Here is a 57671-nt window from a genome sequence, read left to right as displayed (position 1 = left end):
CTGGATACCGGTGTTGGAGCCGAAGGCGCCGGTGGGGGACATCTCGTGCGCCGAGTCGCCGGCCAGGAAGACGCGGCCCGCCCGGTAGGTCCGTGCCACGCGTTGGGCGGCGTGCCAGGGCGCCTTGCCGGTGATCTGTACGTCGAGGCCCGCGTCCCCGACCGCCCGGCGGATGTGGTCGACGCAGCGCTCGTCGGTGAACTCCTCCAGGGTTTCACCGTGTTCGGGATGCCAGGGGGCGTGGAAGACCCAGTTCTCGCGGTTGTCCACCGGCAGCAGCGCACCGTCGGCGTCCGGGCTGGTCAGGTAGCAGACGATGAAACGACGATCGCCCACCACGTCGGCCAGACGGCGGGAGCGGAAGGTGATGCTGACGTTGTGGAACAGGTCGCCGGGGCCGCTCTGACCGATGCCGAGCTGTTCCCGCACGGGGCTGCGAGGGCCGTCGGCGGCGACCAGATAGTCCGCGTGGACGGTGGTGTGCTCGCCGGTCTCCCGGCTCTTGACCACCGCGGTGACACCGGTGGCATCGCTGTCGAACGAGATCAGTTCGGTGTGGAACCGTAGGTCGCCGCCGAGCCCCGCGGCGTGGTCGAGCAGGACCGGCTCCAGGTCGTTCTGGCTGCACAGACACCATGAACTCGGGCTGAACCGGGCCAGTCCGCCCCCCGGGTCGATGTCCCGGAACAGCCACTCGCCCTCGTCGCCGACCAGCGTCGGGGTCTGCAGGATGCCGTGGTTGTCGGCCAGTGTGGCCGCCGCCTCTTGGATCGCCGGCTCCGCGCCGGACACCCGGAACAGCTCCATCGTGCGTACGTTGTTGCCACGGCCTCGGGGATGGATGGAGGTGCCCGCGTGGCGCTCCACCAACATGTGCGGCACGCCCAGTCGGCCCAGGAACAGCGAGGTCGACAGTCCCACCAGGGAGCCGCCGACGATCAGGACCGGGACCTTGTGGATGGTGTCGCCGGCTTGACCGGCTCTTTCTTTCATCACTCGCCTCCAGCACGTCGTGTCCGCCGACTGGGCCGGTACGGACGGGACCTTCATGCATGCCCCGCACGACCGACGGCGGCTCAGGCTTCACCCGCTTAACGGAGCCTCGGCGCGCCCGGCGTGATCGCCGGCCGGGGGCGACGCCCTGGTCCCTGGTCGGAGTTTCCGTCGGCCATCTGTTCGAGCACCTCCCGGGGCGTCAGCCGGTCGAGCGGAGGGATGAGCCGGCCCGGCTGAGCACCCGACCGGGCACGCCGGTGGCGCCGACAACGGTGGGGCCGCCGGCTGACGGTCAGCTCTGAGCGGTGGGCCGGACGACGATCTCACTCACGTCCACCGTGCTGGGCTGCTCGATCGCGAAGGCGATGGCCTGGGCGATCGCATCGGGCGGGATCGCGATCTGGTTGCTGGTCCGCGTGATCTCTGCCCTGACCTGAGGATTCGAGGAGGCAGAGGCGAAGTCGGTGTCGACCGGGCCGGGCGAGACGGTGGTCACCCGCAAGGACTCGCCCGCTTCCTGGCGCAGTCCCTCGCAGATGGCGCGGACCGCGAACTTCGTACCGGCGTAGACCGCCATGGTGGGCACGATGCGGAACGCCGCGGTGGAAGCGGTGGTGATGAAGTGGCCGGACCCTTGCGCCCGGAAGACCGGCAGTGCGGCGCCGATTCCGTGCAGCACACCCTTGACGTTGACGTCGACCATCTGGTCCCACTCCTCGACGCGCAGATCGTCGAGGGGCGATATGGTCCCGGATCCGGCATTGCCGACCAGCACGTCGAGTCGGCCGAATCGCTCCCGGGCCAGAGCGATCAGAGCGTGCAGGTCGTTCCGCCGGGTCACGTCGGTGCGAATGTGCACGGCCTCGCCGCCCGCCCTCTCGATGCGGCCCACCAGATCCGCGAGGCGCTCCGACCGGCGCGCGCCCAGCACAAGGCGCGCGCCCCGCTCGGCGAGCAGCAGTGCGGTCGCCTCGCCGATGCCGCTGCTGGCGCCCGTGATGGCCACGACCTTGCCGGCAGTTCCTGAGTTCATCTCGGCACTCTTTTCTGCATTCATCTCGTCACCGGCTCGCGAGCGATCTCCCGCGGGCCGGCCGCACAGCAGTCTGCGCCGGGTTTAACCTGGTATCCAGAGCGCGTTTATTCTGGAACCAGAGGTCCCACCCACCTATGCCGACACAGCTGGATCAACGCCGTGAACTGAGTGCTTTTCTGCGGAGCCGCAGAGAGCGGCTCACCCCGGACGACGTGGGCCTGCCCCGGACCGGCCGCCGCCGGACGCCGGGGCTGCGCCGGGAGGAACTCGCCCTGCTCGCCGGCATCAGCGCGACCTGGTACACGTACCTCGAACAGGGCCGGGACATCCGCGTCTCGGACCAGGTACTCGACGCCCTCGCCACGGCGCTGCGACTCGACCGGCACGAGCGCGGGCACCTGTTCCAGCTGGCCGGTCACGCCCCCGAAGCGAAGGCCGCGCAACCCGAGCCGCTCGCCGCCGAAGTGGCGGCCGTCCCGCTGCTGCTCCAGCCGAGTCCGGCGTACATCATCAACGGCACGTACGACGTGCTCAGTCACAACCAGGCGGCCGAAGAACTGTTCCCGCATCTCACCGCGCCTGTGGGCCGACCGCCGAACTTCGCCCGCTGGGTCTTCCTCGAACCCGCCGCCCGGAGCGTGCTCGTCGACTGGGAACAGGAGGCACGCGGCCTCCTCGCCCGACTGCGGACCCTGGCCGCCCGCCACCCCGGCGATGCCCGATATGACGGGCTGGTCGACGAGCTGAAAGCGGGCAGCCCGGAGGTGAGCGCCTGGTGGCCGCGGTACGACGTGCAGCCGCGGCACGGCGGACGCAAACGGCTCCGGTGCCCGGACCGCGGGGTGGTCGAATTCGCGTACACGGTGTTCCACCTGGCCGAAGAGCCGGAACAGACGCTGGTGATCTACTCCGACGAGCAGGAAACAGCCGAGTCGCAGAAACGGACGTAGCAGGCCGCAGGTGGCCTCCGGACGGACCGATGCGGGCGTCGGGGGAGTAGGGATACCGCTCACGCGGCGTCGTCGGCCGACCGGCGCGACCGCCCGCCACGACGGCACCCTCCACCGGGTCGCCGCCCCCGGAACCTCCCAGTGACGGAGCGTCTTGCCCCTGCGCGCGGCCGCCGTACGAAGCCGAACTCCGACTTCGGTCACCGAACGCAAGGCAGCCCGTGCGGAGTTCCGGGTGTCTCGGCACCCCATGAAGAAACAACCGCCGCCGCTACGACGCCACCCGCTCACCGCGAACACAGCAATGATGCTCACCTGACGCACCGTGATCCGCCGGTCGGCGGGAGCAGTAGCGGCCGCCCTTGCGGAGTTCACCACTCACGGGCGGACTGCGCGAGCACGTCGTATCCGACGAACGTGAACATGTGCGCCCCCACAGTCAGAGGGGCAGGTTCGCCCGTGAAACGGTGCACGCCGACCCCGAACCCGGCATCCGGCGCCGACAGCCACTCCCTCACGAAACCGCGCCTCTCCAGCCAGTCGCGGATCTCGGAAACACATCCGGCTGTTTGCGATGGCGGGTCCACACGAGTGTTCCGCCGTTGGCACACAGCTGGCTGCAGAAGCCGACAGTGCGCTCGATGTCCTCGTCGGTGAGGTTGCCGAACACCCCGCACATCAGCACGAGATCGGCAGGCGCCATGACTTCGTAGTGCTCCGTCTGCGCAGCGTCGCCTACTACTACCTCGACTTGCTCCAAGCCGAGAAGTCGGGCCTCTCGCCGGGCCGCCGCCGCGTTGCGCGGATCCAGCTCGACCAGATGCGCAGCAACGTCCCCACGACGCGGGTGATCAGCGAGTACGCCCAACAGGTCCCGTCCCTGTCCGGCGCAGACACTGATCACCCGGACAGCACCAGGAGGGTGGACATCCAGGAACCTCGCGATGCGCTCTTGGACGACGTGAAGTCGGCGTCCAAGAGCGGAGTCCGCAAGCTCGTAGTCCTCGTGCCATGCATGCCGGGTGCGCCGCTTCCGCAAGGATGTCGTGCTGATCGTGGGCGGGGAGTCTTCAACCGCCGACCTGCGCCGACGGCAAGGAGACGCAGGTCACAATCGTCCATGTCACAGGGGGTCGGGCTACCCCGTCTCAGGGGTGTAGCCACTGACGACCACACAGGAGCACCCCATGGACGCGCGACTGAACTACTTCGCCAGCCCGACCGCCGGCAAGGCCCTCAAGTACCTCATGTCGGCGGGCAAGGCGATCAAGGACTCGCCGCTGCCGGCCGCGACGCAGGAGCTGGTGGCGCTGCGCGTGAGTCAGATCAACGGCTGCGCCGTCTGCATCGACATGCACACCAAGGACGCCGCCGCTGCCGGGGAGACCTCGGTGCGGTTGAACCTGGTCGCGGCGTGGCGGGAGGCCACGGTCTTCACCGAGGCGGAGCGTGCCGCGCTGGAGCTGGCGGAGGAGGGGACCCGGGTTGCGGATGCGGCCGGTGGGGTCAGCGACGAGGTGTGGACATACGCCGCCAAGCACTACGACGAGGAGCAGCTCACCGCCCTGGTGATCCTGATCTCCTTCATGAACACGGCGAACCGGCTGAACATCATCACCCGGCAGCCGGCAGGCAACTACGAGCCCGGGCAGTTCCACTGAAACAGCATCAGCAACCGGCTCGGGGCCCCGGCTGCGGGCTCCGGGCCTCCGGGATCGGGAGCGCTACTCTGGCCCGCCGGTGGTCCGGATGACCACCAGAAGACGCCTGCGTCGGTGAGTACGGCCGGGTGGGAGGGCCTCAGGGGGAGGGGATTCGGTGTGAGCAAGGTCGAGGAGTTCGAGGAGCTGCGGCCGCTGCTGTTTTCGATCGCCTATCGGATTCTGGGCAGCGTGAGTGAGGCCGAGGACGCGGTGCAGGAGACATGGCTGCGCTTTGACGGCTCGGCGACCCGGCCCACGTCGACCAAGGCCTTTCTGTCGGCCGTGGTGACACGGATCTCGATCGATGTGCTGCGCTCCGCACGGGTGCGGCGGGAGGAGTACGTGGGCCCGTGGTTTCCCGAGCCACTGCTCGCCGACCCTTATGAGGATCCGGCGCGGTCGGTGGAGCTGGCCGACTCGGTGTCGATGGCGGCGCTGCTGCTGCTGGAGCGGCTCAGCCCGCTGGAGCGGGCGGTGTTTGTGCTGCGGCAGGTGTTCGGCTTCGGGTTCGACGACGTCGCCGCGGCGGTGGGACGGTCGGAGACGGCGTGCCGGCAGCTGCTGGTGCGGGCGCGGCGGCATATGGAGGCCGGGCGGCCGCGGTTCGAAGCGGACCGACAGGAGCGGCAGGAGCTGGCGACGCGGTTCTTCGACGCGCTGAGGGACGGCGACGTGGGCGGTTTGCAGGATCTGCTGGCCGCCGATGCGCAGCTGGTCGGAGACGGCGGCGGCAAGGCCCCGCAGCTGGCCAGGGCCGTCATCGGTGCCGAGAAGGTGGCACGGCTGCTTGCCTCCGTCTACCCCCGGGTGGCCCGGATCGACGTGACGTTCCAGCCGCACGAGGTCAACGGTCAGCCGGGCGCGATCTTCCGCGACCGGGACGGCAGGGTGCTCCACACACTGGCGCTCGACGTACTCGACGGGCAGATCCAGACGATCCGCGCGGTGATCAACCCCGACAAGCTCGGGCACGTGGGCCCAGTGGCGGACGCCTGGGCAGTCGACCGCGAATTGAAGCAGGCACGTCGGCAGCCGAACTGACCTCGAGAAGTGGTCCGGGACGGCTTGTTCAATCGAGCCCGCTCTGCTGGACCCGCCGACTCCGGAAAATGGAGACGCTGCACTTCCAGACCTCGCAGGCCGGTATTCTTGACTCGCCGAGAGGTACAAGCGCTTGAGATGCCGACGATTACAGGCAGGCTGAGGAGACGTAGGTACCGGAGAGGAATGTCGAGTTCGGCAAGTACGGGGCTCGCGGCATCAAAGGCAGCGAAGCCGTGGCCCGCCGGCTCGATGTGCTCGCCGGCTTCGTCGCCACTCCGATCACGGTACGGCGTGGCCTGCTCGCGCGGCTGCACTACCTCACTCGCACCGACCACGCCCGCCTGGCGGCCGGAGAGGCCGGCCTGACCGTCACCGAGCGCACGCTCAAGGCGTGGCTGGACGGCAAGCGCAGCCCGTCGAAGAAGAACCTCGAGCGCATCGAGACCGCCTACCGCACCGTGCGCCGGCACAACGTCGCCCGCTACCTGCTCGCGCGCCTCAACCGTGAAGGCCGCGGTACGCGCGTCGAGTTCCACCCGCTCAACCAGTCCCAGGTCGACCGGCCCCGCCAGCGCGTGGTCGAGTACCGCACGCTCAACGTGCGCCGCTGGGACCGTATCGTCGAGGCGTGGGTCGGAGACGACGCAGAGGCCCTGGACGATGCCTGGGTGAGTGAAGCGGTGGTGGACCTCGGCTCACAGTGGGGCCAGTACGAGTACGTCACCAACGTCGGGTTCGCCGCCTGACGTTCCTGGGCGCAGGCTCGGCCGGCCCGCCCCATCTGACTTCCGTGGGCGCGGACATGATGCTGCGGGCGTGCGGTGTGCAGCAGAGTCTGAGTGAGTTGGGGTTGGCCGCGTAGCGGACTGCGGTCGCGTTTTGCGGGGGATGTCGAATGCGCCGGTTCCCGATCGACGTGAGAGTAAAGGCAGCACATCCCACGGCTTGAGGAGCAACCCCATCGTGACCGTAACCGCGGATATGGCCATCTCCCTCGACGGCTACATCGCCGGTACCAACGTCGCCATCGACAATCCGGGAGGCGACGGCGCCGAGCCGCTCTTCGAGTGGATCCACAACCTGGCGAGCTGGCGGGAGCGCCAGGGCATGACCGGCGGGGAGGAGAACCGCGACTCCGAGCTGATGCGCGAGTGGTTCGATGCCACCGGAGCGGTGGTCATGGGTCGGATGATGTACGACACGGGCGAGGAGTTCTGGGGTGACAACCCGCCGTTCAGGACCCCGGTCTTCGTGCTCACCCACCGCCCTCGGCCGGCCCTGGTCAAGGAGGGCGGCACCACCTTCACCTTCGTCACCGACGGTGTCCACAGCGCCCTCGAGCAGGCGAAGGCCGCCGCCGGGGACAGGAACGTCGACATCGCGGGCGGGGCGAGCACGGTGCAGCAGTACCTCGCGGAGGGGCTCATCGACGAGCTGCAGCTGCACGTGGTGCCCGCGCTCCTCGGAGAGGGACTACGGCTCTTCGAGGGACCGGGTGCCGGGCGGCGAAACCTCAAGACGGTCAGGGTGGTCGACACGCCCCTCGCCACCCACCTGAAGTACCGCTTCGTGGCCACCAGCGGGTGAAGGACTTGCTGTGATCGTGGTTCAGCGCAAGGAGCGGACGAACACATCCCCGGTCAGATTCGTGTCTTCGGGGACCAGGCCGGGGTGGTAGGAGTCGAAGACGGCAGTCGACTCGTCCGCGCTCAGTGCCGCTCGCCCCACGGTGACGGGCTTGCCGTCCTGCCCCGGGGACAGCAGCTCCTCGTGGCCGGTGCGCAGATCGCGCAGGATCAGTCCCAGCGTCCGGCGGTCCGCGTCCGCCGTGTTCAGGAGCAGCTTCGAGCCGTTCACCGACAGATCCGACAGCACGGTGAGATCGGCGGGGGAGCGGCCGTCGTGGCGCCGGAGCGTGCCCGTGCGCAGATCACGGACGAAGGCGTTCCAGCCGTTGTTGGAATCGGCTTCCGGAACCAGATTGGTGGCCTGCGAGTTGAAGCCGACCTTGGAGCCGTCGGCACTGAGCACCGGAGCTGTCGCCGACAGGTCGGCCGGGGCACCGTCATGGGTGGCGTCGGCCTCGACGGTCTGCCCGGTCACCCGGTCGTACACCAGGATGTCGCCCTGGTCGTCGGTGCTCGGCCCGGAGTAGCCCTCCAGATAGGCGACCTTGCGGCCGTCGGCGCTCATCGAGATCTGCTGGCACTGGTGGAAGTTCTTCGATCCGTCAGAGGGCCGGCTGACCCGCCGAACCTGCTGCGTCCAGCGGTCCAGGAGCATGACCCGGCAGGCGAACGCCCCGTGCTCGTCGACGGTGGGCCGGGCGACGAAGGCGACGTACCGTCCACTCGCACTGATGGGCGCGATGCCGTACGACACGTGGTAGCCCTCGTCCATCGAGGGTTCCAGGCGTTCGGTGCGCCCGGTGCGCAGGTCCATGACGTGTACGGAGGACTGCCCTGTCGTGGCCGCGTACGAGTTGAAGGTCAGGTAGCGCCCAGACTCGGACAGCTGGGGCGTCGACGTCGTCTCGCCCGGCACCACCACACGCTGCAGCGGTGCGCCGGGAGCGGTCCGGAAGAAGACGCTGTACTTCACGTCCGTGCCGGACACCAGATTGGTCGCGCCCGAGGCGAAGGCCACGACGTGTCCGTTCGCGCTGACCACAGGTTCCACCGAGTGGCCGTTGCCGTCGGCGCCGTCGGGGGCCACGCTGATCCGTTCGGTGCGCGGGACCTGGTCGTCGCGGCTCGCCGCGCCCGCGGGCCACGCGAGACAGGTGACGGCGGCCGCCAGGACGACGGTCATGGAGGTGCGTAAGGAAGGTCTCATCAGGTGGCTCCCCCTTCGGCCGGGGGCGACCACGGCCGCCCCTGTATCCCGTGCCCCCACCCTGCGCAGAGGACTCACGAGGATCCACGTGATGAAAGCGCGCCGCCTGCCAAGGGTCAATGCGTCCGCAGCAGGTCGGTCCAATTCCCGTCCGGATACGGCTGGTTGGGCGGCCGTCGCGCACACGAACGGCGGGACCCCGTGCACCAAACCTGCCGCGGCCCGCGCCTGTCGTGGTGCGCGGGAGAGTGGGTGCGGGTGCGGGTGCGGGTGCGGGTGCGGGTGCGGGTGCCGGTGCCGGGGGATGACTGCTGTGGGTACGGGGCGTCAGAACGGGCGGTCACCGGCGATGGCGACCCGTTCCGCGACCCGGCGGTGCGGCGCGTAGTCGTTCACCGCGTAGTGCTGGGTGGCACGGTTGTCCCAGAACGCGACGTCGCCCGGCTGCCACCGGAACCGCACCTGATACTCCGGCACATGGGCCTGCTGCGTGAGGTAGCGCAACAGCCGGTCGCTCTCCTCGCGCTCCATGCCGGTGATCCGGGTGGTGAACGAGGTGTTGACGAAGAGCAGCCGCCGTCCCGTCTCCGGGTGGGTGCGCACCACCGGATGCTCCACGGGCGGGAAGGCGGGCTGGAGAGGTATGAGCCGCTCCGGCGGATAGAAGCGGGCGAAGCCGGGGATGAAGTCGTGCACGGCCCTGGCCCCGTCGATGCGGTCCTTCACCTCGCGGGGCAGATTGTCGTAGGCGGCGGCCATGTCCGCCCACAGGGTGTCCCCGCCGAACGGCGGGACCTCGTGCACCTGGAGCAAGGCGCCGAGCGCCGGCCGCTGCCGGAAGGTCACATCGGCGTGCCAGACGTTCTCGAAGGTGGGCGGCGTGCCGGAGCCCTTGTCGAAACGGACGACATCCTCGCTGGAACCCTGGGCGAGCAGCGGGTTGGTCTCCAACACCCCCCACCGCCGGGCGAAGTCACGCTGCTGCGCGGAGGTCAGCCGCTGACCGCGGAAGAAGAGCACTTTCCACTCCAGCAGCGCGCGGTTCAACTCCTCGCGCAGCGCGTCCCCCAACGGCCGCGCGAGACTGAGGCCCCGTATCTCGGCCCCGATCGTGCACCCCTGCGGCACGAGCTCGAACTGCTCGTACGGGCGCTCCTCGCACCCCTCGGGCAACCGGCGCAGGACGCGCGCGCCCTCGTACATCCCGCCCTCGGGCACGCGGGCCTCGCGCAGCGCGGGCTGCGGCCCGGCGTTCATGACAGTCATCGAATCCCTCTCCTCGTACGTGTTCTGGCGGTGGCAGACGACAGCCGGCTCGGGACGTGTGCCCTCGCATGCCGCGAACGGAAAGTTCGTGATGCAGCGCCGACGTGTACCGGCAGTCATCCGGAGCACAGAGAGGGGAAGAAGACCGGCACGGCCTGCGGCGCGCGGTGAGCACACGGCTCGGCAGCAGTCCGGCTAGCGGCCTGAGCGCTCGCACCCGGTCCGATCCGGGACGCGCAACGGCCCCGTCGTGTCGAACTCGTGCCCGGTCATGGCGTCGATTCTGTGAGTCGCGCGGCGCCCCTGTCAACGGGGCACCGAAGCGCCATGGGCCGCGGGGAAGGGGAGCCGGGACCGGGCAACGCGTCGCGGCCAACGCCACGGTGGACCGTCACGTCACGGTCCACCACCCCTCCCGTGTTCAGGACACGGTCTTGCCTGAGGGAAGCAGCAGGTCGACTGGGCCATGACGCTGCTGAAGGTGACGTCGGGTGGTGCTACCGGCCGTTGAGCGCCCAACTGGGGGCAGGAGTAGGTAACTTCAGAGGTCGAGGGTCGACGTGCCGTCGTCGGGGAGCGGATGCACGCGCGTCAGCAGTCGCTCCTCCAAGACCGTGGCGTAGATGGCGGCGCGGGTGGTGGCGGGATGGCTCGGGGGCCAGATCCCGCGGCGGAAAGCGCAGCGGTGGCCGCGGAAACGTACCACTGCCGTGGCGGCGACGATCATGTCGCCCGCGGCATCGGGTGCGGCGTCGTGCGTGAGTGATTCGAACTCGGCCCCCCGCCGCTCGCACAGATCCCGGACAGCGCGGCGGGCGGACCGCAGGAATGCGTCGGTGTATTCCTGCGGCCCGCCCCAGGTGGTGTGGGAGTCAGTCACCGCAGGTGTGCAGCGCGGTGTCAGGTGGAGGCAAGGGCGACTTCACCGCCGTCGGTAGGCAGGACGAGGTGGACACCGTTGACCGCTAGGCCGGCATTGGCATCGGCGCCGGTCGATGGGAGTCGTTCGTTCACTGTGAGCCGGCCTCCTCCGACGGGTGGAATCTCCGTATTCGCATCGAGCACACGAGTACGTCGAGTGCATGAGTACACGAGTACATCGAGTACGGCGTATGGCAAGCCTGCGCGGGCGTGCAGATGCGCCTCACCTGATGCGGACGCCCGATGGGTTCGAAGGGTTGATTCCGGCCATGCGCGCGCGTATAAATAAGCAACTTTCTTTCTTACAGAGCCTGGCGAGATGGGGGCACCGTGACCCGCCGTTACCCAGCAGGCCCGCAGCGGCTGCTGCGCTCGCTCAACGGCCGCGCCGTGCTGGAGGCGATCGACGAGGCGGGACCCATCACGACCACCGACCTCGCCGGACGGTTCCCGCTGTCGCGGCCGACCGTGGCGGCCGCGGTCGGGCTGCTGTTGGAGCGCGGGGTGATCACCGAGGTGGGCCCGGTGACCGGGCGCAAGGGGCCGGCGCCGGCGCAGTACCGGGTGAACGCCGACTGCGCCTTCGCGGTCGGCGTGGACGTGGGGCATCGGAAGATCCGCGCCGCTGTCGCCGACGTCACCGGCCGGGTCCGGGCGCGGTCCGAGGCCGAGCAACTCGGGCACCGGGGCGGCGATGCGCTCGTCGGGCAGGTCCTGGAGATGTGCGTTGAGCTGGCCCGGCAGGTGGACCGCCCGCTGGAGGACCTCACCCAGGTCGTCATGGGGCTGCCGGCCGCGGTCGGACCGGACGGACGCACCCTGTCGTACGCGGCCGGCCTGCCCGACGCGGGGCGGGGCCTCGGGGAGGCGCTCGGCCGCGTGATGCCGGTGCCACTGGTCCTGGAGAACGACGTGAACCTCGCCGCGCTGGCCGAGCGCACCCACGGGTGCGGCGCCGAGGTCGACGACTTCGTCCTGGTCAGCCTCGGAGTCGGTCTGGGCCTCGGCCTGGTGGTCGACGGCCGCGTCCGGCGGGGTGCCACCGGAGTGGCCGGAGAGGCGGGCTACCTGCCCAGTGACCGGATGATCGCGCCGGCCGGTCGGCGTCGGGACCTCGTGCAGGACCACCTGGGTGCGCGCTACATCAGTGCCCGGGCGCAGAGCCTGGGACTGCCGGGTGACGGCAGTCCCCGTACCGTCTTCGAACTCGCCCGTGCGGGAGATCCCGGCGCGCTCGGGATCGTGGACGACACCGCCCGCAGTGTGGCCTACGTGGTGGCCTGCGTGGTGCCTCTGATCGACCCGGCGCTCATCGTGCTGGGCGGCGCCATCGGCGCCAACGGTGACCTGCTGCTCGAACCGGTCGCTCGTCACCTGGCCGATTTCAGTACGTTCCGGCCCCCGGTGGTCGCCTCGGACCTCGGTCCGGGCGCCGTACTCACCGGTGCCACCACCATGTCGGCGGAGCTGGCCCGGGAGTCCGCCTTCGCCGCCGCCACCACTCCCGTCGCACCGACAGAGCCACCGCTGCCTCTGTCCTGATGCACCGCGGCGACGCCGTCTTGCAGGACAGCGTCGCCGCCAGAGGTCACCGGGCGTTGCCACGCCCGGATCGACCGACCGACCGATCCGTCACCCAGGGAATGCCATCTCCGAGGAAGGACGATCAGTGTTCAAACCTATCACCGGGGCCGCGGCCGTCACGGCTGCCGGCGTACTGCTGCTGGCCGGCTGTACGTCCACCGGGCCCACGTCCTCGCAACCCGATTCCGCCATCACGCCGGGCGCCTCGCACAAGCCCACCACCGTCACCGTCTGGACGTTCAACCACCTCCCCAACGAGGTGGCGGCCTTCAAATCGACGCTGGGCCGGCTGCACACCAAGTACCCGTGGCTCACCGTGAAGTTCGTGCCCAACAAGGACGACGCCGCCTATGCCAAGGCGGTCGCCGCGGGCGATCCGCCCGACGTGTTCATCAGCTCCACACCCGACAACGTGGCCAAGTTCTGCTACAACGGCACGGTCGCCGACCTGAAGCCGTATCTGTCCTCGGCAGGTGTGGACACGGCCAAGACCTTCCCGGCCGCGACCCTCGTCTACACCGGCTACCAGGGCAAACAGTGCGCGCTGCCGCTGCTGACCGACGCCTTCGCCCTCTACTACAACAAGAAGATGTTCGACGCGGCCGGTCTCAAGCCGCCCAAGACGCTCGCCGAACTGACGGCCGCCGCCAAGAAGTTGACTGTGAAGAACGTGGACGGCTCCATCAAGACCTTCGGCTTCGTCCCCCGCTCCGACTTCGACGTCAACCGGTACGCCTTCACCGGGGCGCACAGCGGCAGCGACTTCTACGGCAAGGACGGCAAGACGACCTTCGCCTCCGACCCCAAGTGGCAGCAGCTCCTGAAGTGGGACCAGGAACTCATCGACTACTACGGCAAGGCGAACGTGCAGAAGTTCGTCGGCCGTTACCAGCCGCACGCCGACGACGCGGGCAACCCGCTGCTGACCGGCGCCGCGGCCATGGAGCTCGACGGTGAGTGGCACATCGGCGAGATCGCCACGGAGAAGAAGGACTTCGACTACGGAGTGGTCCCGATGCCGGTGCTGGACGGGTCGTCGGGGACTTACGGCGCGGGTACCACCCTCGGCACCGTCGCCTATCTGTCGGCCGGCTCCCAGCACAAGCAGGAGGCGTTCTTCGCGCTCCAGCAGCTCACCACCGACACCACGTTCCTCAACACCCTCGCCGACACGGTCTACAACATCCCCACCACGTTCGCCGCGCTGAAGGCCTGGGACAAGGCGGACGACCCGCACTGGAAGCCGTTCGTCGACATCTTCGAGAACCCGAACTCCTCCTACAAGACGCTCACTCCGGCAGGCGTCGAGGACATGGACACCTGGCGCGCCTTCCTCCTCGAGTACGAGCAGGGCAAGGTGAAGAACGCCGCCGACGGACTGGCCGCCGTCGGGAAGAAGATCGACGCTCTCAACTCCGAGAGCGGGCAGTAGAGATGACGACCGTGGTCGCCCCCGTCGGCGACGCCCCGGGCGGGACGCGTCCGCGCCCCGCCCGGGGTTCCCGGCGCCGCCCGAGCAGGGCCCGCTGGTGGGTCGTCCTCGGCTTCCTGTCCCCGTTCGTCATCGGGTTCGCCGTCTTCGTGCTCTACCCGGTGACCGCCACGCTGTACTACTCGCTCACCGACTTCCAGGCCGGTTCGTACCGGCCGGTCCAGTTCGTCGGACTGCGCAACTACCGCGCCCTGTTCACCCAGTCCGACACGTTCTGGGTGGCGGTGCGCAACACGCTGTGGATGGTCGTCGTCATGGTGCCGCTGCGCACCGGCTGGGCGATGCTCACCGCCTGGGTGATCATCCGCGTCAAGCGTGGCAGGGCCCTGTACCGCACACTGTTCTTCCTGCCGTCCATGGTGCCGGTGGTGGCCGCCGCACTGTCCTTCATCGTGCTGCTCAACCCTGTCGGACCGCTCAACCGGCTGCTGGATCTCGTGGACGTGAGCGGCCCGGGGTGGTTCGCCGACCCCGCCTGGTCCAAGCCCAGCCTCGTCCTGATGGCACTGTGGGCCAGCGGCAACGTCATGGTCATCTTCTCGGCCGCCATGCTCGACGTACCACGCGAGTTGTACGAGGCCGCCGAACTGGACGGCGCGAACGCCCTGCAGAAGTTCCGCAGCATCACCCTGCCGGCGATCTCCCCGGTCATCTTCTTCGCCCTGCTCACCGGGATGATCTACACCTTCCAGTACTTCACCGAGGCGTTCGTAGCCTCCAGCTCCGCCAACGCCACGTCGTCCAGCAACGACCTGATCGGCTACCCCGGCAACTCGCTGCTCTTCTACTCGACGGAGCTGTACCGGCAGGGCTTCTCCTACTTCAAGACCGGCTACGCCTCGGCCATGGCCTGGCTGCTGTTCCTGGTCATCTTCGCGGCGACCGTGGTGTTCATCCGCGCCTCGCGCCGCTTCGTGCACCACGCGGGTGGTGGCCGATGAGCACTCTCGATCTGACAAAGCGTCAATCTCGTACCGGGCGCCGCCTGTTGTATTTGCTGGCCGAACACGCTCCTGCCGTCGCGGTCGCACTCTGCTTCCTGCTGCCACTGACGATCTGCGTGCTCACCGCGTTCATGACCCAGCACCAGGCCGGCACCGGCTCGCTGTGGCCCTCGCCCTGGGAGTTCGGCAACTTCCAAAAGGTCTTCTCGGCCATGCCGTTCGGCCGCGACCTGGCCAACACGATGCTGTACGCCGGACTGTCCACGATCGGCGTCGTCGTCTCCTCGGTGCCCGTGGCCTACGCGCTGGCCCGGCTGCGGTGGCGGGGCCGGGAGGCCGTCTTCATGGTCGTACTCGCCGCGATGATGATCCCCGCCCAGGTCACCAGCCTGCCTCTGTACGTGATGTACTCGCACATCGGCTGGGTGGGCACCCTCAAGCCGCTCATCGTCCCCACGTTCTTCGGCGACGCGTTCAGCATCTTCCTGCTGCGCCAGTTCTTCCTCACCATCCCGGACGAGTTCACCGAGGCGGCCCGGATGGACGGCGCGGGGGAGCTGCGGATCCTGTTGCGGGTCCTGGTCCCGATGACCAAGCCGGCGATCGCCGCCGTGGGGCTCTTCGCGTTCCTGTACGCGTGGAACGACTTCTACAACCCGCTGCTCTACACCGGGAACAGCGACACCGGCCAGACCCTCGCGGTGGCCCTCAGCCAGCTCGCCAAGAACGGGCACCAGAACGCCTACCAGCTGCAGATGGCGGCCTCGTTGATGTTCCTGCTGCCCGTCCTGGTGCTGTTCTTCCTGGCGCAGAAGGTCTTCGTCGAGGGCATCGCGCTGACCGGAGTCAAGGGCTGACGCCCGCCCCACCACAGCGCCACCCACAGAGCCATGGGAGCACGAGTGAAGATCACCGTTGTCGGCGGTGGCAGTACGTACACACCCGAACTGATCGAGGGCTTCGCCCGGCGTGCCCAGCTGCTGCCGGTCGACGAACTCGTCCTGCACGACATCGACGCCGAACGACTGGCCGTGGTCGGCGGCCTGTCCCGCCGTATCCTCGACCGGCACGGATTCCCCGGCCGACTGACCACCACGACCGACCTCGGGCCCGCTCTGGACGGAGCGGCCGCGGTGCTGATCCAGCTGCGCGTGGGCGGACAGACGGCCCGACTGGTGGACGAGACCCTCCCGAACGAGTTCGGCCTGCTCGGCCAGGAGACCACCGGCCCCGGAGGCTTCGCGAAGGCGCTGCGCACGGTGCCGGTGGTCCTCGACATCGCCGCGGAAGTACGCCGTCGGTCCCTGCCCGGCGCCTGGATCGTCGACTTCACCAACCCGGTCGGCATCGTCACCCGCGCACTGCTGGACGCCGGCCACCGCGCGGTCGGCCTGTGCAACGTGGCGATCAAGTTCCAGCGGCAGTTGGCAGCCCGGTTCGGCACCGACCCGGACCGGGTACGGCTCGGCCATGCGGGCCTCAACCACCTGTCCTGGATCCGCTCGGTCACGGTGGACGGAGTGGACCGCCTGCCGGAGCTGCTGACCGGCGACGCGCTCGACGAACTCGCCGCGCAGACGCGCATCCCGGCCGGCGCGCTGCGCGACCTCGGTGCCATCCCCTCGTACTACCTGCACTACTTCTACTGCACGGACGACGAGGTCCGCAGCCAGCAGGCGGGGACGCACCGCGCCGACCAAGTCCTCGCCATCGAAAGGGAGTTGCTCACCCTCTACGCGGACCCGGCACTGGACCGCAAACCCGAACTGCTGGAGCGCAGGGGCGGGGCGTACTACAGCGAGGCCGCGGCCGCCCTGGTCACCAGCCTGCTCACCGGTGACGGCGCGCACCACTACGTGAACGTGCGCAACGACGGCGTCCTGGCAGGCCTGCCGGACGACGCCGTGGTCGAGGTACCGGCCCACGTCGACACCGCCGGACCGCACCCGGAACCGGTGCCGCCCCTGCCGCCCGAGATGCTCGGGCTCGTCCAGTCGGTCACCGCGTACGAGACCCTCACCGTAGAGGCGGCCCTGACCGGGGACCGAGCGGTGGCCCGGCGCGCCCTCGTGGCCAACCCCCTCGTACGCGAATGGGACCGGGCGGACGCACTCCTGGACGCGCTGCTGGAGGCCAATCGCCGGCATCTGCCCCGGTTCTTCGCGAGCGAGGCCGTCGATGCCTGACCTCGTGGTGGGCGTCGACGGCGGAAACTCCAAGACCGACCTCGTCCTCGCGGACACCGACGGTCGGCTGCTGGCCTGGGCGCGCGGGGCGGGTACCCGCCCGCACACCGAAGGCATGGAGGTCACGGCCGAACGGCTCGCCCACCTGGGCCGGCGGGCACTGGCGGAGGCAGGCCTTGCGACCACGACCCCGGTCGCGGTCGGCGCGTACTTCCTCGCCAACGTGGACCGGCGGGCCGAGGAGAGAACGGCGCTGCGGCAGCTGACCGGGCTGGGCGTGGCCGAGCGGACGATCGTACGCAATGACACGCTCGCCGTTCTGCGGGCCGGCGCGTCCGACGGCTGGGGGGTGGCGGTCGTGTCCGGCGCCGGTATCAACGCGGCCGGAGTCCATCCAGGGGGCCGCTCGGCCCGCTTCCTCTCCCTGGGCGACATCACGGGGGACTGGGGCGGCGGGCTCGCCGTGGCACGGGCCGGGCTGGGCGCTGCGGTCCGCGCGGGCGACGGACGAGGACCGGCGACCCGGCTGAGGCAGGAGCTGCCGGCCCACTTCGGCCTGGCCAGCGTGGAGTCCGTCGCACTGGCCGTCAGCAGCGGCGAGATACCCGTCGTGGCACTGCACGGCCTGGCACCCCTGGTCTTCGCGACCGCTGCGGGCGGCGACGCCGTGGCCCGGGCCATCGTGGTGCGGCTCGGCGACGAGATCGTCACCATGGTGAGTGCGCTGCTGCGCCGGCTCCGCCTCCTGCGCACCCCGACGCCGGTGGTACTCGGCGGGGGGACCCTGCAGAACGACCAGACGCTGCTCCGGGACCACATCCACGCGCGGCTGGCCGCCGATGCCCCGCTGGCCCGACCCCGCGTACTCGACGTACCCCCGGTGGTGGGCGCGGTGACGGAGGCACTCCTGACGGTGGGCGCCTCCGCCGCCGCGCAACACCGCCTTCGCGAGGCGATCGCCGACCGGAAACCGCCGCCTCCAGGGGCCGTGGACGAGTCGGTCCCGACGGCCGGGAGACCCCTGGGCCGGGCGGGCACGTCGTCCCGCACCCGCTGGATCGAAGAGCCCACGACCGAGCAGGCGCAAGTGCCCGAGCCGCCCCGCTAGAGTCAGTGCGGCCGACCGCTGCCGTGCGTCGGCTCGGGGGACCGCGCCGACGTCCGCAGCGCGCCTTCCGCCGGGGGCGTACCCGTGCTGTGCGAGGAATTCGCCCGGTTCCACCCGGCCGATGTGGGGTCCACCCCCGGGTGCGCCGAGGTCGCGGGCCTGTTGTGACTTCCCCCACCTGCTCTTGCCGGGGCGAGGAACGCTTACCTACGTTCGGTCGCATGTCCCCCCATGGCCGCGCCCTTCCCGGCGAACCGGACGAACCCGCCGCAGAGCGCAGGCCTGCGACGGACCGACCTGACGCCCGCCCGACGGTCGACCTGGCCGTCGACCTGACCTCGCACGAACTGCTCCGGCGCGCTCATGTCCTGGACGCTCTCGGCCCGGACTGGGACCCCGTCGCCGTACTGCGCGGCGAGGAAGCGGCGTACGAGCTGCTGTACTCCGGCCTCAGCCCAGAGCAGCAGCGCGTGTACGACGAACTGGTCGCGGCCGGTGTGCTTCCGCGGGGAGGAGGCGGCCATGCTGCCGCTTGACCCGCAGGCCGACATCGGGCGTCGCGCCTGGGTGGCCTGCCCGAACTGCGACGACCGTCGCGGGTGCGGCACCTGCGAGCAGGGGCGGACCTGTTCCGAGCACTGGCGCTACCTGCTCTCCAACGTCGGCAGCCTGCTCCACCTGCAGTGCCGGTCGTGCACCCACATCTGGACGCACGAGACCCACTTCGGTGCCACCCGCTCCCCGTGGGAGCGCATCACCAGCGGCCTGCGACGACGGTGATCATTTAGAACGGCTGACTCGGTGAGCCGGGTCGTCGGTGCCGCCGCGGGTCATGGCCGGTGAGGCCGGTCGGCGGATCGGCGCCCGCTTTCGGATGACCCCACCGTCTGTCGTCGGGGACGGCAGGCCGCCTTGGCCGAGGATCGCGGTCGGCGGTCATCCCTGCCTGCCGTTCGTCCGCCCGGAGGCAGCTGTGCACATCCTGATCCTGGCCAGCGCGTTCAACAGCCTCACCCAGCGTGTCCACGCCGAACTGCGCGACCGCGGCCACACCGTGGCGGTGGAACTCGCCCTGCCCGGCAGCCCGTTGCCGGAAGCCGTACGGCGGCATGCACCGCAGCTCGTCGTGGCGCCGATGCTGAAGACGGCGATTCCCGAGGAGGTGTGGACAGCGCACACGTGCCTCGTCGTCCATCCGGGGCCCGTGGGCGATCGCGGACCGTCCTCCCTGGACTGGGCGATTCACGAGGGCGTCGACCGGTGGGGCGTCACCGTCCTGCAGGCCGACGGGGAGATGGACGCCGGTGACGTGTGGGCCTCCGTACCGTGCCGGGTCCCTCCGGTGTCCAAGAGCGAGCTGTACCGGGGTGAGATCGCCGACGCCGCGATCGAGGCCGTCATGCTGGCGGTGGAGCGCTTCGCCGGGGGTACGCACGTACCGCGCAAGCAGGACGCGGCAGGCACGGCGGGCGCCCGCCTGCGCCCGCGTCCGTACCTCGACCAGAGCGTCCGGCGGATCGACTGGGCCGAGGACTCCACCCAGGACGTCCTGCGCAAGCTGAGAGCGGCGGACTCGCAGCCCGGTGTGCTGGACGTGCTGCTCGGCGGTGAGTGGTATCTGCACGGCGGTCATCCCGAGAGCGTCTTGCGCGGCCGCCCGGGCGAGCTGCTGGGCACCCGGGCGGGGGCGGTCTGCCGGGCCACCAGGGACGGCGCCGTGTGGATCCCCGAACTGCGGCCCCGGCGCGGACCCGGGCAGCCGCCCACGTTCAAACTGCCCGCCGTGCGGGCCCTGGGTGACCGGCTGCCGCCGCGGCCCGAGCACGGCCTGCCCCTGTTGCCCGAGGTGCGGGACCGTACCTGGGCGGACATCCGCTACCGGGAGGACGGGAACGTCGGCTTCCTCTCGTTCTCCTTCCCCGGCGGCGCCATGAGCACGGAGCAGTGCCGACGCCTGCTGGACGCCTACCGGGAGGCATGTGCGCGGCCCACGTCGGTGCTGGTGCTGGGCGGCGAACGGGACTTCTTCTCCAACGGGATCCACCTGAACGTCATCGAGGCCGCGGACGACCCCGCCGCCGAGTCCTGGGCGAACATCAACGCCATCGACGATCTGGTCGAGGCGGTCCTGACGACGACGGACCGGCTGGTGGTCTCGGCGGTCGCGGGCAACGCCGCGGCGGGCGGGGTGATGCTCGCCCTGGCGGCCGACGAGGTGTGGTGCCGCTCGGGCGCCGTGCTGAACCCGCACTACCGTCTGATGGGCCTGTACGGCTCGGAGTACTGGACGCACACCCTGCCGCGCAGGGTGGGTCCCGCGACGGCCGAACGGCTCATGTGTGAGGCTCTGCCGGTGAGCTCGGCGAGCGCACTGCGCCTCGGGCTCGTCGACCGGGTGGTCGACTGCGGTCCCGCTGAGTTCGCGGGGGAGGTCGGCGGCCTGGCGGCGCGGCTGGCGTCACTTCCGGCGACGGCGTCACGGATCACCGCGAAGAAGACGGAGCTGGACCGGCTGGAGAGCACGACCCCGCTGGCCGGCTTCCGTGCCCGGGAACTGACCCGGATGCGCAGGACCTTCGACGACCCGGACGCCCCGTATCACGCTCTGCGTCGTTCCTTCGTCCACAAAGAGCGGCCGCCGTGCACCCCGCCGCACCTCGGCTCGGCCGCGGTTGCGCAAACCGGTCCGATCCTCTCCGTCGCCGATGTCACCGGAACGGCCGTCGATGGCGTCTCGTCACGGCCGAACGGCTGATACGAAGAAGAGCGACGGCAGAAATACAGTCTTTCATCCCTTACCTCCCCAGGAGGCGGTCCCATGACTGAGGCGACGCCGGGCACGGTCGACGCTGCGGACGCAGACGGCGCGCCCGCCGACGAGACGCCCACGATCCACATTCTCTGGATCAATGCGGGGCTGAGCTGCGACGGCGACTCGGTCGCGTTGACGGCGGCCATGCAGCCCAGCATCGAGGAGATCGTGCTCGGTGTGCTGCCGGGTCTTCCGAAGATCGCCGTGCACTGGCCGCTCATCGACTTCGAGTGCGGTCCGGTCGGCGGCTCGGACACGTTCATCGAGTGGTTCTTCAAGGGGGAGCGGGGCGAGATCGACCCGTTCGTCCTGGTCGTCGAGGGCTCCATCCCCAATGAGTCGATCAAGCCCGAGGGCTATTGGTGCGGCTTCGGCGACAACCCGGAGACCGGCCAGCCGATCACCACCAGCGAGTGGATCGACCGGCTCGCCCCGAAGGCACTGGCGGTCGTCGCCATCGGCACCTGCGCCACCTACGGCGGCATCCACGCCATGGCGGGCAACCCGACCGGCGCGATGGGTGTGCCGGACTACCTCGGCTGGGACTGGAAGTCCCACGCCGGGATCCCCATCGTGTGCGTCCCCGGCTGTCCGATCCAGCCCGACAACTTCTCCGAGACGCTCACCTACCTGCTCTACCAGGCGGCCGGCGCCGCGCCGATGATCCCGCTGGACGACAAGCTGCGCCCGACCTGGCTGTTCGGGGCCACCGTGCACGAGGGCTGTGACCGCGCGGGCTACTACGAACAGGGCCAGTTCGCCCTGTCGTACGACTCGCCGACGTGCCTGGTCAAACTGGGCTGCTGGGGTCCGGTCGTCAAGTGCAACGTGCCCAAGCGTGGCTGGATGAACGGGATCGGCGGCTGCCCCAACGTCGGCGGCATCTGCATCGCCTGCACCATGCCCGGCTTCCCCGACAAGTTCATGCCGTTCATGGACGAGCCTCCCGGCGCCAAGGTGTCGAGCGGCACCAGCGGGGCGTACGGCGCCGTGATCCGCAAGCTGCGCTCGATCACGGCCAAGACGGTCGACAAGGAGCCCAAGTGGCGCCGTATCGGAGACAAGATCACCACCGGATACCAACCCCCGTGGTGAGTATCCGCCGCAAGTAATCCGCTCCCCGCTTCGTGCAACCCCCCACACGAACCTCCCGCGCAACGAAGGGCACGGCACACAGATGGCACCGAAGACGAAGGCGGCCGGCGACGGCAGCGGCCTGGTGGAGATGGCCTGGGACCCGATCACCCGGATCGTGGGAAGCCTGGGCATCCACACCAAGATCGACTTCAAGCAGAAGCGGGTCGCGGAGTGCTACAGCACCTCGTCGGTCTTCCGCGGCTACAGCGTCTTCATGCGCGGCAAGGACCCCCGCGACGCCCACTTCATCACCAGTCGCATCTGCGGGATCTGCGGCGACAACCACGCCACCTGCTCGGTGTACGCGCAGAACATGGCGTACGGCGTGAAGCCTCCGCACCTCGCCGAGTGGATCATCAACCTCGGCGAGTCCGCGGAGTACATGTTCGACCACAACATCTTCCAGGAGAACCTGGTGGGGGTCGACTACTGCGAGAAAATGGTCAAGGAGACCAACCCCGGCGTCCTCGAACTCGCCGAGCGCACCGAGGCCCCGCACGCGGCGGAGCACGGTTACCGCACGATCGCCGACATCATGCGTTCGCTCAACCCCCTCGAGGGTGAGTTCTACCGCGAGGCCCTCCAGGTCAGCCGCTACACCCGGGAGATGTTCTGCCTGATGGAGGGCCGCCATGTGCACCCCTCCACGCTCTACCCGGGCGGCGTCGGAACCATCGCCTCCGTACAGCTCTTCACGGACTACCTCAGCCGCCTGATGCGCTACGTGGAGTTCATGAAGCGCGTCGTGCCCCTGCACGACGACCTGTTCGACTTCTTCTACGAGGCGCTGCCCGGATACGAGGAGGTCGGCCGCCGACGCGTCCTGCTCGGCTGCTGGGGCGCGCTCAACGACCCCGAGTACTGCGACTTCACCTACGCGAACATGACGGACTGGGGCCGGCGCATGTTCGTCACTCCCGGCATCATCGTCGACGGCAAGCTCGTCACCAACGACCTCACCGAGATCAACCTCGGTATGCGCATCCTGCTCGGCAGTTCCTACTACGAGGACTGGCAGGGCCAGGAGCAGTTCGTCACCCACGACCCGCTCGGCAACCCGGTGGACCCGCGCCACCCGTGGAACCAGCACACCATCCCGGCCCCGCAGAAGCGCGACTTCGACGACAAGTACAGCTGGGTCATGTCGCCCCGCTGGTTCGACGGCAAGGACCACCTCGCCCTGGACACCGGCGGCGGCCCCATCGCCCGCCTGTGGTCGACCGCCCTGTCCGGACTCGTCGACACCGGGTACGTGAAGGCCACCGGTCACAGCGTGGTCATCAACCTGCCCCGCACGATGACCAGGCCCGAGACCAGCTTCGAGTGGAAGATCCCGAAGTGGAGCAACGCGCTGGAACGCAACCGCGCGCGCACCTACTTCCAGGCCTACACCGCCGCCGTCGCACTGCACTTCGCGGAGAAGGGGCTGGAGGAGGTCCGGGCCGGACGCACCCAGACCTGGGAGAAGTTCGAGGTCCCGGACGAGGCCGTCGGCGTCGGCTTCACCGAGGCGGTCCGCGGTGTCCTCTCCCACCACATGGTGATCCGCGACGGCAAGATCGCCAACTACCACCCGTACCCGCCCACCCCCTGGAACGCCAGCACCAGGGACACCTTCGGCACGCCGGGCCCGTACGAGGACGCCGTGCAGAACACGCCCATCTTCGAGGAGAACACCCCGGAGAACTTCAAGGGCATCGACATCATGCGCGCCGTCCGCAGCTTCGACCCCTGTCTGCCCTGTGGCGTCCACATGTACGTCGGGGGCGGCAAGACGGTGAAGTCGATGCACGTGCCCACCGGCCTGAGCGGACTGGGCGGATGAGCGCGGCGACGGCTGCCGTGCCGGTGAACGCGGAGCAGACCGGACGCCGTGTCGAGGAGGTGCTGGAGCGACTGACCGCGAGCGGCGATGCGGCCGCCGCCGCGGCGGCGGAGGAACTCGTCCGGTCCCTCATGGACTTCTACGGTGCCGGCCTCGCCCGCATTCTCCACCTGCTGTCCTCCGCTCCCGGCGAACCGCCCGCGGGACTGCTCGGTGACGAACTGGTCGCGAGCCTGCTCGTCCTGCACGACCTGCACCCCGAGGACCGCGACACCCGCATCGCCCGGGCCCTCGACAGCGTCCAGGAACACGCCCTGGACGTCGTGGAGTTCGACGAGGAGAGCGGCACCCTGACGCTGCGGGCCCGGGAGGCCGGCGGCTGCGGTTGCGGCTCCGGCACGGGCGCCCGGGAGGCCGCGGAGGCGGCGCTCGCCTGCTTCGCACCGGAGGTCAAGGCCGTCGACGTACGGACGGCACCCGCGGGGCCCACGCTCCTTCAGATCGGCACGGCACCGACGGGGGCCCGATGACGGCGTCCCCGGCGACGCGCACGCCCGGCCTGCGGAGGTTCCTCACCGAGAGACCTCCGCAGCCCGAACGGTGCGAGCTGTGCGCCGTGCCGGTGGAGGCGGACCACCGCCATCTCGTCGACACGGAGAAACGCGCCCTCGTCTGCGCCTGCGCTCCCTGCGCGCTGCTGATGGAGCAGCCGGGTGCCGCCGCGGGCCGCTTCCGCACGGTCCCGGGCCGCTATCTCACCGACCCCGGACACCGCCTCGACGAGAGCGCTTGGGAGGCGTTGCAGATCCCGGTCGGCGTCGCCTTCCTCTTCCGCAACGCGGCGCTCGACCGGCTGGTCGCCCTCTACCCGAGCCCGGCCGGAGCCACCGAGAGCGAACTCGAACCGGCCACGTGGACGTCAGTCCTCGGCGGCAGCCGCCTCGCCGAACTCCTCGAGCCCGACGTGGAGGCGCTGCTCCTGCGCCGCATCGACGGCCGCTGCGAGTACCACCTCGTACCGATCGACATCTGCTACGAACTCGTCGGCCGCATGCGCCTGTTGTGGCAGGGCTTCGACGGCGGGGCCGAGGCCCGCGCCGCTCTGGACGCGTTCTTCGAGGACGTCTCGCGACGCGCCCGACCCGTGGGCGAGGCGGTGCGACCGTGACGGAGTTCTCCTTCGCCTGCACCGGCGTCCGCGCCGACCGGTACGCCGCCGGACCGACCCTCGTCTTCCGGCTGCGCGTCACCGCCGCCGACAACGCACGCGTGCACGCCCTGGCGCTGCGATGTCAGATCCGCATCGAACCCGCCCGCAGGGCCTACGAGTCCGCCGAGGTCGGAGGGCTGGCGGACCTCTTCGGCGAGCGCTCACGCTGGGGCAGCACGCTCCAGCCGGTGCAGTTCGCCCAGGTCTCGGTCATGGTCCCGAGTTTCACCGGAGAGATCGAAACCGACCTCGTCGTGCCCTGCACCTACGACATGGACGTCGCCGCGACCCGGTACCTCACCGCCCTCACCGGCGGCGAGGTTCCGCTGCTGATGCTCTTCTCCGGTACGGCGTTCACCGGAGCCGGCGGTTTCCAGGTCGAGCCGGTCCCGTGGGACCGGGAGGCGGTCTTCCGGATGCCGGTCGCCACCTGGCGGGAGATGGTCGAGCAGCACTTCCCCGGGTGCGGCTGGATCCGGCTGCCCCGCGACACCATGGACGCCCTCCTCGCCTACCGCTCCCGGCACGCCCTGCCCTCGTGGGAGGCGACCCTCAAGGCCCTGCTCGACGACAGCGACGCCGCCGACCCGCCCGCCGGCGACCCGTTCCGCGCGCTCACCGGCACCACCGGAAGGACCGATCCGTGACCGTGACCGCGTTCGCCCCCGAGACCGAGGAGCGGTTCGCCCTCGCCCGGCAGGTGGCCGACGCCGTCCTGTTCGAGGGCTATGTGCTCTACCCGTACCGCGCCTCCGCCGCCAAGAACCGGCTGCGCTGGCAGTTCGGGGTGCTCGTACCGCCCGGCTGGGGCGCCGAGTGCGAAGAGCACGACTTCCAGCACACCGAATGCCTGATGGAACCGAAGGCGGGCGCGACCCTCTCGGTCGAGGTGCGCTTCCTGCACGCCCGACGGCGCACGGTGCAGCGGGCTCGCCCGGACGGCGGCTTCGACACGGTGCCCGAACTCCGCCTCGACGACCGGGTGCTGGTGCCCTGGGACGAGGGGAGCGAGGAGCGTGTCGAGGTGGTCGCGTCGGTGGACGAACTCCTCGGCGACGGCGTCACCCATCCCTTCCGGCGCCCCGCCCGCGAGGACACCGAACCGGTCCTGGACGCGGCCGGCCGAACCGTCGGCCGACTGGTCCGGCGGTGCGAGGAGATCAGCGGGACGGTCCGGCTGTCCGCCCGCGAACTCGACGGCCCCTACCGGGCCTTGCGGCTGACCGCCGTCGTCGAGAACACCGGCGACTGGACACCGCCCGAGGGCCGCGGCGCCGACCGGGACGCGGCGCTGCCGCACTCCCTGGTGGCCACCCACCTCCTCATGGCCCTGAGCGCCGGATCGTTCCTGTCGATGACCGATCCCCCCGAGTGGGCGAAGGGCGCGGTCGCCGCCTGCCGCAACCTGCACACCTGGCCCGTGCTCGCCGGCGAACCCGGTCGCGCCGACCTCGTACTGTCCTCGCCGATCATCCTGGAGGACCATCCGGCCATCGCGCCGGAGAGCCCCGGCGCGCTCTACGACGCCACCGAGATCGACGAGATCCTCGCGCTGCGCACCGCGGCCCTCACCGACGAGGAGAAACGCGAGGCCCGGGGCACCGACGAACGGGCGGCCGCCGTGATCGAGCTGGCGGACTCGATGCCGCCCGAGGTCCTGGAGCGTCTGCACGGGGCGGTGCGGAGCCTGCGCGAGGTGACCGGCCCGGGTCCCGCCGCCCCGGACGGCGGCTTCCCCGACGAGTACGGGGTACAGCGGCCGGACACCCCATGGTGGGACCCCGCGAGCGACGCGGGCTTCGACCCGGCGCAGGACCGGGTGGTCGTGGACGGCCGGTCGGTGGGCAAGGGCAGCCGCGTCGAGTTGCGCCCCGGCCTGCGGCGCACCGACGCACAGGACATCTTCCTGCGGGGCCGCACCGCGAAGGTCGAGGCGGTGCTGCACGACGTCGACGGCGGGGTACACCTGGCGGTCACGGTCGAAGGTGACCCGGGAGTCGACATCCGCCGAGAGCAGGGACGGTTCCTGTACTTCCAGCCCGACGAGGTCACACCGCTGGAGGACGACGTATGAACCCCTCCCCGCAGTCACGCCCAAGGACCCTCGTCGCCGGTATCGGCAACATCTTCCTCGCAGACGACGGCTTCGGCGTGGAGACCGCGCGCCGGCTCGCCGAGCGCGACCTGCCCGGACACGTCGAGGTCGTGGACATCGGGGTGCGCGGGATGCACCTCGCCTACCAGCTCCTGGACGGCTACGACACCCTCGTCCTGGTGGACGCCACGGCACGCGGCGAAGCCCCCGGCACGCTGTACGTGATCGAACACGACATCGGCGGCGGGAGCCTTTCGCCCGGCGCCCCCGCGCTGGACGGCCACCGGATGACCCCCGACGCCGTCCTGGCGCTGCTGGGCACCCTCTGCGCCGGTACCGGCGCAGAGCCACCACGCCGCGTCCTGGTCGTGGGATGCGAGCCGGCCTCGGTGGACGAGGGCATCGGGCTCAGCGCGCCGGTGTCAGACGCCGTACCGGAGGCCGTCCGGCTGATCGAAGAGCTGCTGAACAACGGGGAGCCGGGAGAGTCCGCGCCGCGGGCCACGGCCGACGGGATCTCGACATGAGGAGAGACGGGATGAAGAAGATCGTCATCGGCGGAGCGGCCCTCGCCGCCATGGTCGCCCTGGTTGCCGAGGTGCTTCCCGACCTCAGGCGCTACCTGCGGATCCGACGGATGTGAACCGCGGTCGCCACCGGTGTGCCGTGCGGTTGCGTCGAACGGCGTACCTGCCGACCGGTGACGGCGTGCCGGGCCGTGCGACCCGGGTGTGCGCGCCTCTAATGAAGGCCGGCGGGAGCCAGACTGCGGAAGGACGGAGACCGATGCACGAGATGTCCGTCGCGCTGGCCGTCGTCGACCAGGTGGCAGAGGCCGCCACCCGGGCCGGAGGCGTCACGGCGGTGCGATCGGTGCGGCTCCAGGTGGGCGAACTGGCCGGTGTGGTACCCGATGCGCTCGCCTTCTCCTTCGAACTGGCCTGCGCCGGAACCCTGCTGGAAGGCGCCGAACTGGTCACCGAAGCGGTGCCGGGGCGGGCCCGCTGCACACCCTGCGCACACGAATGGGCCGTCGGCATGCCACCCCGGCTGACCTGCCCCGAGTGCGGCGGGACGCGTACCGACCTGCTCGCGGGCCGGGAACTGCAGATCGTCGACGTGCACTGGGAGGACGGCGGCCCACCGCACGTTCCCACCCGCGAACCGATCTCCGAGGAGTGCTGAACCATGTGTCGTGTCGTCGACCTGCGGCAGGCCGTACTCGCGAAGAACGACGCCGGCGCCCACGAACTGCGCGCGCACCTCGCGGCTCGGGGGACCGCGGTCGTCAACCTGCTGTCCAGTCCGGGAAGCGGCAAGACCGCGCTGCTGGAGCGCGAACTCCTGCGGGCACGGGAGCGGTCCGTTCCCGTCGCGGCGCTCAGTGCCGATCTCGCCACCGAGAACGACGCGGCGCGCCTGGCGCGTTCGGGCGTGCCGGTCAAGCAGGTGCTCACCGACGGACTGTGCCATCTAGAGGCGGGCATGCTCGCCGGGCACCTGGACGGGTGGCTGCCCGACGACACCCGGCTGCTGTTCGTGGAGAACGTCGGCAACCTGGTCTGCCCCGCCTCCTACGACCTGGGGGAGACGCTGAGGGTCACCCTCGCCTCCGTGACGGAGGGCGAGGACAAGCCGCTCAAGTACCCCACCGCCTTCGGCCTCGCCCACCTGGTCGTGGTCACCAAGACCGACATCGCTCAGGCCGTCGAGTTCGACGAGGCCGCGTTCCGCGTGAATGTGGAGCAGGTCAACCCGGGAGTCGAGGTGATCTCGACCTCGGCACGCCGGGGGCAGGGCGTCGGCGCGCTGCTCGACAGGGCGTTGGCGGCCGCGGACGGCGCACCGGTCCACTCGCCGGTCATGGCACGGCTGCCCCGCCACCACGGTCACACCCACGCGCACCCGGAGGCCGCCGGCACGATGGCCCACACCCACTCGTGAGCGCTCCGCAGGCCCCGGCCGTCGTCACCGAGGACACTCCGCTACGGCGCCGGGTCACCGTCCGGGGAGTGGTGCAGGGCGTGGGCTTCCGGCCCTACCTGTACGGCCTCGCCACCGAACTCGCCCTGGCCGGACACGTGACCAACACTCCGGAGGGCGTCGTCGTGGAGGTCGAGGGCACCGCCTCGGCCGTGACCCGGTTCTGCGACCGGATCGCCGCCCAGGCACCCCCGCTGGCCCGCGTGGAGTCCGTCCACCACCGGGAGATGCCGCCCGCAGGCGGCACCGCGTTCACCATCCTCACCTCCCGCACCGACGGACCGGCCCGCACCCTGGTCTCCCCGGACAGCGCCACCTGCGCCGACTGCCTCGCCGAGTTGGCCGACCCGGCCGACCGGCGGTACCGCCATCCGTTCGTCAACTGCACCCACTGCGGCCCGCGCTTCACGATCGTCACCGGCGTGCCGTACGACCGGGCCAACACCACCATGGCCGGCTTCGCGATGTGCCCGGACTGCGCCCGGGAGTACGCGGATCCGGCCGACCGCCGCTTCCACGCACAGCCGGTCGCCTGCCCGGCCTGCGGGCCGCGCCTGCGGCTGGTCGTCGCCCGGGAGTCGGGGCTCAGGAGTGCCGACGGGGCCGACCCGGTCACCGTGGCGCGCACATTGCTGACGCGGGGCGCGATCCTCGCCGTGAAGGGCCTGGGAGGCTACCACCTGGCCTGCGATGCCACGAACCAGGCGGCGGTCGCCCTCCTGCGAAGCCGGAAGGCGCGAGGCGACAAGCCGTTCGCGGTCATGGCCAGGACCGCGGACGACGTCCGGCACCTCGTCCGGCTGAGCCCCGAGGAGCGGAGCCTGCTCGAAGGCCGGGCCAGGCCGGTCGTGCTGATGAGGCGGCATCCGCAGCCTTCGTACACCGCAGGGGACCCGCGGCCCGCCGAGGCCGTCGCGCCCGGCAGCCCCGACCTCGGCGTGATGCTCCCGTACACGCCCCTGCACCATCTGCTGCTCGGCCTGCCCGGCGACCCGGACGGCCCCCGGCTGCTCGTCATGACCAGCGGCAACGTCTCCGGTGAGCCGATCGTCACCGACGACACCGAGGCGCTGGAGCGGCTTGCGCACCTGGCCGACGCCTGGCTCACGCACGACCGGCCGATCCACGTACCGTGCGACGACTCCGTGGTCCGCGTCTGCGACGGGGAGCCGCTGGTGATCCGCCGCTCCCGTGGCTACGCCCCGTTGCCGGTCTTCCTCCCCCTGCCCGTGCGGCCGGCCCTCGCCGTCGGCGGCGACCTGAAGAACACCTTCTGTCTGGGCGCGGGACGCCGCGCCTGGCTGTCGGCGCACATCGGCGACATGGACGACGTCGGCACGCAGCAGGCCTTCGAGCGCGCGACGGCGCAGCTGGAGTCCATCACGGGGGTGCGGCCCGAGACCCTGGTGTCCGACCGGCATCCCGGCTACCGCTCCGCCCGATGGGCCGACCGGAACGCGGCGCACCGGCCCGTCGTGCGCGTCCAGCACCATCACGCGCACGTCGCCGCCGCGATGGCCGAGCACGGGCTGGACGGCACCCGGCCGGTGATCGGCGTCGCCTTCGACGGCACGGGCCACGGCGACGACGGAGCCGTGTGGGGCGGGGAGTTCCTGCTCGCGGACTACGACCGCTTCACCCGGTTCGGGCACCTCGCGTACGTCCCGCTGCCCGGCGGCGACGCCGCGGTGCGCCGGCCCTACCGCATGGCACTGGCCCATCTCAGGGCGGCCGGGATCGGCTGGTCCGACGACCTCGCCTGTACGGCCGCCTGCCCGGCCGACGAACTCCGCCTCCTGGAGCGGCAGTTGGAGCGCGGGCTGAACTGTGTGCCCACGTCCAGCATGGGCCGGCTCTTCGACGCCGTGTCCTCGCTCGCCGGTGTGTGCCACCGAGCCGGATACGAGGCACAGGCCGCCGTCGAGCTGGAGGGCGCGGCCCTGCACGCACCCGCCGAGGACACCACGGCGTACGACTTCGCCCTTCACACGTCACAGGAGAACCGGGGCGGCGTCGTACGGGCCGATCCGGCACCCGTACTCGCGGCGATCGTCGGCGACCTGCGCGCGGGCGTCGAGCCGGGCATCGTCGCGGCTCGCTTCCACCGGAGCGTGACCGGCCTGGTGCACCGGATCTGCGCGCGGGCGCGAGAGCGGCACGGGCTGGACACGGTCGCCCTGACGGGAGGCGTGTTCGCCAACACGCTGCTCTCCTCGGCCTGTGCCGCCACCCTGCGCGAGGACGGCTTCACGGTCCTGCGGCACCGCCTGGTGCCGCCGGGCGACGGCGGTCTGGCGCTGGGCCAGCTGATGGTGGCCGCCCGGGCCACTCCCACTCCCACCGACTGAGCAACGCGCGACCCACAGCGAGGAGAGGCTCATGTGCCTGGCGGTACCCGGCAGAGTGCTGGACATCGAGGAACGGGACGGCACCCGGATGGCCAACGTCGACTTCGGCGGCGTGGTCAAGGAGGTGTGCCTGGAGTACCTGCCCGACCTCCAGGTCGGTGAGTACGCCATCGTCCACGTCGGGTTCGCCCTGCAACGGCTGGACGAGGAGTCGGCGCGGCAGACGCTCGAACTCTTCGCCGAACTCGGCCTGTTGCAGGAGGAGTTCGGTGACGCCTGGGAGATGGCGGAGGCGGAGGCGGGCGTGGACCCGGTGGAAGAGGTGCGCAAGTAGTGAAGTACATCGACGAGTTCCAGGACCCGGAGCTGGCGCGTCGGCTCCTCGACGACATCCACGCCACGGTGACCAGGCCGTGGGCGCTGATGGAGGTGTGTGGGGGGCAGACGCACAGCATCATCCGCCACGGCATCGACCAACTCCTGCCGGAGGAGGTCGAGTTGATCCACGGGCCGGGATGCCCGGTGTGCGTGACCCCGCTGGAGGTCATCGACAAGGCTCTGGAGATCGCCTCCCGACCGGAGGTGATCTTCTGCTCCTTCGGCGACATGCTGCGCGTGCCGGGCACGGGACGGGACCTGTTCCAGGTCCGCGGGGAGGGCGGTGACGTGCGCGTCGTCTACTCGCCGCTCGACGCGCTGCGGATCGCGCAGCAGAACCCGGACCGCGAGGTGGTGTTCTTCGGCATCGGCTTCGAGACGACGGCACCCCCCAACGCCATGACGGTCCATCAGGCCCGGAAGCTGGGCATCCCGAACTTCAGCATGCTGGTGTCCCATGTCCGCGTACCCCCGGCCATCGAGGCGATCATGTCGTCGCCGAGCTGTCGTGTGCAGGGCTTCCTCGCGGCCGGGCACGTCTGCAGCGTGATGGGCGTGGGGGAGTACCCGGAACTGGCGGAACGCTTCCGTGTTCCGATCGTCGTGACGGGCTTCGAGCCACTGGACATCCTCGAAGGCGTGCGCCGGGCCGTCCGTCAGCTGGAACGCGGTGAGCACACCGTGGACAACGCCTACGCCCGTGCCGTCCGCCCGGAGGGCAACGCGGCCGCCCGGGCCATGCTGGAGGACGTCTTCGAGGTCACCGACCGTGCCTGGCGCGGCATCGGGGTGATCCCCGACAGCGGCTGGCGGCTGTCGTCGAAGTACCGCGACCACGACGCCGAGCACCGCTTCGCGGTCGGCGGAATCCAGACGGCCGAACCCGCCGAGTGCCGCAGCGGAGAGGTCCTGCAGGGGCTGCTCAAGCCGCACGAGTGCGAGGCCTTCGGCACCCTGTGCACCCCCCGTACCCCCCTGGGAGCCACCATGGTCTCCAGCGAGGGCGCCTGTGCGGCGTACTACCTCTACCGGCGTCTGGACCTGCCCACCACCACGGCCCGGGAGGCGAGCCCCGTTGTCTGACACCACCGGTCTTCCCGTCCCCGCCGCCCTGGACATCGAGGCGTGGGCGTGTCCGGCGCCCCTGCGCGACCGGCCGCGTGTCGTCATGGGCCACGGCGGCGGTGGAGTCCTCTCCGCCGAGCTGGTCCAGCAGATCTTCGCGCCCGCCTTCGGGGGCGAGGTGCTCGCCCAGATGGGTGATGCCGCCGTCCTCTCCCTGGGCGGTGCCCGGCTGGCGTTCTCCACCGACTCCTACGTGGTGCGGCCGCTGTTCTTCCCCGGCGGCAGCATCGGTGACCTGGCGGTCAACGGCACCGTCAACGACCTCGCCATGAGCGGCGCCCGCGCCGCCTACCTCTCCTGCGGATTCATCCTGGAGGAGGGCGTCGAACTGGACGTGGTCACGCGGGTGTCCCAGGCGCTGGGTGCGGCCGCGCGCACCGCCGGTGTGGAGGTGGCCACCGGCGACACCAAGGTGGTGGAGGCCGGCCACGGCGACGGGATCTTCATCAACACGGCGGGCATCGGTCTCGTCCCGGCGGGCGTCGATCTGCGTCCGCAGCGGGTCGTCCCCGGCGACGTGGTGATCGTCAGCGGCGCCATCGGTGTCCACGGGGTGGCGATCATGAGCGTGCGTGAGGGCCTGGAGTTCGGGGTGGAGATCGCGAGCGACTGCGCGGCGCTCGGTGGCCTGGTCGAGGCCATGCTCGCCGTCACCCCGGATCTGCACGTGCTGCGCGATCCCACCAGGGGCGGCCTGGCGGCCGCGCTCAACGAGATCGCGGCCGCCTCCGGCGCAGGGGTCGTCCTCCGGGAACGCGACATCCCGGTCCCGGAGACCGTGGCCAACGCCTGCGCCATTCTCGGGCTGGACCCCATGTACATCGCCAACGAGGGCAAGCTGGTGGCCTTCGTCCCGCGCGAGTACGCCGACGCCGTCCTCGAGGCGATGCGGGCCCACCCTCTGGGCGCGGACTCCGTGATCATCGGTGAGGCCGTCGAGGCGTATCCCGGGATGGTCGTGGCCCGGACCGGCCTGGGGGGAACGCGGGTGGTCGATCTGCCGATCGGGGAGCAACTGCCGCGGATCTGCTGACAGGGGCGTCGCTCGTCGAGGAGCCGGCCGCCCGGGCGGCGATCGGACAGGCCCTAACCCCTCCGGCGCCCGGACGGCGGGTCCTGGGGGTCCACGCCGGTCGTGGCAGAAGCGTCCTTGGTGCCGCTGGGGCGCTGGGAGCGTCCCTTGCGTCCGGTGTCGCGTCTGCCCTTCTCGTCCGCGTCGCCGTACTCCTCGCCGCTTGCACTGCGACTCTCGACCGTGTCGCCCGGCACGGACTTCGTCTCCTCGGGGGACTTCGTCCGGCCCCGGCCTCTTTCACCGGCCTGCTCAGCGGCACGGAAGGAGCGGCGGGCGCTCGGGTTGTCCTGCTGGCGGGTCTCGTCCACATCGGGCGACCAGCCGTGCTGTCCGGTGCCCTGGTGACGGCTGGGGCCCTTTCCGTGCGGTGGCTCGGACGAACGTGGTTTCTTCGACATGGTCCGATCTGCCTTTTCGTGGTCGGTGAGGGGACGCCGGTCACGCGTACCCGCGGTGGGTAAATTATCCCTCCTTGTCATATTTCGGGCATGTTGGTGACTGCTTCTGGTCCGACCACGGAGGTTGGTCACAGGGGCACGGCACCGCACGGAACCTCGGGAACGCCGCCGGCGATCGACCGGGGCCGTGGTCACAGGTCGAGTACCAGCCGGGGGCCGCAGGAACGCGAGACACAGATCAGCATGGTGTCGCCCGTGGCGCGTTCGTCCTCGTCGAGCAGTGAGTCACGGTGGTCCGGCGTACCGTCCAGCACGTCCGTCTCACAGGTGCCACAGGTGCCTTCCCGGCAGGAGAACAGCACCGGGACACCCGCCTCCTCCACCACTTCGAGCACCGATCGGTCCGGTGGCACGGTGAGCGTGCGCCCCGACCGGGCGAGCACCACGTCGAAGACGTCGGCCGCGGCGGTCTCGGCCGGGGGGCGGACCGGGGCGAACCGCTCGATGCCCAGGGTGCCGGAGGGCCAGCCGGCGCACTGCTCCTGCGCGGCCCGAAGCAGCGGCTCCGGGCCGCAGGCGTGCACCAGCGTGCCCTCGCGGGGCGAGCCGATGAAGGTGGCGAGGTCCAGCAGGCCGTAGGTGTCCTGCGGACGGATCAGCACCCGGTCCCCGTAGCGCGCCAGACGGTCCAGGAACGCCATGGAGCCGCGGGTGCGGCCGCCGTACAACAGGTTCCAGTCGGCCCCCGCTGAATCGGCGGCCTCCACCATCGGCAGGATCGCGGTGATCCCGACCCCTCCCGCGATGAAGAGGTGGTGCTCGGCCGCGCGCAGCGGGAAGTTGTTCCGCGGCCCGCGCACCCGTACGGCCGAGCCCTCCGCAAGGCGGTCGTGGACGTACGAGGAACCGCCGCGGCCGTCCGGTTCGCGCAGTACCGCGATCTGCCAGGCCGCTCGGTCGGCGGGGTTCCCGCACAGCGAGTACTGACGGATGAGGCCGTTGTCCAGCAGCAGGTCGATGTGGGCACCCGGCGCCCAGGCCGGGAGCGGATCGCTGTCCGGGTGGCGCAGGACGAGGGAGACGATGCCGTCGGCGGCGTCAATGCGGGCGTCCACGACGAGAGTTGCCTCGCCGTGGTCCGCCTGGGACGGCGGTGCCTCGGTGCCTCGGAAGACCTGGAGCGGTTGGTTGGTCATGTGCGTCAACCTGAGTCTCGTACGGGTGGGGGACGAGGGCGGAGGTCAGGAACCTGACACGCCCGGTACGTGCAGGAGCAGTGCGTCGCCCTGGCCGCCGCCCCCGCAGAGGGCCGCGGCCCCGGTGCCGCCGCCGCGTCGCAGAAGTTCCTGGGCCAGGGTCAGGACGAGCCGGGCGCCGGTCATGCCGACCGGGTGGCCGAGGGCGATCGCGCCGCCGTTGACGTTCACCTTGTCCAGGGGGACGCCGAGTTCGCGCACGGAGGCCAGGGCGACCCCGGCGAACGCCTCGTTGATCTCGAACAGGTCGAGGTCGGCGGCCTTCAGCCGGCCGTCGCGTTCCAGCGCGTCGCGGACCGCCCCGGCCGGCTGCACGAGCAACGAGGGATCGGGGCCCGCCACGGTGCCGTAGGCGCCGATCTCGGCGAGCGGTGTCAGGCCCTCGCGGCGGGCGCGTTCCGCGCTCATCACGACGACGGCCGCGGCTCCGTCGGACAGCTGCGAGGCGTTGCCCGCGGTGATCGTGCCTTCGGGGGAGAAGGCCGGCTTCAGTCGCCCCAGGCTCTCCGCGGTGCTCTGCGGCCGGATGCCCTCGTCGGACGCCACGACCGTCTCACCCCGGCGCCCGGCCACCGTGACCGGGGCGATCTCCGCGGCGAACGCGCCGGACTCCTGGGCGTGTTGGGCCCGCTGGTGCGACAGGGCGCTGTACTCGTCCTGCTCCTGGCGGGTGAGCGCGAAGGGCCGCTGGTGGCGCTCGGTGGCCGCGCCCATGGAGACCCCGTCGAAGGCGCAGGTCAGCGCGTCGCGGTCGAGGGCGTCCTCGACGGCCGCCGCCCCGTACTTCCAGCCGGTGCGGGATCCGCGCAGCAGATGCGGTGCGCCGGACATGGACTCCATGCCGCCGGCCACGACCACCTCGTGGCGCCCTGAGGCGACCATGAGGTCGGCCAGGGCGATGGCGTGCAGCCCGGACAGGCACAGCTTGTTGACGGTGCTCGCCGGTACGGCGAACGGGATGCCGGCGGCGACCGCGGCCTGTCGGGCCGTGTTGGGGCCGGCCCCGGCCTGGACGACATGGCCCATCACGACGGCCTCCACGGCGGCCGGGTCCAGCCCAGCCGCGGACAGCGCGGCGCCGATGGCGTGGGCGCCGAGGTCGGCGGCGGACAGGCTGCTCAGCCCGCCCAAGAGCTTGCCGATGGGCGTTCTCGCTCCGGCGACGATGACGGATCCGGGCATGTCCGGTGCCTCCTGAGGGGTGTCGAAGGGGGAGCTGGGGAGCGTGTGAACGGGGGCGTCAGCCGACGGTGTCGACGGCGCGCTCCGCGACCAGATGCGCCGTCTCGTTCACGGAGTGCAGCACGATCCGCCCACCGGGCATGCGGCGCACCCTGCTGACCGAGGTGTAGCCGGGATGGAACCAGAACATCCGGGGTATTTCGAGCACGGTCGCAAGGTAGGTGTTGGTGATACCGCCGTGGCACACGGCGGCGATCCGCCGGCCGGGGTGGGCGTCCAGCATGGTGTTCACGGCCCGCACCGCCCGGGCCCGGAAGGCGTCCCAGTCCAGGTCCGGTACGAAGTCCTCGTACCGTCCCTCGGAGAGCGCCACCGAACGGGGGTCGTCCGCTTGGACCTGCTCCGGCGGCGTGTAGGGCTGCGAGACGTCGGTGTCCCACTCGCGCAGGTCGTCCAGTACGGCGGCGGTCATGCCCGTCAGCCGTTCGAGGGGCGCCGCCGTCTCACGGGCCCGTCGGTACGGACTGGCGTAGAGGGCGTCGATGCCCTCGCCCGCCAGCCATGGGGCGAGCCGCTCGGCCTGGGCGATGCCCTCCGGCGACAGCCCCGGGTCGAACACGCCGGCGAGGGGAAGACCGTGCCGGACGAGCAGGAGTTCCGTCATGAAGGGTCCTTCGTATTTCGTAGGGGGAGTTCCGAGGAGTTCCGTGGAGTTCCGAGGAGTGCGGGGAAGCAGCGGTGCTCAGCCGGCGATCGTCCGGTCGGAATTCCAGTAGGGGCGGCGCATCGCGCGCTTGTCGAGCTTGCCCATGGCGTTGCGGACGAGTTCGGGGACGACTTCGTACGACTTCGGGCACTTGTACGCGGCCAGTCGCTCGCGGCAGAACGTGTCCAGTTCCCCGTCCGCCGGTTCGCTCGTGTCGGTCACGACGACCAGGGCACGCAGTGACTCGCCGAAGTCCGGGTCCGGCACGCCGATGACCGCCACTTCGGTGACCCCCGGGTGCTCGCGCAGCACCGCTTCGCTCTCCGCCGGGTAGAGGTTCACCCCGCCGGAGACCACGACGTCCGCGGCGCGGTCGGTGATGAAGATGTAGCCGTCGGGGTCGACGTAGCCGATGTCGCCGAGGGTGAAGACGCCGGGGGCGACGTAGGCGGCCTTGGTCTTCTCCTCGTCCGCGTGGTAGCGCACGCCGCGGCCCTCCGGCGCCCGGAAGGCCAGCAGTCCGAGCTCCCCGGCGGGAAGCGGACGACCGTCGTCGCCGGTCACCAGGACGTCGAAGGGCGGCTGCACGCGTCCCACCGAACCGGGGTGCTCCAGCCACTCGGTGCTGTCGATGCGCGCGACCGTGCCCGCCTCGCTGGCTCCGTACGACTCGGTGAGCACCGGACCGAACCAGTCGATCATGGCCCGCTTCACCTCCGGCGGGCAGGCGGAGCCGGTGTGCGCGACCTGCATCAGGCTGGAGACGTCGTAGCGTTCACGTACCTCCGCCGGCAGCGCGAGCAGTCGGGTGAAGTGGGTCGGCACCATCACCGACGAGGTGACCCGCCGGCGCTCGACCTGGTGCAGGAACGCCTCCGCGTCGAACCTGCCGAGGATCACCACGGGCCGCCCGGCCGCGAGATGGCGCAGTGAGGTGAGCGGCCCGTTGTGCTGGAGGGGGCCGCACACCAGGTGTGGTCCCGGGGGGAAGCCGGGGCGGGCGGCCACCGCCTCCAGGTAGGCGGTGCTGTCCGTGACCGGCCCCTGCACCCAGCGCACCTCGGTGCCGCGGGCCCGTCCCGTGGTGCCCGATGTGTAGACCAACGGCGGGCGGGCTGGGCGGCCGACGGGCACCGGCGCCGGTTCCGCCTCGGCCAGCCACTGCGTCCAGTCGATGGCGTCGTCCTTGGCCGGCGTTCCGTGCACGACGACCGGGAGGCCGAGTTCCGCGCCCGCCTGCCGGGCGGCCGACTCGCCCGCCGGGCCGCTGATCACCGCCTTGGCACCCGCGTCGGTGAGCAGGTCGACCAGCTCGCGGGCGGTCAGTTGCCGGGAGGCGGCCACCGTGCCGACACCGGCCCGCAGACCGGCGAGATGGGCCACCATCGTGGCCACGGCGTTGTCGCCCAGGACGGCGACCCGGTCCTCCGGCCGGGGTGCGACTTCGAGCAACCGGCCGGTCAGGCGGGCCGCCTGGTCGGCCAGCCGGGACCAGGACAGACTCTCCGTTTCGTCGGCCAGGGCGGTCGCGTTCGGCAGCTCGCGGGCACGCAGGTCGAGTGGCTGTAGGGACATGGATCCTCCGGCGCTCCTCGGTTCGTCCTCTCCCTCGCTCCAGCGGGTGCACCCCGTCTGCCCAGCGGCCGGGCAGGTGGGAGAGCCGACGTTCAGACTGTAGCGTTTATCAAGAAAGTACGGAACACTCTGACCCGAGCCGGAGGTACTCGCCCTCGTTGTGCAGGTGTGCTGCTCCGCTCCGAGTCACTGTTACTGAAGCGGCCGTCTGGTAAGTGCCGTGTGGACCCGTGTGCCGAGGAGGTCACCATGCCCCAACCGAACGTGGACGAGTGGCGGGGTGAGGTCCGGCAGTGGCTGGCCACGACGCTCGAACCCCGGCGGGCTACCGAGACCACCGGTCACACCGCCGCCGATCTCGCTGTCTTCCACAACCTCCCGGACGAAGAGGAGCGGCGGCTGCTCGACCGCTGCCGCGCCTACCAGCGAGCCCGGCACGACGCCGGCTACCAGGCCCTCACCCTCCCCAGGGAGAACGGTGGCCAGGGTCGGACCGCCGCCCACGCGGCTGTCTTCGCAGAGGAGGAGGCGGCGTTCGACGTACCGCCGTCCACCGAGCTGATCAGTGTCACGGTGCGGCTGGTCGCCATGTCTGTCTCCCTGTTCGGGACGCCGGAGCAGCGTGAGACCTTCGCCCGAGCCTTCCTCCGTACGGACCTGCTGGCCTGTCAGCTGTTCAGCGAACCGGGCGCCGGGTCCGACCTGGCCGCCCTGCGCACCCGCGCCCGTCCGGACGGTGAGGAATGGGTGATCGACGGCCAGAAGGTGTGGACCTCGGGCGCCCAGTTCGCCGAGTACGGCCTGCTGCTCGCCCGTACCGACCCGGACGTCGTCAAGCAGGCCGGTATCACCGCCTTCCTGGTCCCGATGGCCAGTCCGGGTGTGGAGATCCGCCCCATCCGCCAGATGAGCGGCGGCGCCTCCTTCAACGAGGTCTTCCTCAGCGGCGTACGCGTCCCCGACGGGCTGCGGATCGGACTCCCCGGGCAGGGCTGGGAGGTCGCCAATGCCACCCTCGCCTTCGAGCGCACCGCCTCCGGTTCCGGCAACCGGCGCAAGGGTGGCACCTTCGACGACGTGCTCGCCCTCGCGTGCTCGCTGCACCGGACCGGGGACCCGCTGGTACGCCAGCGCCTCGCCGACCTGTACGTGCGCAGCGCGCTGCGGGCCGCCACCGTGGACCGCGTCGCCAGGGCGAGCGCGGCCGGCGGGCGGCCGGGCCCCGAGGCGTCGCTGACCAAGCTCATGGCATCCGACCTGCTCACCCGCACCGGTCAGGTCGCCGCCGAGCTGATGGGCGCCCGGATCGCCGCCGACACCGGGGAGCCGGGCACCTTCGCCTGGACCGAACACCTGCTGGGCGCCCCCGGATACCGGCTGGCCGGCGGCACCGACCAGATCCAGCGCAACCTGATCGGCGAGCGGGTGCTGAAGCTGCCGGGGGAGCCGCGGGTCGACCGGGTGCCGTTCTCCCGACTGTCCGGCAACTGAGCCGTGGGTGCAACGGCACCCGCAACAACTGAGGAGTGACATCGATGGAACTGGGACTGACAGGTGCGAAAGCGCTGGTGACCGGAGCGAGCCGGGGCATCGGCCGGGCGATCGCGGGAACCCTCGCCGCAGAGGGCTGCGCACTCGCACTGTGCGCCCGCGGCGAGGAGGCCCTCGCCAAGGCCGCAGCCGAACTGCGCGGCGAGGGAGCGACCGTGTTCGCCGAGCCGGTCGACGTCACCGACCCGGTGGCGCTCGCGGGCTTCGTGGAGCGGGCGGCCGGGGAACTCGGCGGCCTGGACCTGCTGGTGTCCAACGTCTCGGCGGGCAACGTCAAGGGCCCCGAGTCGTGGGAGGCCAGCCTGCGCGGCGACCTGATCCCGTTCGCGGGACTGGTCGAGGCGGCCATGCCGTATCTGGAGGTCTCCGACCGGGCCGCCGTCGTGGCCATCGGCACCACCAACGCCTCCGACACCGCCCGCCCGGCCGGAGCCAATTCGTACTCGGCCCTGAAGGCAGCCGTCGTCCAGCACGCCTCGGCGCTGGCGCATGCCCTCGCTCCGAAGGGTATCCGCGTCAACACCGTCTCACCCGGCCCGATCGACTTCCCCGGCGGTGCCTGGGAGACCATCCGCACCAGCCGCCCGGAGGTGTACGAGGAGGTCCTCGCCAAGCTGCCGATCGGCCGCTACGGCACCGCGGAGGACGTGGCCGCGGCAGTGGCCTTCCTGTTGGGCCGGACCGGCTCCTTCTGCGTCGGAGTCAACCTCGTGGTGGACGGCGGGCTGCTCACCCGCGTCCAGTACTGAGTCGTGGCGGGCCCGGCCGGCCGCCTGGACGCCGTACTGGTCTGCGGCGGCAGGTGGCACGACTTCGACTACGCGCGGCTGCGGCTGCTCGACCTGCTGGGCGGCCACCCCCAAGTCCGCACCGGTGTCTACCAGGACTACGACTGCGTACCCGCCCTGGAGCAGGCCGACCTCCTGGTCACCTACACCTGCGATGTCCGGCCCCGCCCGTCCCAGCGGGCCGCGCTGGCACGGTTCGTGGAGCGGGGCGGGCGCTGGCTCGCCCTCCACGGCACCAACTCGGTGATCGAGGCGCCGGCCGACGGTGGGCCCCGGGTGTTCACCACGCCGCGGCTCCTCGGCGAGCTGGCAGGGGTGCTCGGCAGCCGGTTCCTGGCCCATCCGCCGATCGAGCCGTACGAGGTACGGGTGACCCGGCCGGATCATCCGCTGGTCGCCGGGATCGAGCCGTTCACGGTGACTGACGAGTTGTACGTGTGCGAGCTGCACGGGGAGTTGGAGGTGCTGCTGCACGCCGAGTACACGGGGCCGTGCCGCGGGTTCGCCGAAGGCGACACGGTTGCGCTCGACGGGGCGCCCCGTCCCGTGCTGTACCTGAAGCGGCATGGGCTCGGCGAGGTCTGCTACTTCACCCTCGGTCACTGCCGGGGGCGCTACGACGTGCAGGACCTCGGTGTGGACGACACGGGGCGGGTGGACCGAGGGCCTTGGGCTACGCCGGAGTTCATGACGGTGCTGCGGCGGTGTGTGGAGCGGGTCGTGGATGTGAGGAGCCCGGCGGGCAGCTGAACCAACCCCGGTGCCGCCCTGAGGGTTTTCGCCCCCGCCGCCCCTACCCTTTCCCGTCCTTCTGGGGCTCCGCCCCAGACCCCGCTCCTCAAACGCCGGAGGGGCTGATTTTCAGCCCGTCCGGCGTTTGAGGACGAGGCCCTTCGGGCCGAAAGCGGGGGTCTGGGGGGCGCAGCCCCCAGGGACGGGACGGGTAGGGGCGGCGGGGGCGAAGAACCACGACCCCGTCCCGGCTCAGCCGTGCGGCAGGACCACCGCGCGGCCGTTGATCTCCCCGGCGTGCAGGCGCTCGTACGCCAGCGGGGCGTCCTCGATCGAGAAGGTCTCGACATGGCAGGAGACGAGCCCCTGTCGTGCCAGGTCGACGACCTCGATGAGTTCGCGGCGGCTGCCCCAGTAGGGAGCCGAGGCGGACACCTCGAACGGCAGACCGCCGCCGAAGCCGACCGCGAGGGTGCCCCCGCCGATGCCGACGACGGTCACATCGCCATCCACCGCCACGGACGCGGCGGCCACCGCCAGGGTCGCCTCGGCCCCTACGAAGTCCAGCACCACCTCGGCCCCGATGCCGCCGGTCAGCTCCCGCACCCGGGCCGCCGCCGCGCCGTCGGAGAGCAACGTCTCGTGGGCGCCGACGGCGCGCGCCAGTTCCAGCTTCTCCTTGTTCACATCGAGGGCGACCACCCGGGCCGGGGTCAGGGCACGCAGCAGCTGTACGGCGAGATGGCCCAGGCCACCGACGCCGATCACCACCGCAGTACTGCCCGGCACGAGTTTGGGCAGGGTCGCGCGGATCGCGTGATACGGCGTCAGCCCGGCGTCGGTGAGCGGGGCGGCCTGAATCGGGTCCAGTCCGTTCAGCGGCACCAGATGGCGCGGCGAATCCACCACCATGTACTCCGCGAGTGCGCCCGGAGAGCCGAGCCCGGGCGGCATGATGCCGAGCCCCGCGGCGTGCGGGCAGCAGTTCTCCTTGCCCTCGGCGCACTTGCGGCAGCGGCCGCAGCCCCACGGGCCGTACACCGCCACCTCCTCGCCTTCCACGACCCCGGTGACCCCGCTGCCCAGGGCCGCGACGGTGCCGACGCCCTCGTGGCCGAGCGTCAGCGGCAGCGGATAGGGGAACTGCTCCTCCGGCCAGCTCATGACCGCCAGGTCCGAGTGGCACAGCCCGGCGGCCGTCACCTTCAGCAACACCTGGCCCGGGCCCGGCTCGGGCACCGGAACCTCGACGACCTCCGGCGCGCTGCCCACGGAGCGGTACTGAACCGCCTTCATGTCAGACCTCCTGGTCCGGGACGGGCACCCGGGAAGCCTCGGCAACGCCCCCTGGCTTTCGACGGCGCAGTACAGCCGGCAGGGCGATGCGGCCGCCCGTGAGAACGAGCGCGACGATCAGGACCGAGCCGGTGAAAAGGCTCGCGGCCCACTGCGCGCTGGTGGCGAGCCCGAGCCCCGTGATGCCGGTGCCGAGCAGCAGCACCGCGATCACCGTGCCCCAGGCGTTGAACCGGCCCGCGCGCAGCTGGGTCGCCCCGACGAAGGCCGCCGCGTAGGCCGAGAGCAGATACGGCGTGCCCGCCGTCGGCGATCCGGATCCCACGGAGGACGCGAAGACGACTCCGGCGAGACCGGAGAGCAGCGCGGACGCCACCAGGGTCAGGAAGCGCAGCCGGTCGGTGCGTACGCCTTGCAGGCGTGCCGCGTCCGCGTTGAAGCCGGTCGCGTACAAGCGTCGTCCGGTGGCGGTGTGTTCCAGCAGGAACCAGATGGCCGTGGCGGCGAGGAGCAGATACAGCACCGGCAGCGTGATGCCGCCCGCGTCGAGCTGGGCGATGTTCGCGAACGGCTTGGCCAGCAGCTGGATCCCGGTGATGGAGCTGTCGTTGGTGACCATGGTGATCAGGGACTGGATCAGTGCGCCGGTGGCCAGAGTCGCGATGAACGAGTCGACCCGCAGCACCACGACCACGATTCCGTTGATCACCCCGACCAGCAGGGCGGCGGTCATGGCCAGGGCGATCGCCGTCCCGGGGCCGAGACCCGTGGAGACCAGGAAGTAGGCGGTCAGCACACTGGTGAGGGACATGGTGAAGGCGACCGACAGGTCGAAGACGCGCGCGGCCAGCGGAAGGACGACGCTGAGCGCCACCAGCCCGGCCACGGCGTTGCCGTTCAGGACCTGCTTGACCGTGGTGACGGTCGGGAACGTGTCCGGCGCCCATACGGAGAAGAGCACGGCGATCAGCAGCCACACGTAGACGGCGCCGATGTTCCGGAACGACAGGGCGGCCACGGCGCGCCGGCCCAGTGCACCCGGCGTCCCGGCGGCGGACACCGCGGGGACGTCCGGTCCGGTCGGCCGGAACTCAGCGGCCCGGGTCGGGGTGGATGTCATCTCACTCGGTTCCTTCCATGGCGTGGACCAGCGCGGGCTCGGTGATGTCCCGGCCGCTGATCTCCCGTACGATCCGGCCGTCCCGTACCACCAGGACGCGGGTGCACAGCGCGAGCAGGTCTTCCGTGTCGGACGAGGACACGATCACGCCCATGCCGTCGTCGGCCTGACGTTCGATCAGGTCGTACAGCTGGAGGCGGGTCGCGATGTCGACGCCCGCCGTGGGTTCGCACAACACGAGCACCGGCGGCTGCTGGGCCAGGCAGCGGGCCATGACGACCTTCTGCTGGTTGCCGCCGCTCAGCGTGGTGATCCGGGCCCCGCGTCCCGCCGTGCGCACCCCCACCCGCCGGATCCACTCCTCGGCGAGCGAGGATTCGCGGCTCCGGTGCAGTCGTCCGGCCCGCGCCCGGAGCCGGTCGAGCAGGGGCAGGGTGAGGTTCTCCCCGACCGAGAAGTCGCCGATGACGCCCTCGCCCGCCCGGTCCGCGGGGACCAGCGGGATACCCGTCCCACCGGCATCCTTCGCGTCGACCCACCGCGCGGAGCGCTCCGGCAACCGCACCCGGCCGCGCACCGGACCGGTGTAGGCCCCGCACACCGCGTACGGCACCACCTCGTGGCCGGAGCCGACCAGGCCGGTGATGCCCAGCCGTTCCCCCCTGGCCAGGCTGAAGCCGATGCCGCGCAGCGGGCCCGCCCACAGGTCGCGGACCTCCAGTACGGCATCGGCGGATGCGGATGCGGATGCGGATGCGGATGCGGATGCGGATGCGGAAACGGAAACGGAACGCAGCCGCGGCCGGTAGGTGGTCTCCACCTCCTCGCCCGCCATCAGCTCCGCCAGGGAGCGGGGAGTGAGCTCGGCGACCCGACGGGTGGCGATCCGGCGTCCGCCGCGGATCACGGTGACCCGGTCGGCCAGCGCGAAGATTTCGTCCATGCGGTGTGAGACGTACAGGACGCTGGCCCCGGCGTCGCGGATCTCCCGCACGATGTCGAAGAGCCGGGCCACCTCGCCGGGCGGCAGCACGGCGGTCGGCTCGTCGAGCACCAGGACGCCGCGGCGGCCCTCCCAGCCCTGCAGGGCGGCGGCGATGGCCACCACCGCGCGCTGGACGGGGGTGGCCGTCGACAGCGGACGGCGTACGTCGATGCCGAGACCGAACCGTTCGACCAGCGCGGTCGTCCGGCGCTCCATCTCCGACCAGCGGATGTTGCCGAGGGCCGTGCGGGCGAAGCCGCGGCTGAGCGCGAGATTGTCGGTGGCGCTCAGCTCGCCCACCAGCCCCAGCTCCTGGTGGACGAAGCGGAGCCGGTCGTGTCGCGAGCCGGTGACCTGGCCCAGTTCGAAAGGTTCGCCGTCGAGTTCGGCGACCGCTCCGGGCTCGGCGTGGTGGTAACCGGCGAGGATCTTGATGAGGGTGGACTTGCCGGAGCCGTTGGGCCCGATCAGCGCGTGGATCTCGCCGTGGGCGAGGTCGAGATCGACGTCCTTGAGCGCCTGGGTTCCGCCGAATCGCTTCGACAGTCCGGACACCCGCAGCACGGGCCGGTCGTTCTCGTCGGTCATGGCCGGCCCCGGCGTCGTCCGCGGCGGCTTCGTTGTCTCCGTTGGTGTGTCAGCATGCACCGCTGCTCCCTGCGTCGAATGGCGCCGCCGCCGGCACGTTGCCGACGGCGGGGGCCGGGTCGGTCAGTTCAGGCCCCAGAGCGCCTTGAACTGCGCCTGGTAGTCCTCGACGAGCGGGAAGTCCTCAAGCGTGGCTACGAGGTTGTCCTTGGTGATCAGCATGTTGGGCAGCACCGCCTTCTGGTCCACGTCCATGGACTGGCCGGTGAAGTGGCGGGCCAGCGCGTCGACCTGCAGCCAGGCGGTTTCGTGTGAGTTCAGTGCCATCGCGCCCTGGCTGAGGCCGCTCTCGATGTACTGGTAGTTCTGCGCGTCGCCGACATTCACGGCGATGTGCTTGCCGGTGACGCCGGCGGTCTTCAGCGCGGCCGGGACGCCCACGTTGAGCAGGCCCAGCGAGAAGACGATGTGGGTCACCTTCGGGTGCGAGCGGACGTACGACACCACGCGGTCGGGCATGTCCTTGCCGATCGCGGTGATCGGCACGTCGACGGTGTCCAGCGCGCAGCCCTCGCACCACTCCTTGTACTTGGCGGCGAACCTGTCCTTGACGGGCTTGAGGATGGTGTAGGCGGGCAGGTCGAAGTAGACGGTGTCGGCCTCGGCGCCGCTGTCGGACACCACCCACGAGGCGAGCATCTCGCCTTGGACTGCGACGTCCTTGGGCCCGTTCTTCAACAGTGCGATGCCGTCGCCCACCACGTCGTCGGCGTTCGACTGGATGACCGGTATACCGGCTGCCTTCAGCTGTGCCAGCTGCTTCGCGTACACCGCGCGCGGGAATCCGGAGGCGACCACGGCGTCCGGCTTGTCGCGCAGCGCATGCTCGTAGGCGGACTGGACGGACTCCGGCGTGCCCTGCGTGGGGATCAGCTCGACCTTCCAGCCGAGTTGGTTGGCCGCGGCGGTGAAGAACTGGGCCAGGTCGCTGCAGGACTGCACGCCGCACAGAATGAAGTCGATCTTCTTTCCCGTGGGGATCGCCTTGCCCACCGGTTCGGTGACGGGGATCTTGTCCGGCCGCTCCGAGTACTTCGCCAGCGCCTGACGGGCCGCGGTCAGGCCGGGGGAGTCTGAGGCCGCCTTGGCGGAATCGGCGGCCGGAGTCGTGTCGGTGCCGCCGCACGCCGCCAGGGCGAGCAGGGCGGTGACGGGGACGATCGCGGTGAGCGCGCGACGGACCGCGCGTCCGGGTCTGGAACTCATCGTTGAGTACTCCCGTGGTGTGGTGCCTGTGCTGCCGCGGCCCGCGTCGCTCCCGCGTTCGCGGCGGCCGGCTCTGTACAGGCGGATCCTGTGCCGCCCGCGCCGGGACGGCACGCTCAGGTGATCGAGCGAGCTGTGTGGATCGCCGTCGTGGGGTACGGCGCGGGCCGCCGGTGAGTCGGGCGGCGCTGTGGCCGAGACGGGGCGGACACTGCCCCAGGCCAGAGAGAAACTTGTGAGGCTCTACAGCCTCGGGTGCGACGGAGTGTGGCACGCACGGTCGGGCTTGGGGAGGGGGTGGCCGCAACTAATTCAAGATGGGCCATGTCGGTCCCGGATTACAGGCTCCTGTGGCGCCCTGGCGGAGTCGTGAGTATTGCTCCCGACCGTGACCAATAACTACACTCACTCTAAAGTTTCTGGCTGAGGAGAGAAGATGGACGAAACGTCGGAGTTGGGCACGGCGCGGTGTCCCGGGCCCAGCGTCCAGGACTACCTCGACCGGGACAGCCGGCAGGTTCCCGCCGCGTTGAGATACGTCAACAACGACTACCTCGGCAGCGAGGACATCGACACCGCCCGCTTCACCTCCCGCGAATGGGCCGAGCGCGAGATGCAACAGGTATGGCGCCGCGTCTGGCAGTTCGCCTGCCTGGAGGGCGAGATCCCCGAGGTCGGCGACCACGAGATCTACGAGATCGGCGACGACTCACTGATCATCGTGCGCACGGCGCCGGACGAGATCCGTGCGTTCGTCAACGCCTGCCTGCACCGCGGCCGCAAACTGCGCACCGGCGGCGGCAACGTCGGCGAGTTCCGCTGCCCGTTCCACGGCTTCGCCTGGAACCTCGACGGAACCATGCAGACCCCGCCCTGCGCCTGGGACTTCCCGCACGTCACCCCGGAGAAGTTCTCGCTTCCCGAGGCCAAGGTGGCCACCTGGCGCGGCTTCGTCTTCATCAACATGGACCCGTACGCGGAGTCCTTCGACAGCTACCGCGGCACCTTCGACGAGTACTACATCTGGCCGCTGCAGGACCGCTACAAGTCGCTGCACATCGCCAAGGTGCTGCCCTGCAACTGGAAGATCGCCCAGGACGCGTTCATCGAGTCCTTCCACGTGATCGCCACGCACCCGCAGATGCTGCCCTGGCTCGCCGACGCCAACTCCCAGTACGACGTCATGGCGGACCAGCCCAACTGGAACCGCATGATCAACATCCAGGGCGCCCCCAGTCCGCACGTGGCCGACTCCGTCACGGAGGAGGACGTACTGGAGACGTTCTACGACTCGCGGGCGTTCTACGCGGCGGCCCAGGGCCGTGACCTGGTGATGCAGGACGGGGACCAACTGCCCACCATCCCGCCCGGCGGCACCGCCCGACAGGTCCTCGCCGAACGGATGCGCGCACAACTGGCGGCCACTTCGCACCAGGACTTCTCGCAGACCGCCGACACCGAGCTGCTGGACGCCATCAACTACCTGCTGTTCCCCAACTTCAATCCCTGGGGAGGCGCCAAGTCCAACATCATCTACCGGTTCAGGCCCAACGGCCTGGACCCCGACTCGTGCACTGCCGAGATCATCTTCATGTCGGCCCCGAAGAAGCCCGGCGAGATGCCGCCGCCGGTCAAGATCCGCTGGGTGCCGGAGGACATGCTCTTCGCGGACATCCCCGAACTGGGTGTCCTCGGGCCCGTCTTCGACCAGGACTGCGAGAACCTCCCCTACGTCCAGCAGGGGCTGAAGACGATGCGCAAGCCGGGCATCACCCTGTCCAACTACCAGGAGAGCCGCATCCGCCACTTCAACCAGACGCTCGACCAGTGGATGAACCGGTGACCGTGACCCACCGGGTGGCGGTCCGGCCCTTGGGAGTCGAGCTGGAGGTGCGGGACGGCGAGGACCTGTTCAGCGCCGCCCAGCGGCTCGGCTACCGCTGGCCCACCGTCTGCGGCGGCAAGGCCACCTGCCGCACCTGCTTCGTGGAGGTCGAGGAAGGCGCCGAGAACTGTTCGCCCGTGGGCCCGCTGGAGCGCGAGGGCATCGAGGCCCTGCGCAAGCCGGTGGACGGCCTGACCCGGCTCGCCTGCCGGCTCCGGGTCGAGGGTCCGGTGACCGTGACCAAACGCGGCGTACGCCGCAGACCGCAGGAGTGAGCCGTGAGCGCCAAGCAAGTGATCCATCCGCTGACCGGGCAGGTGTACCGGCTCACCGAGGACGGGCTGGTGGAGGTGACCGACCCCAGGACCGGGGCGCAGGGCATCTTCGACTTCCAGGCCCGCTGGCAGTCCGGCGAACTGCGCCACGCCGACCTCCAGATGGCCGGCTGGGTGGGCCGCCTCGCCCGGCGGCGCGGCGCGCGGCCCCCGGCGGAGTGAGCCGATGCCGCCCCGCACCACCCGGGTGGTCTGCCTCGTGCGCCGGCCCGAGGGCGAGCCGGCTCTCGGGGACTTCGCCGTCGAGGAGCGCCCGCTTGAGCCCCTCAGCGAGGGACAGCTGCTCGTCCGCAACCTCTACATGAGCGTCGACCCGTCGATGCGCGGACGGCTGGAGAGCACCGAGAAGCACTACACGCACAACTTCACGCCCGGATCGCCGCTGGACGGCCGGGCTCTCGGCGTCGTGGAGGAGAGCCGCTGTCCCTCCGTGCCGCCGGGCACTTTCCTGCGCCACCAGCTCGGCTGGCGGGAGTGGGCCGTGCTCGACCCCGCGGACACCGATGCCGCGGGCCGTATCGACCCGGAACTCGCCCCGCTGCCCACCTGGTTGGGACTGCTCGGACAGACCGGCTTCACCGCCTACGTGGGGCTCGCGCGGATCGCCGAGGTGCGCCCGGGCGACACCGTCTTCGTGTCGGCGGCGGCCGGGGCCGTGGGCACCGCCGCCGGACAGTTCGCCCGGCTGCTGGGTGCGGAGCGCGTCATCGGAACCGCCGGAGGGCCGGACAAGTGCGCCCTGCTGGTCAAGGAGTTCGGCTACGACGCCGCAGCCGACTACCGCTCCGAGCCGGTGCGCGACGCCCTGGCCCGGCTGGCGCCCGACGGCATCGACGTCTACTTCGACAACGTCGGCGGAGAGCAACTCGCCGCCGCCCTGCACGCCTTGCGGACGGGCGGCCGGGTCGCCCTGTGCGGCATGATGTCGCAGTTCGGCGGGGAGCGGCGGTCCACCGACATCAACCAGCTGATCCAGGCGGTCCTCAAACGGCTCACCCTGCGCGGCTTCATCGTCCGCGACCACGAGGACCTGCGGCCGGAGTTCGAGAGCCGCGTCGCCGACTGGCTCGGCTCGGGCCGCGTCACCGCCCGCGAGACGGTGACGGACGGCCTCGACAGCGCGGCTCAGGCCCTGCTGGCCCTGCTTGACGGTGGCAACGTCGGCAAGATGCTGGTCCGGCTGGCCGAGGATCCGTACAGCCGCTTTCGAGCGTAGAGAGCGTCGAAGACGACGGGAGACGGCGGGAGACGGCGGGAGACGACGGGAGACGCACCGTTCGCTCGGGTCGTGCCCTTCCCGCCTGCCGCAACGGCTCTCACCTGCCCCAGATCTTCCGGTACGCCTCGCGGTAGCCGGGTGGGTCCCAGCTCGTCGTTCCCCTGCTGTTGGCGGCCGTGGCGATGTGGACCGGGGCGACGTATCCGCTGGCGGACTCACCGGCGAAGGCGCGGTTGAACTCGTCGACGATCTGCCAGCCCTGCTCGGTGAGCGGCTCCGGGACGGTGGCGGCCTGGAACTGCCTGCCGTTGATGCGCTGGAAGGCCGACGGATCGCCGTCGCCTGCGCCGATGTTGAAAGGCGGACCGGAGCCCTTCTTGCCGGCCTCGCGCAGGGCGGGCGCGGCGTCGGCGAAGTACAGGTCGTTGATGGCCACGGAGTACGTCCACCTGTTGCGGAAGCGGGAGAGGAGGGAGGAGACCTCCTGGGGGGTGCGGCTGCTCGCGTCCGGGATGGGGATGTTCTCGGTCGCCAGGAGACGCACGTCGGCGCAGGTGGCCAGGTGTTTCTCGATCAGTTGGGACTTGTTCCGGGCGAAGGGGATCGAGGCATCGGTGAAGACGACGACACCGGCCCGGCCGTTGGAGTGCGCGATGATCCAGTCGGCGCTGATCTCCGCGACCTCCTCGACCTGGGTCGTGACGTTGGTGAAGAGCTTGGGGCGCTTGCTCGGTCCGGGGGAGCCGACCGCGTGCCAGCCGATGAGCGGGATGCCCGCCGCGTTGGCCCGCGCGACCTGGGACGACGTCGCATTGGGATCGAAGCCGCCGAGGACGATGCCGGAGGGCCTGACGCCGACCGCCTGGCTCAGGGCCGCCTGGATGCCGGCGGGCGTGCCCTGACCGTCGATGACCCTGACCTTCCAGCCGATCACCTTCGCGGCCTCCCGCAGGCCGTTCGCGACGCCCGCGACCCCGGGATTGGTCATGGTCTGTGCGACGTAGACGATCGTCTTGCCCGGCAGGGCCGCGGGTCCGGTGGTGGGGCCGTTCCAGGAGACGTCCACCTTCTCAGCCTGCCGAACAGCGGATCTCGCCTCGGCGAGGGCGGCCGGGCAGCCCGCCCCCGTGACCCCTTCGGAAGGATTTCCCGGACCGGTGGACGAGCCTCGCTCACAGCCGACGACGGTGACGACGACCGTGGTCAGGGCCGCGAGGGCCGGGGCGGTCCTGTGGTACGAGATCACGGGTGCTCCTTGCTGTGGTGATGACGACGGGCGGACGCGTCCTCAGGTCAGGGAGGGACACGGAGCGGGCTACCGGGCTACGGCACGTCCTTGGCCTCCCGGGAGGTGCCCGCCACTTCGCTGCCACGCCGGTCCGCGATGGCGCCGGAGCGCAGCCGGCGGCGGGCGGAGTACCCGGCGAAGCCGACGGCGAGAAGCAGGGTGGCGCCGTTGAACAGCGGGGTGACCCAGAACTCCGCGCCGAGCTGGCCGATGCCGGCCAGCCCGATGGCGAGGATGGCGACCGCGACGAGGGTGCCCAGGGCGTTGGGGCGACCGGGCCTGATCGCGGTGGAGCCGAGCAGGGCCCCGACGAAGGCCGGCAGGAGGTAGTCGAGGCCGACGCTGGGGTTGCCGATCTGCTGCTGTGCGGCGAGCAGGACGCCGGCGAAGCTGACGATCAGACCGGACAGGGCGAATGCGTAGACGCTGTACCGGCGCGTGGGGATGCCGACCAGGTCGGCGGCGCGGGGGTTCGAACCGATGACGTAGAGGTAGCGGCCCAGCGGCAGGCGCTCCAGCAGCAGCCAGAGCACGACGGCCAGCCCGAGGACGTAGAACGCGGGCACCGGCAGGCCGAGGAACTTGGAGTCGTAAAGGTCGGTGAAGGCCGGCGGCAGTCCGTTCGGCCCGGGGACGATGCGGGTGCCGCCGGTGATCCAGCCGGTGACGGCGTACAGGACGCTGCCGGTGCCGAGGGTGGCGATGAAGGAGTCGATCCGCGCGAACTCGACGACGACGCCGTTGAGGACGCCGACGACCGCCCCACCCATGATCACCACCGAGCAGGCGAGCGGCCACGGCCAGCCGTTGCTGACGATCAGCTGGAGCACCATGACGTGCGCCAGGCCGAGACCGTAGCCGATGGACAGGTCGAACTTGCCCGTGACGATGGGGACCATCGCGCCGAGCGCGAGGAGCGCGGGGACCGACTGGTTGGACAGGATCGAGGAGATGTTGTCCAGCGTGGGGAAGGTGTCGGGCAGGGCCAGGGAGAAGGCGAGGAAGAGCAGGACGGTGAGCGCGAGCAGTCCGTACGTGCCGATGAAGTGCCCGTGGGGATGGCTCAGCCGTGGCGAGGATGACGGCGACGTCGGTCGCGTCCTCCCGTCGCCCCCCGGTTCGCCGCTCATCCGTCTGTCTCCGTTCCGGTGAGGGGCGGCACGGCGGAAGCGGTGTGGGTGAGCCGGGTGACGGTGAGGGCTTCGCCGGTCAGCTCGGCCGCCACGGTCCCGCGGACGAACACCAGGGCGCGGTGGCACACGTTCGCGACCTCCTCGAAATCGGTCGAGATGAGCAGAACGGCGAGCCCGGTGGCCAGCTCGTCGTCGAGCAGGCGGTGAATCTCCGCCTTGGCACCCACGTCCACGCCGGCCGTCGGCTCCTCGAGGATCAGCAACCGACGGTTCATGTGGAGCGACCGGCCGATCATGACCTTCTGCTGGTTGCCGCCGGACAGGACGGCGATCGGTGCCTCGCTGTCGTGGGGGTGCACCCAGAAGCGTTCGACGAGAGCCGTGGCCTTGGCGCGCTCGCGCCGGGGACTGATCCAGCGCAGCCCCGGCATGCCGTAGCGGGGGTTGGCCAGCAAGTTCTCCCGTACGGTCAGTTCGGCGGCGCACCCCTCCTCCTGACGGTTGCTGGTCACGAAGCCGACACCGGCACCGATGGCGGCGGCGACCGTACGCGGACGGTACGGCCGGCCGTCCAGCAGCGCCCGCCCGGCCAGGAGGGGCCGGATCCCGGCCAGCGCCCTGCCCAGGTCCATGTGCCCGGCGCCGATGAGGCCCACCATGCCGAGGATCTCGCCGGGGCGCAGCCGGAGGTCGACCGGGCCGGCGTTCTCGGTCCGTACGCCGTCGAGGCGCAGGACGGCGGGGGCCCCGGGACCAGGGCCGGGAACGGCAGCGACGGGCGGTCGGCGAGCAGGGTCGCGGCCCACGATGTCCTGCACCAGGCGAGCGGGGCTGTGGCCGGCGAGTGGGCCCTGGCTGATGATCCGGCCGTCGCGCAGGACGGCGAAGGAGTCGGCGAGCTGGTACACCTCGTCGAGCCGGTGGCTGACGTAGATGACGCCGTGATCGCGGTCGCACAGCTTGCGCAGGACGTCGAAGAGGCGGACGCAGTCGGCCGCGGGGAGGCTGGCGGTCGGCTCGTCCAGCACGACGAGTTCCGCACGGGTCGACAGCGCCCGCGCGATGGCGACCAGCGAACGCTCGGCGCGGGTCAGGTCGGCGATGCGGGCGTCGGGCGCGAGGTGTCCGGCGACGATCTCCAGGGCTTCCACGCAGCGCTCCCGCGCCATCCGCCAGGAGATCAGTCCGCGGTGGCGCGGGTAGCCGGTGCCCAGGGCGATGTTCTCGGCGACCGTCATCCACTCGACGAGACCGAGATCCTGGTGGATGAAGGCCATGTGCCGTGAGGCCGCGGCCGTGCCGAGCGGGTGGCCGGCCACGGTCACCTCGCCCGCGTCGGCGTGATGAACACCGGCGAGCACCTTGATGAGGGTGGATTTCCCGGCGCCGTTGGGACCCAGAAGGGCGAGGACGGACCCGCGATGGACGTCGAGGTCGACCTCGGCCAACGCGCGCGTGCCGCCGAACCGCTTGTCGAGACCCCGGATCCGGACCAGCGGGTCCTGGCCGCGGCCGACGGATCGGCTTGTCGAGGCGTCGGGAGCGTCGTGCACAGACTCTCTCCGGGGATCGGCTTCCGAGGTCCTTCCCGACTGCACCGGAACAGCTCACCTATGCGATGTCGGGAATATCATCCCAATCTATCGCGGCGGCGGCCGGTATTCCCGCAGGGACATCCAGAGCGCACTCGGCCCAGATGACCTTGCCGCCGGCGGTGTAGCGGGTACCCCACGCCTGAGCGAGCTGTGCGACCAGGAACAGGCCGCGACCGCCCTCGTCGGTGGAGGCCGCGTGACGTAGCCGGGGGGCGGTGCTGCTGGTGTCGGAGACCTCGAAGATCAGGGTGCCGCCGTGGATCACGCGTACCTGCAGGGGACCGCCCGCGTGGCGGATGGCGTTGGTGACCAGCTCACTCAGCAACAGCTCGGCGGAGAAGACGGCCTCGTCGAGCCCCCAGTCGGTGAGCCGGCGGGTGACGTCGGCGCGCATTCCGGAGACGCGGGCCGGGTCGGCGGGGAGGTCCCAGGTGGCGACCCGGTCGGGGTCCAGGGTCTGGGTACGGGCGACGAGCAGCGCGATGTCGTCGGCGGGGTGGTCGGGCACCACGGCGTCCACCACCGCCCGGCAGGTGTCCTCCGGCGAGGGGCCCGACCGGGCCAGGGCGTCCCGGAGTTGGTCGAGGGCCGTGTCGATGTCGCGGTGGCGGTCTTCGATGAGTCCGTCGGTGTAGAGGACGAGCCGGCTGCCTTCGGGGACGTGGATCTCGGCGGTTTCGAACGGCAGGCCGCCCAGTCCGAGGGGCGGTCCGGCGGGCAGGTCGGGAAACGTCACTGTGCCGTCGGGGTGGACCAGCGCGGGTGGGGGGTGGCTGGCGCGTGCCAGGGTGCACTGCTGCGTGGTGGGGTCGTAGATGGCGTACAGGCAGGTGGCGCCGATGATGCCGGTGCCGTCGGCGCCCGGTTCCTCGCTGCCTTCCTCCCGGTCGAGGCGGCCGACGAGGTTGTCGAGCTGGGTGAGGACTTCGTCGGGCGCCAGGTCCAGTTCGGCGAAGTTGCGTGCGGCGATACGCAGTCGGCCCATGGTGACGGCGGCGTGCAGGCCGTGGCCGACGACGTCGCCGACGACAAGGGCGACGCGGGTGCCGGAGAGGGGGATGACGTCGAACCAGTCGCCGCCGACTCCGGACTCGGCGGGCAGATAGCGATGGGCGACCTCGACGGCGTCCTGCTCGGGCAGGCGGTGCGGAAGCAGGCTGCGCTGCAGGGCCAGGACCATGCTGTGTTCGCGGGTGTAGCGGCGGGCGTTGTCGATGCAGACGGCGGCACGGGTGGCGAGTTCCTGGGCCAGCGACCGGTCGTCGTCCCCGAAGGGGGTGCGCTCTCGTGTGCGGTAGAAGCTGACGATGCCCAGGACGACGCCGCGGGCGAGCAGCGGGGCGGTGATGAGAGAGCGCAGGCCGTACCCGAGAAGACGTGCGGTGTGCTCCGGGTCCTGGGAGAGCCAGCCGGCGGTGACCCTCAGGTCGGGTTCCAGCACTGCCTGTCCGTCGGCCAGGCAGCGGAGCTGGGGAGTGGCGGGTCGTAGGTCCACGCGCTCGCCGAGCGCGTAGAAGGGGCAGTCGTCGCGGATGCCGTGGATCACTCTGCGGTGCAGGTCGGTGCGGGGATCGGCGGACTCCTCCCCTCGCAGTACCGCCTCGGGCAGGTCGATGGTGACGAAGTCGGCCAGGCGCGGGACGGCCATCTCGGCGAGTTCGCGGGCGGTACGGGGCACGTCCAGCGTGGTGCCGATGCGACTGCTGGCCTCCGACAGCAGTTCCAGGCGCTGCCGTGCCGCGACGGCGTGCATTCCCACTCCGGGCTCGCCCAGCAGCACCAGCCGTCCGTCGGCCATGCCGCCGGTGCCGTTGTCGACGCTGCCCGGCGCGCCGGCCGGCTCGGCCGTGCGAGTGGTCGTGCGCCGCGCCTGCGCCCCGGTGTCTGCGTATGTCTCTGCGTGGGCGGTCCACAAGGGTGCAGCGTCGGCAGGGCGTCCGGGCGGCAGAACGACAGGTGTCACGGCTTCCTGTGCCGTGGGGGTGAGCGGCGCACCCGGGTGCACGAGTCCGGCGGGCCGTTGCCCCGGTGAGTCGTCGGCGAGGACCGCCTCGACGGCGACGCCCACCACACCGGAGGCGCTCGTCACGACACGGCTCAGCAGGACGACCCGCCGGCCGTTGGACAGGGACACCTCGACGCCGGCCCGCTGGGCCGAGGAGATCAGCTCGGCGGCCTTCTCCTTGAGGACCGTCTGATCACGCCGGTTGAGCCCGCTGTGGACCAGCTCGTCCACCGGGATCAGCTGCCCGTTCCCGCCCGTCGCCGCCCCGGCCCGCACATGGCGCCTGGCGTCGAGGTATGCGCTCAGCAGCCCCCGCTCGCGCGCCGAGTGCTCCGCCAGAAGCCGCCGCTCGATGGCCTTGGCCGCCTCGCGTATCACGGTGTCCATCATGGGATCCACGTCGGTACGCGGACATCCGAGGGAGAGGATGCCCTCGATGCCTCCGCTGAGCAGGTCACGCACCGGGATCGCCGAGCAGGCGTTGGATTGTGAGCGCTCCGCGAAGTGCTCGGCCCCGTGGACCTGACACAGCCGCCGTTCCGCGAGTGCGATACCGATGCCGTTGGTTCCGGCGGCCTCCTCGGAGAACACGAACCCCGGAACGCTCTGGATGGGAGCGAGTTGCCTGGCCATGGACGCCAGGCCGAAGCGACGCTGCAGCACCGTTCCACTTGCGTCGGCCAGAGCCACGTTCATGCGCAGGCCCGCGAACCTG

General features: G+C 70.8%; 54 protein-coding genes and 1 pseudogene (2 of these 55 cut by a window edge). 35 read left to right on the top strand and 20 right to left on the bottom strand.

The genetic code is table 11. The annotated features are described in order from the left end of the window. Window positions 1-993: the 5' portion of an FAD-dependent oxidoreductase gene (locus ADK57_RS42290; protein ID WP_053755067.1), read on the bottom strand. It extends 666 nt beyond the left edge of the window; 993 of the gene's 1659 nt are visible here — the first part of the coding sequence; its start codon is at window positions 991-993; the stop codon falls past the left edge of the window. A gap of 295 nt (window positions 994-1288) precedes the next feature. Then, window positions 1289-2029, bottom strand: a complete 741-nt coding sequence (locus ADK57_RS42285) for an SDR family oxidoreductase (RefSeq protein WP_053755066.1) — start codon at window positions 2027-2029, stop codon at window positions 1289-1291. Window positions 2030-2166: 137 nt separating this feature from the next. Here ADK57_RS42285 and ADK57_RS42280 point away from each other — a divergent pair, with 137 nt between their 5' ends. Beyond that, window positions 2167-2982 carry a helix-turn-helix transcriptional regulator gene (locus ADK57_RS42280; RefSeq protein WP_053755065.1) on the top strand — a complete coding sequence of 272 codons (816 nt, stop codon included), beginning with the start codon at window positions 2167-2169 and terminating at the stop codon, window positions 2980-2982. A gap of 514 nt (window positions 2983-3496) precedes the next feature. On the opposite strand, the gene ADK57_RS51810 is transcribed toward ADK57_RS42280, so the two are convergent. Then, window positions 3497-3886: a methyltransferase gene (locus tag ADK57_RS51810; protein ID WP_234390580.1), complete on the bottom strand. Its 390-nt coding sequence runs from the start codon at window positions 3884-3886 to the stop codon at window positions 3497-3499. Between the two features lie 283 nt (window positions 3887-4169). Between ADK57_RS51810 and ADK57_RS42270 the strand changes: the two genes are divergently transcribed. From ADK57_RS42270 to ADK57_RS42255, 4 genes are all read left to right on the top strand, one after another. Beyond that, entirely contained in the window at window positions 4170-4643 is a 474-nt protein-coding gene (locus tag ADK57_RS42270) for a carboxymuconolactone decarboxylase family protein (protein ID WP_053755064.1), read from the top strand. 159 nt (window positions 4644-4802) lie between these two features. Continuing rightward, window positions 4803-5726 carry an RNA polymerase sigma-70 factor gene (locus ADK57_RS42265; RefSeq protein WP_053755063.1) on the top strand — a complete coding sequence of 308 codons (924 nt, stop codon included), beginning with the start codon at window positions 4803-4805 and terminating at the stop codon, window positions 5724-5726. Window positions 5727-5944: 218 nt separating this feature from the next. Then, window positions 5945-6475, top strand: a complete 531-nt coding sequence (locus ADK57_RS42260; protein WP_053755062.1) for a hypothetical protein — start codon at window positions 5945-5947, stop codon at window positions 6473-6475. 217 nt (window positions 6476-6692) lie between these two features. Further along, a complete protein-coding gene (locus tag ADK57_RS42255; RefSeq protein ID WP_053755061.1) occupies window positions 6693-7316 on the top strand; it encodes a dihydrofolate reductase family protein in 624 nt (207 codons plus the stop codon). Between the two features lie 21 nt (window positions 7317-7337). Here ADK57_RS42255 and ADK57_RS42250 read toward each other — a convergent pair whose 3' ends face one another. The 3 genes from ADK57_RS42250 to ADK57_RS42240 form a co-directional block, all read right to left on the bottom strand. Then, on the bottom strand, window positions 7338-8564 hold the full coding sequence (locus ADK57_RS42250; protein WP_053755060.1) for a hypothetical protein: 1227 nt from the start codon (window positions 8562-8564) through the stop codon (window positions 7338-7340). A gap of 327 nt (window positions 8565-8891) precedes the next feature. Beyond that, a complete protein-coding gene (locus ADK57_RS42245) occupies window positions 8892-9830 on the bottom strand; it encodes a TauD/TfdA dioxygenase family protein (RefSeq protein ID WP_053755059.1) in 939 nt (312 codons plus the stop codon). Window positions 9831-10371: 541 nt separating this feature from the next. Continuing rightward, the gene (locus tag ADK57_RS42240; protein ID WP_053755058.1) at window positions 10372-10710 is read right to left on the bottom strand and encodes a hypothetical protein; all 339 of its coding nucleotides are present in this window, start codon (window positions 10708-10710) and stop codon (window positions 10372-10374) included. 371 nt (window positions 10711-11081) lie between these two features. On the opposite strand from ADK57_RS42240, the gene ADK57_RS42235 reads away from it, so the two are divergent. The 23 genes from ADK57_RS42235 (at window position 11082) to hypE (ending at window position 34011) form a co-directional block, all read left to right on the top strand. Beyond that, on the top strand, window positions 11082-12293 hold the full coding sequence (locus ADK57_RS42235) for an ROK family transcriptional regulator (protein WP_053755057.1): 1212 nt from the start codon (window positions 11082-11084) through the stop codon (window positions 12291-12293). 127 nt (window positions 12294-12420) lie between these two features. Next, the gene (locus ADK57_RS42230) at window positions 12421-13767 is read left to right on the top strand and encodes an ABC transporter substrate-binding protein (protein WP_053755056.1); all 1347 of its coding nucleotides are present in this window, start codon (window positions 12421-12423) and stop codon (window positions 13765-13767) included. 2 nt (window positions 13768-13769) lie between these two features. Further along, window positions 13770-14768, top strand: a complete 999-nt coding sequence (locus ADK57_RS42225) for a carbohydrate ABC transporter permease (RefSeq protein WP_053755055.1) — start codon at window positions 13770-13772, stop codon at window positions 14766-14768. After that, window positions 14765-15628: a carbohydrate ABC transporter permease gene (locus ADK57_RS42220; RefSeq protein ID WP_053755054.1), complete on the top strand. Its 864-nt coding sequence runs from the start codon at window positions 14765-14767 to the stop codon at window positions 15626-15628. Before ADK57_RS42225 ends, ADK57_RS42220 begins: the two co-directional genes overlap by 4 nt. 45 nt (window positions 15629-15673) lie before the next feature. Then, window positions 15674-16957 (top strand): 6-phospho-beta-glucosidase, encoded by a 1284-nt coding sequence (locus ADK57_RS42215; RefSeq protein ID WP_053755053.1) that lies wholly within the window; start codon window positions 15674-15676, stop codon window positions 16955-16957. Next, on the top strand, window positions 16950-18065 hold the full coding sequence (locus tag ADK57_RS42210) for an N-acetylglucosamine kinase (protein ID WP_053755052.1): 1116 nt from the start codon (window positions 16950-16952) through the stop codon (window positions 18063-18065). The genes ADK57_RS42215 and ADK57_RS42210 overlap by 8 nt, the downstream gene beginning before the upstream one ends. 221 nt (window positions 18066-18286) lie before the next feature. Beyond that, complete coding sequence (locus ADK57_RS42205; protein WP_053755051.1) at window positions 18287-18601, top strand: DUF6400 family protein; 315 nt, start codon at window positions 18287-18289, stop codon at window positions 18599-18601. Further along, complete coding sequence (locus ADK57_RS42200) at window positions 18588-18845, top strand: hypothetical protein (RefSeq protein WP_053755050.1); 258 nt, start codon at window positions 18588-18590, stop codon at window positions 18843-18845. Before ADK57_RS42205 ends, ADK57_RS42200 begins: the two co-directional genes overlap by 14 nt. Before the next feature lie 193 nt (window positions 18846-19038). Then, a complete protein-coding gene (locus ADK57_RS42195; RefSeq protein ID WP_053755049.1) occupies window positions 19039-20820 on the top strand; it encodes an enoyl-CoA hydratase-related protein in 1782 nt (593 codons plus the stop codon). Window positions 20821-20883: 63 nt separating this feature from the next. Further along, entirely contained in the window at window positions 20884-21972 is a 1089-nt protein-coding gene (locus ADK57_RS42190) for a hydrogenase expression protein HypE (RefSeq protein WP_053755048.1), read from the top strand. A gap of 82 nt (window positions 21973-22054) precedes the next feature. After that, window positions 22055-23839: a nickel-dependent hydrogenase large subunit gene (locus ADK57_RS42185; RefSeq protein ID WP_053755047.1), complete on the top strand. Its 1785-nt coding sequence runs from the start codon at window positions 22055-22057 to the stop codon at window positions 23837-23839. Next, window positions 23836-24369 (top strand): hypothetical protein, encoded by a 534-nt coding sequence (locus tag ADK57_RS42180; RefSeq protein ID WP_053755046.1) that lies wholly within the window; start codon window positions 23836-23838, stop codon window positions 24367-24369. Before ADK57_RS42185 ends, ADK57_RS42180 begins: the two co-directional genes overlap by 4 nt. Further along, on the top strand, window positions 24366-25007 hold the full coding sequence (locus ADK57_RS42175; protein WP_053755045.1) for a DUF5947 family protein: 642 nt from the start codon (window positions 24366-24368) through the stop codon (window positions 25005-25007). The genes ADK57_RS42180 and ADK57_RS42175 overlap by 4 nt, the downstream gene beginning before the upstream one ends. Next, entirely contained in the window at window positions 25004-25696 is a 693-nt protein-coding gene (locus ADK57_RS42170; protein ID WP_053755044.1) for a DUF6084 family protein, read from the top strand. The genes ADK57_RS42175 and ADK57_RS42170 overlap by 4 nt, the downstream gene beginning before the upstream one ends. Further along, window positions 25693-27123, top strand: a complete 1431-nt coding sequence (locus ADK57_RS42165) for a hypothetical protein (RefSeq protein ID WP_053755043.1) — start codon at window positions 25693-25695, stop codon at window positions 27121-27123. The genes ADK57_RS42170 and ADK57_RS42165 overlap by 4 nt, the downstream gene beginning before the upstream one ends. Continuing rightward, on the top strand, window positions 27120-27671 hold the full coding sequence (locus tag ADK57_RS42160) for a hydrogenase maturation protease (protein WP_053755042.1): 552 nt from the start codon (window positions 27120-27122) through the stop codon (window positions 27669-27671). Before ADK57_RS42165 ends, ADK57_RS42160 begins: the two co-directional genes overlap by 4 nt. Window positions 27672-27682: 11 nt before the next feature. Further along, window positions 27683-27787 (top strand): DUF6893 family small protein, encoded by a 105-nt coding sequence (locus tag ADK57_RS52700; RefSeq protein ID WP_420711968.1) that lies wholly within the window; start codon window positions 27683-27685, stop codon window positions 27785-27787. 143 nt (window positions 27788-27930) lie between these two features. Then, window positions 27931-28329: a hydrogenase maturation nickel metallochaperone HypA gene (locus ADK57_RS42155; protein ID WP_053755041.1), complete on the top strand. Its 399-nt coding sequence runs from the start codon at window positions 27931-27933 to the stop codon at window positions 28327-28329. 3 nt (window positions 28330-28332) lie between these two features. Further along, window positions 28333-29088 carry a hydrogenase nickel incorporation protein HypB gene (hypB, locus tag ADK57_RS42150; RefSeq protein ID WP_053755040.1) on the top strand — a complete coding sequence of 252 codons (756 nt, stop codon included), beginning with the start codon at window positions 28333-28335 and terminating at the stop codon, window positions 29086-29088. Then, the gene (gene hypF, locus ADK57_RS42145; protein ID WP_053755039.1) at window positions 29085-31475 is read left to right on the top strand and encodes a carbamoyltransferase HypF; all 2391 of its coding nucleotides are present in this window, start codon (window positions 29085-29087) and stop codon (window positions 31473-31475) included. The genes hypB and hypF overlap by 4 nt, the downstream gene beginning before the upstream one ends. A gap of 31 nt (window positions 31476-31506) precedes the next feature. Continuing rightward, window positions 31507-31809, top strand: coding sequence for a HypC/HybG/HupF family hydrogenase formation chaperone (locus ADK57_RS42140; RefSeq protein WP_078973640.1), 303 nt, complete (start codon window positions 31507-31509; stop codon window positions 31807-31809). Next, window positions 31809-32936, top strand: a complete 1128-nt coding sequence (hypD, locus tag ADK57_RS42135; RefSeq protein ID WP_053755038.1) for a hydrogenase formation protein HypD — start codon at window positions 31809-31811, stop codon at window positions 32934-32936. The genes ADK57_RS42140 and hypD overlap by 1 nt, the downstream gene beginning before the upstream one ends. Then, entirely contained in the window at window positions 32929-34011 is a 1083-nt protein-coding gene (hypE, locus tag ADK57_RS42130) for a hydrogenase expression/formation protein HypE (protein ID WP_053755037.1), read from the top strand. The genes hypD and hypE overlap by 8 nt, the downstream gene beginning before the upstream one ends. A gap of 53 nt (window positions 34012-34064) precedes the next feature. On the opposite strand, the gene ADK57_RS42125 is transcribed toward hypE, so the two are convergent. From ADK57_RS42125 to ADK57_RS42105, 5 genes are all read right to left on the bottom strand, one after another. Next, on the bottom strand, window positions 34065-34451 hold the full coding sequence (locus tag ADK57_RS42125; protein WP_053755036.1) for a hypothetical protein: 387 nt from the start codon (window positions 34449-34451) through the stop codon (window positions 34065-34067). A 191-nt stretch (window positions 34452-34642) separates the two neighbouring features. Then, complete coding sequence (locus ADK57_RS42120) at window positions 34643-35647, bottom strand: PDR/VanB family oxidoreductase (protein ID WP_078973639.1); 1005 nt, start codon at window positions 35645-35647, stop codon at window positions 34643-34645. A gap of 45 nt (window positions 35648-35692) precedes the next feature. Beyond that, on the bottom strand, window positions 35693-36889 hold the full coding sequence (locus tag ADK57_RS42115) for an acetyl-CoA C-acyltransferase (protein ID WP_053755035.1): 1197 nt from the start codon (window positions 36887-36889) through the stop codon (window positions 35693-35695). A gap of 58 nt (window positions 36890-36947) precedes the next feature. Then, window positions 36948-37553: a histidine phosphatase family protein gene (locus ADK57_RS42110; RefSeq protein ID WP_053755034.1), complete on the bottom strand. Its 606-nt coding sequence runs from the start codon at window positions 37551-37553 to the stop codon at window positions 36948-36950. Window positions 37554-37631: 78 nt separating this feature from the next. After that, window positions 37632-39170 carry an AMP-binding protein gene (locus ADK57_RS42105; protein ID WP_053755033.1) on the bottom strand — a complete coding sequence of 513 codons (1539 nt, stop codon included), beginning with the start codon at window positions 39168-39170 and terminating at the stop codon, window positions 37632-37634. A 249-nt stretch (window positions 39171-39419) separates the two neighbouring features. Here ADK57_RS42105 and ADK57_RS42100 point away from each other — a divergent pair, with 249 nt between their 5' ends. From ADK57_RS42100 to ADK57_RS42090, 3 genes are read left to right on the top strand one after another with little or no spacing between them, the layout of a single operon-like run. Then, a complete protein-coding gene (locus ADK57_RS42100; protein ID WP_053755032.1) occupies window positions 39420-40661 on the top strand; it encodes an acyl-CoA dehydrogenase family protein in 1242 nt (413 codons plus the stop codon). Window positions 40662-40705: 44 nt separating this feature from the next. Then, window positions 40706-41470, top strand: coding sequence for an SDR family NAD(P)-dependent oxidoreductase (locus tag ADK57_RS42095; RefSeq protein ID WP_053755031.1), 765 nt, complete (start codon window positions 40706-40708; stop codon window positions 41468-41470). A gap of 3 nt (window positions 41471-41473) precedes the next feature. Beyond that, window positions 41474-42259 (top strand): ThuA domain-containing protein, encoded by a 786-nt coding sequence (locus tag ADK57_RS42090; protein ID WP_053755030.1) that lies wholly within the window; start codon window positions 41474-41476, stop codon window positions 42257-42259. Window positions 42260-42368: 109 nt separating this feature from the next. Here ADK57_RS42090 and ADK57_RS52695 read toward each other — a convergent pair. The 5 genes and pseudogenes from ADK57_RS52695 to ADK57_RS42070 form a co-directional block, all read right to left on the bottom strand. Further along, window positions 42369-42531: pseudogene (locus tag ADK57_RS52695) on the bottom strand (cobyrinic acid a,c-diamide synthase); the annotation flags it as partial. Beyond that, complete coding sequence (locus tag ADK57_RS42085) at window positions 42494-43537, bottom strand: NAD(P)-dependent alcohol dehydrogenase (protein ID WP_053755029.1); 1044 nt, start codon at window positions 43535-43537, stop codon at window positions 42494-42496. The pseudogene ADK57_RS52695 and the gene ADK57_RS42085, both read right to left, overlap by 38 nt. Before the next feature lies 1 nt (window position 43538). Further along, window positions 43539-44657, bottom strand: coding sequence for an ABC transporter permease (locus ADK57_RS42080; RefSeq protein WP_053755028.1), 1119 nt, complete (start codon window positions 44655-44657; stop codon window positions 43539-43541). A 1-nt stretch (window position 44658) separates the two neighbouring features. Then, a complete protein-coding gene (locus tag ADK57_RS42075; protein ID WP_053755027.1) occupies window positions 44659-46230 on the bottom strand; it encodes a sugar ABC transporter ATP-binding protein in 1572 nt (523 codons plus the stop codon). 123 nt (window positions 46231-46353) lie between these two features. Next, window positions 46354-47496 (bottom strand): substrate-binding domain-containing protein, encoded by a 1143-nt coding sequence (locus ADK57_RS42070; protein WP_053755026.1) that lies wholly within the window; start codon window positions 47494-47496, stop codon window positions 46354-46356. 436 nt (window positions 47497-47932) lie between these two features. On the opposite strand from ADK57_RS42070, the gene ADK57_RS42065 reads away from it, so the two are divergent. Genes ADK57_RS42065 through ADK57_RS42050 form a run of 4 tightly spaced genes read left to right on the top strand, consistent with a single transcriptional unit; the run spans window position 47933 to window position 50932 of the window. Continuing rightward, window positions 47933-49339: an aromatic ring-hydroxylating oxygenase subunit alpha gene (locus tag ADK57_RS42065; protein ID WP_053755025.1), complete on the top strand. Its 1407-nt coding sequence runs from the start codon at window positions 47933-47935 to the stop codon at window positions 49337-49339. After that, complete coding sequence (locus ADK57_RS42060) at window positions 49336-49656, top strand: 2Fe-2S iron-sulfur cluster-binding protein (protein ID WP_234390579.1); 321 nt, start codon at window positions 49336-49338, stop codon at window positions 49654-49656. Before ADK57_RS42065 ends, ADK57_RS42060 begins: the two co-directional genes overlap by 4 nt. A 3-nt stretch (window positions 49657-49659) precedes the next feature. Beyond that, entirely contained in the window at window positions 49660-49878 is a 219-nt protein-coding gene (locus ADK57_RS42055; protein ID WP_053755024.1) for a hypothetical protein, read from the top strand. 4 nt (window positions 49879-49882) lie between these two features. Then, window positions 49883-50932 carry an NADP-dependent oxidoreductase gene (locus tag ADK57_RS42050; protein WP_053755023.1) on the top strand — a complete coding sequence of 350 codons (1050 nt, stop codon included), beginning with the start codon at window positions 49883-49885 and terminating at the stop codon, window positions 50930-50932. Between the two features lie 100 nt (window positions 50933-51032). Here the strand turns inward: ADK57_RS42050 and ADK57_RS42045 are convergent, their stop codons facing one another. The 4 genes from ADK57_RS42045 to ADK57_RS42030 form a co-directional block, all read right to left on the bottom strand. Continuing rightward, on the bottom strand, window positions 51033-52178 hold the full coding sequence (locus tag ADK57_RS42045; RefSeq protein WP_420711970.1) for a substrate-binding domain-containing protein: 1146 nt from the start codon (window positions 52176-52178) through the stop codon (window positions 51033-51035). Between the two features lie 80 nt (window positions 52179-52258). Beyond that, entirely contained in the window at window positions 52259-53353 is a 1095-nt protein-coding gene (locus ADK57_RS42040) for an ABC transporter permease (RefSeq protein ID WP_053755021.1), read from the bottom strand. Beyond that, on the bottom strand, window positions 53350-54909 hold the full coding sequence (locus ADK57_RS42035) for a sugar ABC transporter ATP-binding protein (RefSeq protein ID WP_053755020.1): 1560 nt from the start codon (window positions 54907-54909) through the stop codon (window positions 53350-53352). The genes ADK57_RS42040 and ADK57_RS42035 overlap by 4 nt, the downstream gene beginning before the upstream one ends. 58 nt (window positions 54910-54967) lie before the next feature. After that, window positions 54968-57671, bottom strand: the 3' portion of a protein-coding gene (locus tag ADK57_RS42030) for a SpoIIE family protein phosphatase (RefSeq protein ID WP_234390578.1). Its footprint extends 257 nt past the window's final position; 2704 of the gene's 2961 nt are visible here — the last part of the coding sequence; its start codon lies off the right edge, out of view — the gene reads right to left on this strand; the stop codon is at window positions 54968-54970.

Origin of the sequence: Streptomyces sp. MMG1533, from assembly GCF_001279775.1 — a bacterium.
Taxonomy (GTDB): domain Bacteria; phylum Actinomycetota; class Actinomycetes; order Streptomycetales; family Streptomycetaceae; genus Streptomyces.
This window is presented reverse-complemented; position numbering and strand designations above follow the sequence as displayed.

Coding starts and splice junctions, on each gene's coding strand:
- ADK57_RS42285 (WP_053755066.1), bottom strand. CDS start 2,029: ATGAACTCAGGAACTGCCGGCAAGGTCGTGGCCATCACGGGCGCCAGC.
- ADK57_RS42280 (WP_053755065.1), top strand. CDS start 2,167: ATGCCGACACAGCTGGATCAACGCCGTGAACTGAGTGCTTTTCTGCGG.
- ADK57_RS42270 (WP_053755064.1), top strand. CDS start 4,170: ATGGACGCGCGACTGAACTACTTCGCCAGCCCGACCGCCGGCAAGGCC.
- ADK57_RS42250 (WP_053755060.1), bottom strand. CDS start 8,564: ATGAGACCTTCCTTACGCACCTCCATGACCGTCGTCCTGGCGGCCGCC.
- ADK57_RS42245 (WP_053755059.1), bottom strand. CDS start 9,830: ATGACTGTCATGAACGCCGGGCCGCAGCCCGCGCTGCGCGAGGCCCGC.
- ADK57_RS42225 (WP_053755055.1), top strand. CDS start 13,770: ATGACGACCGTGGTCGCCCCCGTCGGCGACGCCCCGGGCGGGACGCGT.
- ADK57_RS42220 (WP_053755054.1), top strand. CDS start 14,765: ATGAGCACTCTCGATCTGACAAAGCGTCAATCTCGTACCGGGCGCCGC.
- ADK57_RS42210 (WP_053755052.1), top strand. CDS start 16,950: ATGCCTGACCTCGTGGTGGGCGTCGACGGCGGAAACTCCAAGACCGAC.
- ADK57_RS42205 (WP_053755051.1), top strand. CDS start 18,287: ATGTCCCCCCATGGCCGCGCCCTTCCCGGCGAACCGGACGAACCCGCC.
- ADK57_RS42200 (WP_053755050.1), top strand. CDS start 18,588: ATGCTGCCGCTTGACCCGCAGGCCGACATCGGGCGTCGCGCCTGGGTG.
- ADK57_RS42190 (WP_053755048.1), top strand. CDS start 20,884: ATGACTGAGGCGACGCCGGGCACGGTCGACGCTGCGGACGCAGACGGC.
- ADK57_RS42185 (WP_053755047.1), top strand. CDS start 22,055: ATGGCACCGAAGACGAAGGCGGCCGGCGACGGCAGCGGCCTGGTGGAG.
- ADK57_RS42180 (WP_053755046.1), top strand. CDS start 23,836: ATGAGCGCGGCGACGGCTGCCGTGCCGGTGAACGCGGAGCAGACCGGA.
- ADK57_RS42175 (WP_053755045.1), top strand. CDS start 24,366: ATGACGGCGTCCCCGGCGACGCGCACGCCCGGCCTGCGGAGGTTCCTC.
- ADK57_RS42160 (WP_053755042.1), top strand. CDS start 27,120: ATGAACCCCTCCCCGCAGTCACGCCCAAGGACCCTCGTCGCCGGTATC.
- ADK57_RS52700 (WP_420711968.1), top strand. CDS start 27,683: ATGAAGAAGATCGTCATCGGCGGAGCGGCCCTCGCCGCCATGGTCGCC.
- ADK57_RS42155 (WP_053755041.1), top strand. CDS start 27,931: ATGCACGAGATGTCCGTCGCGCTGGCCGTCGTCGACCAGGTGGCAGAG.
- hypB (WP_053755040.1), top strand. CDS start 28,333: ATGTGTCGTGTCGTCGACCTGCGGCAGGCCGTACTCGCGAAGAACGAC.
- ADK57_RS42140 (WP_078973640.1), top strand. CDS start 31,507: ATGTGCCTGGCGGTACCCGGCAGAGTGCTGGACATCGAGGAACGGGAC.
- ADK57_RS42125 (WP_053755036.1), bottom strand. CDS start 34,451: ATGTCGAAGAAACCACGTTCGTCCGAGCCACCGCACGGAAAGGGCCCC.
- ADK57_RS42120 (WP_078973639.1), bottom strand. CDS start 35,647: ATGACCAACCAACCGCTCCAGGTCTTCCGAGGCACCGAGGCACCGCCG.
- ADK57_RS42115 (WP_053755035.1), bottom strand. CDS start 36,889: ATGCCCGGATCCGTCATCGTCGCCGGAGCGAGAACGCCCATCGGCAAG.
- ADK57_RS42110 (WP_053755034.1), bottom strand. CDS start 37,553: ATGACGGAACTCCTGCTCGTCCGGCACGGTCTTCCCCTCGCCGGCGTG.
- ADK57_RS42105 (WP_053755033.1), bottom strand. CDS start 39,170: ATGTCCCTACAGCCACTCGACCTGCGTGCCCGCGAGCTGCCGAACGCG.
- ADK57_RS42100 (WP_053755032.1), top strand. CDS start 39,420: ATGCCCCAACCGAACGTGGACGAGTGGCGGGGTGAGGTCCGGCAGTGG.
- ADK57_RS42095 (WP_053755031.1), top strand. CDS start 40,706: ATGGAACTGGGACTGACAGGTGCGAAAGCGCTGGTGACCGGAGCGAGC.
- ADK57_RS42085 (WP_053755029.1), bottom strand. CDS start 43,537: ATGAAGGCGGTTCAGTACCGCTCCGTGGGCAGCGCGCCGGAGGTCGTC.
- ADK57_RS42080 (WP_053755028.1), bottom strand. CDS start 44,657: ATGACATCCACCCCGACCCGGGCCGCTGAGTTCCGGCCGACCGGACCG.
- ADK57_RS42075 (WP_053755027.1), bottom strand. CDS start 46,230: ATGACCGACGAGAACGACCGGCCCGTGCTGCGGGTGTCCGGACTGTCG.
- ADK57_RS42070 (WP_053755026.1), bottom strand. CDS start 47,496: ATGAGTTCCAGACCCGGACGCGCGGTCCGTCGCGCGCTCACCGCGATC.
- ADK57_RS42065 (WP_053755025.1), top strand. CDS start 47,933: ATGGACGAAACGTCGGAGTTGGGCACGGCGCGGTGTCCCGGGCCCAGC.
- ADK57_RS42050 (WP_053755023.1), top strand. CDS start 49,883: ATGCCGCCCCGCACCACCCGGGTGGTCTGCCTCGTGCGCCGGCCCGAG.
- ADK57_RS42040 (WP_053755021.1), bottom strand. CDS start 53,353: ATGAGCGGCGAACCGGGGGGCGACGGGAGGACGCGACCGACGTCGCCG.